Genomic DNA, 49885 nt, shown 5'->3' with positions numbered 1-49885 from the left:
ACCCTGTTCTGACATCCCGACTCACCTGATTGGCGACCATATTCGCGCGGCGATACTCGACCACTCAGATCGTCAGCGCAACAACCTCATATTCGTTCAGCGAAGGCACGACGAGGTCGACGAGCCCGCCATTCTGGGTAAACGTCACGTCTTTGCCTGCCATCAGCAAACGAGCTTTTCCCACTGTCCGGCCCGCAGGCAACTTAAGCCGTATCTTCTGTTCCCCGAGCATCGTGGTGGCGCGCATGGGCCCGCCACGGAAATCCGGGTTCGAATGATTTACAAGGTGAATGGCATATCCCGGCTCAGTCTGCCATGCAGTCATTTCAATCAGCCCGGGGCCCTCGGCGGTTACCGGCAGTTCATCGCGATGAAGCCAGCGCAGCGCCTGCATGATCAGGTCACCAAGATCAGCCGCACTGTTACGCCAATATCCGGCATCGATGTCTCCTGCCAGGTGAACGGTTCGTGAGGTGCCTTGGTCAGTGGCTACGATCGTGGGAGCTTCGGTCTTCATTATCGCGCCATAGACGGCCTCGACCGGATACATTGCATGCTGTGGGATGTCGGTCGCCAACACCTTTCCGGTCGCCTTGACCGGAACGCGCCAAGCGGAACCCTGAATCCATGTCGTGTCGCGAAACCCTTCGGTAACCGGATGCGCTCCTTCCAGCCGCTGCATCGAATTTGCACCCGGATGTCGCGGCTGGTTGCCTTCCGGTTCGGCGCCAAATCCGTGGCGCTCGCCAACTTTTGCCACTCCGCTGACGCTGCCAAGCGCAAAATCCGGACGGGGCTTGCCATTCTCGTCGTAGAGGCCGGTTTCAAATGTGGTCAAAAGCGACCCGCCCTGCATCACGAACGCCTTGATCAGTGCCGCCGTCGCGTCGCTCATGGCAGCGACATTCGGAAGGACCAAAACTTTGTATCGCGACAGCGAAGACGCAGTGAGTGTGCTGTCAATCAGCAGGTCGAACGGAATTCGCGCTTCATTTAGCGCGCGATACATGCCGTGGAAGGATTCCATCGTCGTGGTGCCGCGCGGAGCCTTGTAAACGTGGTTGCTGCGTGGCGACACAAGCAGCCCGATGGTGGCAAGCGACGCAGAGTTATGAAAATGCGCATCGTTTTCCGCCTGCCAGCGCAGCACCTCGCGCCCGACGGGCTGCCAGCGACGATCCTCGTTGAAGCCCTGGTCGTAACCAAGCCAATGAAGGTGAATCGAACCGCCGGCGGCCAGTGTCTGATAGAGACGCGATCGAACTTCGACTGCGTTGCCTGTCACCGTACGCCAAACGGCCTTGCCTGCGAACTCATAGGCAGCCGTCGAATTGACCGCGGGACGATTTCCAATGATGGCGGCAGACAGCCGTGTCTGCTGGCTTGCATCCCAACTGGGGAGGAAGTCATCTGTTCGGCCCTGGTTGTCGGCAAACATCCAGATCGCCTTCTCCATCAACGCCTTCTGATCGAGATCGCCTCCTTGCATCGCGCTGCCAAGATTGCCGGAAAAGATTGCTTCAGGGTGTTTACGGGCGGTACGATCAGTGAACAGTTGCCAGAGTTCGCCTGTACGCTTCTGGTAGGCGACGCGGTATTCTTCGGTATCCGGGTCGGCAATCCGCTTGCACGCCTCGCAATAGCACTTGGGTACGTGAGAGCCTGGCCAGCCGTTGGTGTAAATGCCGTCGATGCCATACCGCGTCATCACTTCGTCGATTAGCTTTGGCAAAAACTCGGAGAAATAGCCGGTGAACTGGCATGTCGGCGCGTATTCGGCAGATCCTGACGGATTCTCGCTGCCGCCGCGAAACCATCCCGTAGGGGGAAAGCCAATCATTCCCGCCTTGTCGCGACGAAACCAATCTGGGTGGGCTTCAGCCACTTCACGGCGCGCGATGTCGGGGCTGAGGCGTCCTACGACCTTGATTCCACGCTTGCGCGCCGCTGCAACGCATTCCCCGAAGATGTCCCGCCCCTTCAACCATCTACTGATGGGCAGATCGGGGACAGCGCTTGGATAGAACGCGACGTTGTTGGTGATGCTGAGGAACGTGCACTCGGCCTTCACGCTTGCCAGATAATCCGCCCACGCCTCGACGTCGAAGCGTTCAGGATCACGTTCGGTGAAATTAATCTGCATGATGCGCTTCACGCGCTGATGCCATGCGTCAGGCCGGATTGCAGTTCGCGACGCCTTCGCAGCCATGAGAGGCGTAGGCAGGATGGCTGCCACCAAGCCCATTGCTCCGAGTTCGCGACGCGTGATCTTCATGCTCATCCAGCTCTCCGTGACCCTAATTCCGACGTCCGGGTAGTCCCCTTGTGGCGCAAGATGCTGCCGCCGCCGTGCCCTCGCCGAACTACGAGAAGCGTGCCTTGCGACCAATCTGCCAGTCGCATTTGTCGAATGAAAGCAGTTGTCGTCCGTCGCTGACGGTTACGCAGCAGGATCCCACGATGCGGAATTCTCTCGTACCCATTGCTGCGCGACCGGCCGGTCTGGGCTAGCCATGTCGGGGTCGGCGGTGCCCGGCGCCGTGCGGGCGGGTGGGCAACGCAGCGGAACCTTGGACAAGAACAGAGGGCTGGCATGCAAAAGGCAGGCATGGTTATCGACCGGCGGACCATGCTCCGTGGGGCGGGAAGTGCGGGTGTGGCAGGCATGGCCAATTTCGGCGTCATGCCGGCCAGCATCGCAAAGGCGATCTCCGCCGAACCGCAGAAGGGATGGCAGGAAGGCCCTATGCGGTGGTTTCAGTTGGCCTTCACAGAAGACGACCCTGGCCGCTTCTCTCCGAAGTTCTGGATGGACTACCTGCGCGAGATCCATGCAGACGGAGTCTGTCTTAGCGCAGGCGGTGGCATCGCGTTCTATCCGACCAAGGTCCCGTGGCATGGAACAGCGCGAGGTCTCGGCCAGCAGGACCCTTTCGGTGAGATGGCGCGTGCCTGCAAGGCCGCCGGAATGCGCGTGCTTGCGCGGGTCGATTCACACGCAATGACAACCGAGGCTTTCAATGCGCACCCGGAATGGGCTGCCTGCTCGGCAGACGGCAAGGCGCGCCGTCATTGGACCGCGCCAGATCTCTATCTGACTTGCCCCTATACGGACTACAATTTCAAGTTCATGCCCGAAGTCTTGCGAGAGATCGCGACCAATTATCCCGTTGACGGCTTTTTCGGCAATCGGGTCAATACGCTCGGGGTCTGCTACTGCGAAGGCTGTCGAAAGCTCTATCGCGAGGCCGGAGGGCAGCAAATTCCGGTCAACCTCGATCCTATTGAACCGGCGGCGCGGGATTACTGGAGCTGGGTCAATAAGCGTGGACTGGAACTCAACGATGCGTGGAACGCATCAATTCGCAAGATCCGGCCTTTCGCATTTTTTGTTTCCGGCACTGAGCGACGTGGCACCTTGGAGCAACAAGGGCGCGATATCGGCTCCCGATACCCCATGGTGTTCTGCGACCGGCAGGCACGCTCTACTGACAAGGGACTCTACACCACCGGCGAACAGGTCTGGAATAGCGGCCGGTTCACAAAGGAACTGCGTGCCTACATGGGCGACAAGCCGGTCAGCAATATCATCAGTGTTGGCGTGGAAGAAGAATATCGCTGGAAGGATTCAGTTCAGGAGGAGCCTGAAATTCGCATCTGGGCAGCGTCGGCGATTGCGCAAGGGTCGCGCCCATGGATCACGAAGTTCAATGCCAAGCCGTTCGACAAGCGATGGATGCCAGTCGTTTCCAGCATCTACCGGTGGCATCATCAGAACGAACGTTATCTGCGCAATACCACCAATCTTGCGCGCATAGGCATGATCCTCGACACTCGCGGGCCCGCGCTGCTCGGCGGAAACAAGGGGCGTCATGATATCGAGCAGCATCGATTTGGTTTCTATGAAGCTCTGCTTGAATCGCGCGTGCCGTTCGATGAACTGGATGTCTCGATGGTCGATGCAGATCATCTCGCGCGATTCAGGGTGATAGTGCTGCCAAACGTCGCGATGCTGTCCGACGCGCAGTGTGCGGCGCTGCGCGCCTTCGTTAATGGTGGTGGCCGGATCGTGGCGACCCACGCGACCTCGCTTTACGACGACCAGGGCAAGCAGCGGACCGATTTCGGACTTGCAGACCTGTTTGGCTGCCGGTTCGACGGCAAGATCGAAGATCGCGTCCAGAATTCATACCTTACCCTGCGTCACCCGCATCCGGCGCTCGCCGGACTCGAGGACACGCCCAGAGTGATCGGCGCGGTAAAGCGCGTCATGGTAACGCCCACTTCGGCAATGCCGGCGCCCCCGTTGACGCTAGTGCCGAGCTACCAGGACCTTCCCATGGAGCGGGTCTTCACCAGCAAGGCCCTGACTGACATCCCGATGGCCTTCTGCCACGAAGTTGGGAAGGGCCGTGTTGTCTACCTGCCCATGGACATCGATCGCACATTTGCCGAGATTCGTCATGGCGGCCATCTGGATATCCTGCGCGCCATGGTGAACTGGGCTGCCGACGAAGTCCAACCCATGACCGTAACGGGCCCTGGCCTCGTCGATATGGCGATCTGGCGGCAGCAAAGTTCGCTGGCGGCGCATTTGGTCAACTACAACAATGCAATGGCCATGGGTGGTGCCTATCGTGAAGCGCTGACCACAGGGCCATACGAAGTTTCGGTAGAGCTACCCGAAGCACGGGATCCAGCTCGGGTCACGCTTCTTGAAAATGGCAATGCGGGCCAGTGGCGACGCGATGGCGCGCGTCTGAATGTGACTGTGCCATCGATCACCTATCACGAAGTCGTTGCCATCGACCTTGCCTGAAGCGCTGCGGGCACAATCAAGGATTTTTCTGCACATGGTCAAACTTGCCGCCAACCTCTCGATGATGTTCACGGATATGCCGTTTCTTGACCGGTTTGCTGCGGCAGCACGGGCAGGGTTTAAGGCAGTCGAATTCATGTTCCCTTACGAGGAGGATGCCGGGACTGTCGCAGGCGCGTTGCGAGACAACAGTCTTACGCTTGCCTTGTTCAACATGCCTGCAGGTGATTGGGCCGCAGGAGAGCGCGGACTTGGCGCATTACCGGGGCGCGAAGCGGAGTTTCGTGAAGGTGTTCGCAAGGCCCTCGACTATGCCCTGACGCTGGGATGTACCCGCTTGCACCTCATGGCGGGCAAGACCGGTGGTATGGACCCCTCTGCCTGCAATGCTGCGCTTGTCTCAAACGTCCAGTTTGCTGCTGACCTGCTGTTGTCCAACGGCATCGAAGTGTTGCTGGAACCGATCAACACGCGTGTCGATATTCCCGGGTATCACTACGACACTTCTGCCGCAGCCATGGACGTGATTGCACGATCGGGGCGTCCCAATGTTCGTCTTCAGTACGACATCTATCACATGCAGATCATGGAGGGTGATCTTGCGCGCACGATCGAGCGGTTGCTTCCGTCGATCGGGCACATCCAGCTTGCAGACAATCCGGGGCGGGGCGAGCCAGGTACTGGCGAGATCAACTTTCCGTGGCTGTTCGAGCGTATCGACGCCCTGGGATACAACGGTTTCATCGGGTGCGAATACAAGCCGGTGGCGGAAACCTCGTCCGGATTGAGCTGGGCCACGCCCTACCTCTGAATGCTGCGTTGGCTGGCGGCACAAGGCTTCCCGCATCATGAGACGAGACGAGGGTGTAACCCGTTGGATTTACGGGCAAGGTAATTGCCACGATAAATCTGGAAGCGGGATGATGGACTGATGCAGACGACCAGGCGACAATTCGCAGCATGGGGTTTGGCCAGCGGTGCAGGCGCCATGGCTGGCGGCATTCCGACACTCGCATTTGGCGCTGCGAAGCCTGGCCGAGGATCATCCCCTTGGTACACCCGGATCAAGCGGATCGGGCAGACCAACTTCAATGAGAAAGATCCCGAGTTTGGCGACGTCGAGGCATGGGCTGATTATTGGGCATCGGCCAAGGTGGAGGCAGTTGCTTTGTCGGTGTCCGGTCCGGTTGCCTTCTACCCCACGAAGGTGCCCTTCTTCCACGTCAGCGACTACTTGAAGGGGCGCGACCTTTTTGGCGAATGCCTTGCTGCCGCCAAGAAGCGAGGCATTCGCGTCTTTGGGCGGATGAGCCCCGATATCCAGTTCACCGATCCGGCCCTTCTTGCCGCACATCCAGAATGGTTCCGCAGGGACGTAAACGGGCAGTTGCAGTCTCCGGCACCCGACATCGCGTTCACTTGCCAGTTTACTGGCCAATTTACCGAGCAGCAGCCCGCAATCCTGAGGGAACTGACTGCGAGATACGACGTGGACGGCGTTTACATGAACGGCTGGCCCATGATGCAGGAATGCTATTGCGATACCTGCCGCAAGATAGGCGATCCCAAGTCGGCCGCTTACAAGACTGCCGTCATGGACGGCGCTGCCAAGCTGACGGACCTCTATCGTTCCATCGTGACTGCCCGCAAACCCGATGCGTTCTATAGCTGCAATGTTGCCGGGGGCATGGAAGAGTACGGACTGGATCAGTGGAAGCTTACGCGCCAGGCCAATTGGTATACATCTGATAACCAGGCTCGATCCGCAGTGGATGAGCCTGTCTGGCAGAATGCGCAGCAGGTCAAGTACGCGCATGCGATGATGGGCGGTCGTCCGGTCGCGGCAGTAACGGCCGGTTATACCCGATCGGGATCGACCATGTGGAGGCAGGCTTCGGACACGACTTACGAACCTGTTTCGCGCATGTCGCAAACCACTGCGGCCGGAGGCATCGTCTGGTATCACCAGCTCGGACTTGAGCAAGGCTTCAAGGACGATCGCCGGTGGCAGAGGCAAGGCCGTGAATTCCTGCAATGGCACGCTGCAAACGATGCTCACTTCTACAACGAGCGATCACTTGCGAATGTGGCCATCGTGCTGCCGACCAATACCATGAGCCACCAGCACGAGAAGAAGGGCAAGGCGACCGATTACCTGCAAGGGATGTATGCTGCTCTTGTCGAGGCGCGGATCCCTTTTGATTTCGTCCACGAAAACGAACTTACAGCAGCGCGGCTGGCGCCGTATGATCTGCTAATCCTGCCAAACTTTGCCATGATGAGCGATGCCCAGGCGCAAGCCTTGCGTGCTTTTGCAGGGAGGGGTGGAGCACTGCTGGCGACTTACCAGACCGGCCTCTTCGACGAAAATGGCAAAGCCCGCGCTGATTTTGCGACCGGCACGTTGTTTGGCATCGAAAAGGCCGGTGAAGTTGCTGCGGATCCCAAGACGGTTTTCAATATCTTCACGCCGGTTTCGCTTGAAAAGATCCGCGAGCGTGGGCCGCTGACCGAGGGTTTCGACGATACCGAATGGATCGCTGGCCCGACGAGGATACAGCCGATCAAGCCCGTTGCGGGCGCACCTTTGACTGTGATCGAACCCTATCCGATTTATCCGCCAGAGTCGGTCTATCAGCGTTCGGTCGCCAGCAACCATCCGGCAGCCGTTACGCGAACGGTGGGAAATGCGCGCCTCGCTTATCTTGCCGGCGATGTCGATGCCACATTCTGGCGACTTGATAATCCTGATCTCGGTCGCCTGTTGGGCAATACTGTGCGCTGGCTGCTGGGCGACAAGGTGCCGGTAAGCGTCGAAGGTGACGGTCTGATCGAAGTGATCGCCTGGAAGACCAGGCCAGGCTTCGCGCTCCACCTGCTCAACTACAATGGTCCAAACGCTTTTCGCGGGCATATGCGTCGTCCGGTCAATCTTGGGCCGCAGAAGGTAAGACTGGTTGTCCCCGAAGGCACCAGCGTGACCAAAGTGGAACTGTTAAAGGCAGGAGGTTCTGTTTCCTACACGCAATCGGGAAGAATCATTGAACTTACAGTTCCGGCAGTTGGACCTTACGAAGTGGTTGCATTCACATGAAAAGCCAAATTCTTCTATCTGTCGCTGCCATCCAGTTCTGCTTGGCACCGTTCGCCCTTGCACAGCAACTGGACTTTTCCGGGGCGCCGCTGACCGGTGACATGGCGCTGGGCAAGGTTGCTGGCGATCCAACCTACGACATGCCCGCTGGTCAGCGCCTGATATCTCCTTTTGGCGAAAGGCCAGTATTCTCGCCTGACGGCACGAAGATTGCCTTCATCGGGCATTCTTACGGCGATGCCTTCGAATATGACATGAAGTCCGGAGCTATGCGCAATCTGACTGCGCATATGCCGCATCGTGGCTTTCTTAGGGTTCATTATCTCAAGGATGGCAGCTTTCTGCTGCTCGGTCCTCACGACCCTGCCGCAACTATGGCAGAAACTCGTGAAAAGCGCATCGAGATGTTTTGGCTCGATCGCAATGGAAACGGGCCTGCAGTACCCTTGCGCACAAAATTGTTCGAGGGCGTGGCCACAAGCCGGGAGGCCAACCGGATCGCGTGGACCGAATTGAGCCCCGCAGGCTCGACGATGGCGGGAGCCAAGGGAACTGTGCTCAAGACGGCCGACGTCGTGGTTGATGGACCGCGCACTCGTCTCGATAATATCCGGGAAGTCGCAACGTTCACCGATTGCAAGACCGAGGCCCAGGACTTTCTGCCCGGCGACAATGGCGTGACCATGCCGTGCTATTATTTCGGCAAGGAGTTCAAGGGCGGGACCCGGACCGAGGTGATAGCCATCGACCTCAAAAGCAAGATCGTCTCGAAGTTTCCGACCCCTCCTGAACTCTACGGCGAGATCGAAGGTATCTTTCCGGACGGCAAACGTACCCTTGTCGAGTGCAGCGGCGATCGTTCTGCAGGAATGGACCTTTGCGTCCTTGATCTGAAGACCGCGGCGCCGCGTTACACGCGCATCACCCGGATCATGGACCATGGTCGTTGGAAATATGGCAATCCCGTTGTCAGTCCTGACGGACGTACCATCGCCGCACAGGTCGGCTCGGCCGACGTCGTCGATGTCGGGATGGGACTTGGCATCGTGCTTATCGATCTGCCCAAGGGTTTCTGATTAACGGACTCGAAAGGCGCGGAACCGACCTGGGGAGGTAGCTCCGCGACCTGACGCCGTCCGAACCGAAGGCCGCCTCCGCCGTCCAGGCGAGAGGCGGCCTTTTCGTTATGTGGGCCTGCGCGCGAGCGCCAGGACCAGTGCGCCTCCAGCAAAAAGCATCGCGGTAAGGATCGCCATGCCCGCGACGGCGGTTCCTGTGCGATCGTTGACATAGCCCACTATGCTTGGGCTTGCGAAGCCGGCGAGATTTCCGATCGAGTTGATCGCAGCAATACCGATCGCTGCCGCGCGACCTCTCATGACGCTGGTAGGAAGCGTCCAGAACATCGGAGTTGCGCTCAGTGTTGCAGCTGTGGCTATGCAAAGCATGAACAACGAGACCGTCACGTTGTCGTGGACGAGCGTTGCCAACAGCAAACAGGTCCCTCCGATCGTCATTGGCAGAATTAGATGCCAGTGCCGCTCGCCCGTGCGGTCGGAATGTGCGGAGATAAGCGGCATCGCCACGACCGCGCAGGCATAGGGCAGGGCTGACAGCAGTCCTGTCATCAGGGGGGATCCATGCGCTACCTGCGCCACCAGCGTGGGCAGCCAAAAGGTTATGCCGTACTGACCCATGACGCAGCAGAAATACACGATCGCAAGGCGCACCACCAAAGGATCGACGAGAATATCGCGCAAGCGCCCGTGCCCGACTGCCTGCCCTTGCGCGTCGGCGGCCAGGTCCTTCTCGATGAGAGCCTTTTCCGCGTCGTTGAGCCAGGTTGCGTCCGCGACGCGTGACGACAGGATGAATGGCAGGGCGAGGCCAAGCAACAGTGCAGGAAGGGCCTCGAGAAGGAACATCCAACGCCAGCCGGCCCAGCCATGGAAGCCATCGAACCAGGTCATGATCGCGCCCGACAGCGGAGCCCCGACAAGGCCGGCAAGAGGAATTGCGATCATGAAAATCGCGATGATCTCACCCCGGCGCGAAGCGGGAAACCAGTATGTGAGGTAGAGGATGATGCCGGGGAAGAAGCCGGCTTCGGCAAGGCCGAGCATGAATCTGGCGATATAAAACGACACTGGGCCACTGATGAACGCGCAAGCGCCCGATATCACCGCCCAGGTCAACATGATGCGGGTGATCCACGTTCGCGCACCGAGTTTGTGCAGCAAAGCGTTACTTGGCACTTCGAACAGGAAATATCCGATAAAGAATATACCTGCGCCAAGGCCATAGATTCCTTCGCTCAGGCCCAGCTCCGACGACATGCCGAGTTTAGCGAAGCCGACATTTACCCGGTCAAGGTAGGCTACCGCATAGCATATCATGAGGAAGGGGATCAGGCGCCAGAACACCTTCCTGTGGACCTTGCGTCGCAGGTCGGTGTCATCTTTGCCGATCATAATTTCACCTGCAGGCGTCATCCTGCTCCCTCTCTACATTATCGCTCGTGGCTATTATTGTCGGGTTGCCTGACAAGTTTGAATGTGTCAAGAAGAGGCTGATTAGGAGAGGGGATGACGTGGAACTGGGATGTATTGCCGACGATCTTACCGGCGCTTCCGATCTTGCCAACGAGCTTGCAGCCAACGGACTCGAGGCCTTGCTTGTTGTCGGTGATGGCCCGGATGAAATTGTAATTCCTGCCGGAGTCGAAGCCGTTGTCGTCGCCCTCAAGTCGCGCAGCGTTGCGCCGGAACTTGCCGTCGACCAATCGCTGAAAGCCTTGCAGGCGCTGCAACGTGCAGGCGCCAAGCGGATCTATTTTAAATACTGCTCGACATTCGATTCGACAGCGCGGGGCAACATTGGCCCTGTGCTTGAAGCGGTGGCGAACGCACTTGGCACCCGCGGGGTGATTGCCTGTCCAGCGTTTCCCGCCGCCGGCCGGACGGTCTTCAGTGGTTATCTCTTTGTCATGGACAAGCTGCTGAGCGAGACGGGAATGCGCGATCACCCGCTAAACCCCATGGCGGACTCCAACCTTGTTCGCGTACTGCAGGCACAATCGACCGGGCGCGTCGGATTGTTAAAGCGCCAGGACGTTGTGGGCGGCAATCTTGCAGGAATCGTGGCCGAGCGCATCTCCGTGGACTTTACTGCACTGATTGCCGACGCGGTCGATGATCAGGATCTTCGTACGCTTGGAGCGCATTGCGCATCTGTGCCGTTCGCAACTGGCGGGTCTGGTCTTGGGGCGGGCATCGCACGTGCAATCGCAGGCGCCGATGCCTGCCGGGCCTCGGCAACCTTGCCTGCGTTAACGGGGCGGAGGGCGATCGTTTCGGGCAGTTGCTCGCAGGCCACCCGTCGCCAGATCGAACATGCCATCGCGGTTTATCCGTCATTTCGTGTATCGTTGTCAGGGAGCAGGAGCGAAGACGAGGTGCTGGCCGACATATGTGCCTGGATAGATTCACAGAGGCCGGACGAAACCTTGTTGATCTATTCAACGTCGTCGCCCGAAGATGTCGAGCGGTCGCGCGAAGTGTGGGGTGATGATGCGAGCGAAGCGCTCGAACGCATCTTGGGTGGTGCCAGCGCTTATCTCGTCCAGCAAGGTGTGCGTGCCCTTGTCGTCGCCGGGGGTGAGACGTCCGGTGCAGCGGTACACGCCCTGGGGATTACACAACTGTCCATAGGTCCGGAAATTGCACCGGGAGTGCCTTGGTGCATCGCTCGGGATGCTTCCGGAGAAGGCATTCTTCTCGCCTTGAAATCTGGCAACTTCGGAAACGATCGCTTCTTCATCGAAGCATGGGACCATCTGGCATGACCATATTCGAGGACATGAACGCTGCCCGACAGGAGATAGCTGCGATCGGGCGTTCGCTGTTTGACCGTGGACTGGCAAGCGGCAGCAGCGGCAATATGAGCGTCAAGTTGCCTGACGGTACGGTTTTGCTCACGCCGACCAACTCGAGCCTTGGACGTTTGGTTCCTGAGCGGATTTCCCATCTTGATGCAGAAGGTCGCCTGCTTTCAGGCGATCCGCCATCGAAGGAAGCATTCCTTCATCTTGCGATCTACAACGCTCGCCGAAGTGCCGGAGGTATCGTTCACCTCCACGCGACCTATTCGGCGGCAGTGTCTTGCATGGCGGGCCTTGATAGCCTGTCGTGCCTGCCGCCCTTGACCGCCTATTTCGTGATGAAGATCGGATCGCTCCCGCTTATCCCTTATCACCGACCCGGTGACAGCCGTTTGGGAGAGGTGATCGAGCATATCGCGCAGAACAACGACGCGATGCTCCTGGCCAATCATGGACCAATTGTCGCTGGCCACACGCTCAAAGCCGCCGTTGATGCGATCGAAGAACTTGAAGAAACGGCAAAGCTGTTCCTCCTGCTGCGTGGTTCGCCGACGCGGCCGCTGAACCATACAGAAATTGCAGAACTCGGCAGGGCATTTCCACATTCTGCTGCGCCCAAAATACAGGACATCTGAATGAATATCGTGATCACTGGTGGTTCGGGTTTTCTCGGCTTGCGCCTTGCAACGGCGCTGCTTCGCGAAGGTCTCGATGGAAAGCCAGTTACGTCATTGACGCTGGCAGACCGAATGCACCGTTTGGGCCTTTCCGATCCGCGTCTCCGGCGGGTCACGGGTGACATTGCGGATCCGGCGTTCCTCGCCCAGATCCTCGATGGTCAGGTCGATGTAATCTATCATCTGGCAGCTGTAGTCAGCAGCGAGGCCGAGGCCGATTTCGACCTTGGCATGAAGGTCAACATTGACGCATCCCGTCTGCTGCTCGATGCGTGCCGCAAGATGCCAAAGCCCCCCCGAGTTGTCTTTACAAGCTCGGTTGCAGTTTTTGGTCCCTTGGCGGATGGTGAGCGACTGACAGACACCTCTTCGGTCGATCCGCGATCGTCGTACGGCATGGAAAAAGCCGTGGGGGAGTTGCTCATAAAGGACTATAGCCGTCGCGGGTTCGTGGATGGTGTGGTTTTACGGCTTCCTACCATAAGCGTTCGCCCTGGCGTCCCTAACCGTGCAGCATCCTCCTTTGCCAGCGGCATCATTCGTGAGCCTCTCGTCGGTCAGGCGGCGGTCTGTCCAGTTGATCCTGCGACGCTGCTGTGGCTCATGTCACCGCGGGCGGCCATTCGCGCGTTGCAGAAGGCCGGCACTCTGCCATCAGAGCGTTTGATGAACCGCGTTATCAACCTTCCCGGCATCACAGTTTCGGTGGCCGAAATGCTTGCCGTTCTGACAACGCTCGGTGGAGAGGCGGCCGGGGAGCTCGTCACGATAAAGCCGGATGCCGCCATCGAGGGCATCGTTGCCAGTTGGCCTCGCGGCTGGGACGATCAAGTCGCGCGCAGTCTTGGTTTTGAAGCCGACGTCGACTTTGCCGCGATTGTCCAGACATTCATCGACGACGACCTCGCAGATCAGCGAGCCATGGTGGCCATGCCGAAAGTTTGAGCGGTCTTCAGGACGGCTCAGTTGGTCGGAAGGTTGACGACCGGTGAGCCGCCTGTAGTCCAGAAGCTCTTGTCCGCGCTCATGATGCGCGCGGCAGCCTCTTCCATGTGCAAAGCTGCTGCGCGGCGGGCCTTTTCGGGGTCACCCGCGACGATGGCATCGCGAATAGCCTGGTGCTCGAGCGCCGCCTGTCTGGTGAAGTCCGAGCGCCGCGCTTCGTTCACTCGCGTGACGCTGATCGCGATATGGATCGACTGCTCGAGAGACTGGACGAGCTGGACCCAATAGCGATTGCCGCTTGCCTGAGCGATCGCGGTGTGGAAGCCGACGTCCTCGACCACGCCTGTACCGCTCGTGGTCTCGACGGCGCGCAGGCGATCGAGCGCCGCGTCGATCCTCTGTATATCGGTTTCGGTGCGCACGCGGGCCGCTCTCTCGGCTATCGCGGATTCGATCGATCCGCGTACTTCGAGCAGGTCCATGAGAGAGTGGAGTGATGCGCGGGTCAACTTGTCGGGCGCCTTGGCCGCGAGCGGGCCGGTCGACGTGATGAATGTACCGCTTCCCTGCAGGGTCTCGACAAGGCCTTCGGCCTTCAACATGGCGATCGCTTCCCGGATCATTGCGCGGGAAACACCGAAATGGCTAGCCATTGCCGTCTCTGTCGGCAGTTTCGAGCCGATCTGGAATTCCTTGCGCAGGATGCGGCTGGACAAATGCCGAGCGATTCGTTCGGCGCGGCTGCCCTGAAACAGGACAGTGTCCAGTTCATCCATCTGATCGGTCTGTTTCACATGGTCTCTCTACAACAGCGTTTCCGCAAGGCAATCCCGCTCTACAAGCCGCAGTTTATCAATATTAGGACCGGTGGAGCCATATGGGAACGGGGGATGGAACCCTGATCGACATAATAGTCCTGTGCGGGCGCGACCATCCGCTTCAAGCTCTGGTCTTTCAGGCTGCGAGCAAGCCGCCGATCTCCGAGCTCATTCGATCGGCCGCGCTCGCAAGCACCTGGCCTAGGCCTGTCAGGCGCTTTCTGGAAAGCCTGTACGTGTTGCCCGATATCGACAAGGAGAGACGCACCGCGCCCGTACGGTCGAAGATTGGCGCTGCGACACAAACCAGGCCGAGCTGGTGCTCTTGGTCGTCCACCGCGAAGCCTTGCCGCCGCACTCGATCCATCTCGTCGGCGAGCACTTCGGGTGCTGCCATGCTTGCATCAGTCATCCGTTCGAGTTGCTGGTGCGAAGCGAGGTAGCTCTGGAAGCCATCTTCCCTTCCAAAAGCCAGCAGAACCTTGCCCGATGCCGTTGTGTGAAGAGGCATTAGCGCCCCGGTCGGGACGGATGCACACTGATCATGCATCGGTCGAACCTGCGCAATGTACGAAAGGCCTTCGGTTGAACCTATGCCGATATTCACCGTTTCCCCGGCGTCAATCATCAAGGATCTCATGATCGGACGACCAAGTCGTCCAAGGTCTCGTGTTTGCATGAATGAGGCGCCCAAGGCAAACGCCTGCAGTCCGATCAGCCAACGGTTATTGCTGGAATCGAATTCGACGTAACGTAGAGCGTTCATCGTTGCGAGGAGTCGATGTGTCGTTGACCGTGGTAGCCGGGCGATCCCGGCGACTTCTGTCAAGGTCAGCCCGTCTTCTGCGTTGCGCAGCGCTTCAAGGATGCTGAACGCTCTGACGAGCGACTGAACTTGCCCGAGCCGGTCCTGTTCTTCGGTAACGCTCATGCCTGGCATCTCCCGCCCAGAGTCACGCTTATGACTAGCGCATCCTCAAATATGTAGAGTTGTCCGACATTATCACAAATTTGTTCAGAGTCCAGCAAGGCAGACGATAAAAAGGGCCGACGAACAATGTTCGTCGGCCCTTCGTGATCCTGCCGGGGAGGCTGGTGGATCACATCTTGATACGGACTCCGACTGTTCCGTACGCCCCGAGGATGTCATAGGTTGAGCGAATGGTCGGCACTGTTAGTCCCGGCGTCCGGGTGACCGGGATCAGCGGTGGTTCGCGATCGAACACGTTGTTCACCGTCGCGAAAAGTTCGACTTGGCCGATGGCAGCGGTCTGCAACTTGTACGTTACGCTGAGATCGGTGTACGCCACCGCCTTGACCCGGTTCTGCTGGACCACCTGGATGTGCGACCGGTCATATCCGCCGATGATGCGTTCCTGCACGTTCACCGAGAAGGTGTCCGATTCGTAGCCCAGGTTGAGCGTTGCGCGCCACTTCGGCAACGGCAGCGGGAACTGTACGTCGTTGAAGTCGGCGGTCCCGACATACTTGAGCGTAGGTTGGCCAGGAGCGACGTTTTGCTGGAACGTCAGCTGCCGTGTGGCCTGAGCGCGGGCATTGATCCGGCCGTTCCCGACTGGATGGGTATAGCTCATCTCGAAGTCGATACCGCTCAGAGACAGCTTCGAGATGTTCTGTAGATTTGTCAGGATGGACGTCGGCGTATTTGCCGGATCCGGATTGCTAACCCCGAGTGGACGGTTGATCTGTGCGCACAGCGGAGAAGTGAAGTTACTGGCAAAGCACAGATCGACAATCTGGAACGCAGAGAACGGTGTGCCGATGGCGTCCGAAATCTTGATCCGGAAGAAGTCGGCCGAGAAGTTGAAGCCCGGAAGAAATGCGGGCTTCAGGACGATGCCTGCGGTCAATGTGTTCGCGATTTCGGGCGTCAGGTTGATGTTGCCGCCGCTGACCTGCTGTGACGACGCCTGCTTGCCCGTCAGTCGATCGGAGAACGTGATCGCTGTGGAGGTCTGGCTCGAGAACAGCTCGAACAGCGTGGGTGCTCGAATGTCGCGCGAAACCGTGGCGCGGAAGCGTACGCCATCCACCGGGTCGAAAAGGCCACCGGCCTTCCAGGTCGTCACGCCGCCGCTAGTGCTGTAGTGAGTGTAGCGCACCGCCCCGTTAAGTTCGAGCGAGCCGATTGCCGAGTCACGCAGGACGGGGACATTGAGTTCGCCATACGCCTCCTTGATCTCGTACGACCCCTTGGCCGATCCGATGTTGAGGAACGCGTATTTCAATCGTCCGCTGTTAACGATCCCGCGAAGGCCGGTGAAGTCGGTTGGGATCGTCGGGTCGCTGTTCGTGACCTGGTTCAACGAGCTTTTGCGGTATTCGGCGCCCACTGCAAAACCGATCGGTCCTGCCCAACCCTCAAACAGTGTTCCGGACAGGTTGGCTTGAACGCTGTCCATCTTGTTCTTCGCGCTATACTGGGAAATGCTGCGAATGTAGTCATACGATGCCTGGCTTTCCGTGCCGACCCCGAACACGTTGAGCGGGGTGCAGCCGGGGTAGAGACCCGGGTTGGTAAGCGTCACGCGGCAGACGATATTGCCCGACGGATCGCGAACGGCGTCTACTGCCGCATAGATTTTCGCGTTCTCGAAGTCGAGGTTGTCCGTCTTGAAGGTGGTTTCGGCGTGTGTGTAGCCGATATCCCACGACAGCGTTTCGAAAATCTTGCCCTTGAGGCCAGTCGCAAAGATCAAGCTCTTGCTGAACTGCTTGATGTCGTTGCCGCGCTGATCGTTGAAGGCCTTGCCCATGCTGAACGACGGCGCTGCGCCGAGGGCCGCGATTGTCGAAGGGGCAAGGTAGGCATTGTCACGAAATACCGTGATCTGCGTACGCAGAAGCGAGACCGGGTAGTCACGCGCTTTCGCCTCATTGTAGCCAACCGACACGAAGCCACTGATGTCATCGGTGAAGTCGTAGCCGATGCGGCTGAATACCTGGTTGGTAGTCTGGCCCGGAGTGATCGTGCAGCAATCCTGCCCGAGGAACCCGCGATCGCCGCCCTTCTGCGTGCCGGGATTGCCGGACGGCACGCCCATATTGAAGTTGATCAGTTCGCCGTTCTGGCCGAACTGCTTGTTGATGAAGCCGGCTGGCCCGCTTTGCGTGACGCCCGCGGCCGTTATGTTGTTGTACCCGACGTCGTTGACGTAGCGGATCGGATCAGCCGCGGTGCCGGCTCCGACCGCAGCCCACAGCTCGGCAATGCTGTCGATATCCGAGCGCAGGACTTCGTCGGTGTGGTATCGTTCCACGCTTGCGATAACGTGGAGGCGATCGTCCATCAGCGACATGCCTCCGGCAATGCCAAGGCGATACGACTTGTTGTAGCCGCGCGATGCCATGCCGAACTGGCCTTGCGCCTTGAGGCCTTCAAAGTTTTTGTCGATGATGAAGTTCACGACGCCCGACACCGCGTCCGAGCCGTAGGCGGCCGATGCGCCACCGGTAACCACATCGATGCGCTGCGTAAGGAGCTGGGGAACGAGCGAGGCATCTACGCCGCCGTTGGTGCCGCTGACCGGAAGGCGCTGTCCATCCTGAAGGACAAGCACACGTTGTGTGCCAAGCGAGCGCAGGTTCAGGTAGTTGCCGGTTCGTTGCCGATTGCCCTGGGTGAACTGCTGCTGATTGCTGTTGATCGAATTCTGGAACACGGGCAGCTGATTAAGCGCATCAGAGAGGCTGCCGGGGGCGCGTTTGATCAGATCGTCCGTGGTCACCACGTTCACCGGTGTCGGCGATTCGAAGCCGCCCGTCGTAATGCGAGAGCCCGTCACGACGATCGCTTCGTTCGTTGCCGAGCCAGTCTGATCGGTACTTTCGGTCTGCGCCTGCAGCGCCGCGTCTTGGGCGTTGGCCATGCCCGGGGCGAGCAGGGCGCTCGCACTTGCGGATGCCATACCAATGATCCAGAGATTTTTCATGCCACTCCCTCACCCTTAGCCCGCCTTGATATGTCAGGCTGTCATGTTGTCTAACAAATATAACGGAGCGCATGCGCCACCGCAATTAAATTCCGAGTTGGACTATCGCGAATCTTGCGTGAAACGAGCAGTCCGAAACGCTGGACAACGACGGTTTCGGCCGCTGTTGTCGGGTGACCGGGTGCTCTCTGATTTCCTGGGCAGGTTAGCCTTTAGGCTGCGTGGCGAAAAGGCCCCGGGTTTCCACATGACGGAAATGCAGCTCCCTTAGTCTTCTGCGCATTGGTAGTTTATGGTCAGTCGACGGACGCGCCTTGCCGTGACCTCACTCACATACAGATGTCCAATGCCGTCGCTTGCGACCAGGTGTGGTGTGGTGAAAGCCGGTCCGTTTCCGGCGCCGGTGCCAATTCTGCCAATCACAGACATCCGGCGTCTGTCGACGACGACAATTGCTTCGTTGCCGAAATCTGCAACAAACATGTAGCGTTGCTTGGCGTCGTCGGAAAAGGCGATCCCTGAAGCAGTCGTCGCAGAGCGAAGGTTCCTGTCGATGAAAATCTGCGAGAGGAACTTTCCGCTACGCGTGAACGCCTGGATGCGTTGATTGTTGCGATCGGAAACATAAACCGTGCCATCACGAGCAAGTGCAACACCGTGAACGCCATTGAAGTCTGGTGGCCCATCTCCGACCTCTTTCGAGAATGGCTTGCCAGCTGTGCGGGGCGGTGGTGCTGCGTCGGTGGTAGGGAGCGAGCCGAAGGCGCCCCAGGACCGAAGGTGCGACCCCGAAGCGGCGTCGAAGATGACCACCCGGCGGTTGCCATATCCATCGGCCACGTAGATCTCGCCGCGTCTGGAATCGATCGCCAGATCGCCCGGAGCATGCACGTTCGCATAATCTCGATTGCCTTGGCTCGCACCACGCCGGCCAATCTGCCGAACAAATTTTCCTTCTCTGGTGAATTCCAGGATCATGTCATCGGCCTGGGCCGCATCATTGCGAAAGGAGCCGGAAATCCAGACATGCCCATTGGATGCTACGGCAAGGCTGTGTTCTACTGTTGGCCATTCGTATGAGCTGTCAGGTCCGCCAAATCCACCGTCCAGGGCACCGTCCGGCCCGAACCTGACTACTGGCGGGAGCGCTCGGCCGCGCTGCTCGGCCAACAGTGTGCGTGGCCGATGAAGCACCCAGATCTTGCCCTTGGTATCTACCGACACTGCACTGACGTCACCAAGAAACCGATCAGGTGGAATTTGCAGGAATTTATCGTCGGCAACGATGCAAGGCATCGAAAGTGCTGCTCGATGCGAATTTCCCGCTGTTGCAGTCGAAAACGCTACCAGGACGGTGACGCTGATTGCGCGCAGCAGCATCGACTTGCCGTGACGACTTCTCTGCAATCTGTCAGTGCATTCTCGCCACATTCCACCGCTCCACATGCGTGTGCCCAACTTGACGGCACAGAAGCCTACACCTTTGACTGCCATTAAAATATTGCGCGATATCCCGCATAGTGGAACAGCTAGGCGGCAACATTGCGAGATGCTTGCGGCGACCGAGGCGGCGGGGCAAGCGATGACTGGGATTGAAGCCGGTTCGACCGGGCCTTGGGTGGGCTGTGCGATCGAATGCGGCGGGGGAGGTAGGTAGCTGCAATGTGTGATGGCCTGCTATCGAGCCCGGAAGCATCGCACAGGCAATTCCTGCGAGAATTATTTGACGTTGCGCTTTCAGCGGTTTCGGCTGAGATCTGCGTTCCACCCCATCTACCTGCCCCTGCAATCGGCAAGACCCTTATCCTCGGGATTGGCAAGGCCGGGGCGTCGATGGCGCGCGTTGCCAGTGGTTTGATGGAGGGGCGCGTAGAAGGCATCGTGCTCACTCGCTACGGCCACAGCCTGCCTGCCGAACAGATGCCGCCGGGCATGGTCATTTTCGAAGCCGGACACCCAATTCCCGATGAGCACGGCCTGAAAGCCACCCAGGCAATATTGGCGGCGGTTCGGGATTTGGGGCCAGATGACCAACTGCTGGCTCTCGTGTCAGGCGGAGGATCGGCTCTGCTGACCATGCCTGCTGATGGGATCACACTCGACGACAAGCGATCTGTGACGCGCGAACTGCTTTTGTGCGGCGCCTCGATATCCGAAATCAACTGCGTGCGCACCCACCTGTCCCGGATCAAGGGGGGGCGCCTGGCAATCGCGGCAAGCCCCGCGCGGGTCGTGACCCTGGCGTTCTCGGACATTCCCGGCGATGATCCAGCACTGATCGCGTCTGGGCCGACCGTATCGGATCGAACGCGTCTTGCCGATGCAAAGCGCATCGTCGAGCATTATAACATACCATTAAACGCCTCCGTTCTTGCTGCACTTTCCGACCCGGAGAACGAGACGCCAACGGCAAGATCGGACTCTTTGCCGCGTTTGGAGACCAAGGTCATTGCCCGTTCGCAGAACGCGCAGCAGGCAGCCGGCCAACTCGCTTACGCTCACGGATATACGCCCGTATACCTTGGTGATATCGAGGGCGATGCATCTGAGACGGGCATCGTCCATGCGGCACTGGCACTGCATCATGCGGGCAAAGGTGGGCGATGGGCCTTGCTTTCCGGCGGAGAGACGACTGTCGTGGTGCGCAACGCCAAGGGCAGGGGCGGCCGCAATTCGGAATATCTGGTCAGCCTTGCAAGCGCCTTGGGCGGTGCGCCTGGCATTTCGGCCCTAGCGTGTGACACCGACGGCATCGACGGGACACAGGACAATGCCGGCGCCATAATCGATTCAACCACCCTTGCTCGCAGCTTGGCTGCAGGCTTTTCCGCTCAGGAAGCGCTGGCGAGCAACCGCACCTACGATTTTTTCCATGGACTGGGTGATCTTGTCATCACGGGGCCAACGCGCACCAATGTCAACGATTTGCGAATTATTCTGGTCGACAGATGAGCCGATAGCTCGTCAAGGCAGTCGGGCCGTAAATGCTGCCAGATCCTGTCGATTGCCAAACTGGGCACCGCCGTAGTCCCATTGCGGACGACCCTGCACGAAATCGTCCTCGATAAACCAGCGCGCACCGGGTGAGGCGAGAACGCAAGCACGGTCCCGCAGGCCGCTTGCTCGTTGGATGACCGCGCTGCTGTCGGTGTCGTCGGCTCCCAGCACGATGCGTAGCCCGGCAGAGCAGGGGCAGCGGCATTCATTCAAGAACCATTCCACCAGATCAGGCTCATGTACCACCAGGTACGCTAGCAACAGGTCCCGCAGACGGTCACCGTTGTTCGGCATTTCGTCGCAAGACAAGAGCGTAAGTCCAGGCAATCCCGCTATTTTACGGCGCCATAGGCCCTGCGTGACGAAGTAGTACAAGCTATGGCTGTGCGCGCGATCGAAATCGAGCACCCCTTTCGGATCGGCACAATATCCCGCCTCGGTGACAGTAAAGCTTACTATCCGTGTCGATGGTGCGGCAATTGCAGAGATTACCTTTCGACTATCCTCGCTGGCAATCAGTACGTCGGAAATCGCTCCGACGACGCGGAGATTGACGCCGAACTCGTCCTGCTCGCCCAAGGCGTAAAGCCCATCCTGGGCCGCCAACCGCCGCGCGACGAGAGGAGTCCTAAGTGACACCGCAGTGATTGCCCAATTGCCGAGGTCGCGGGACAATGCCGCGTCGGTATACCAGGCAATGCCCGCCCGCAGCATGGCGCCGACGCCCAGATGCACGATTCCGGAGCCGATACGCCGCTTGCGATAAAACGGGCGTTCGACTCCACGGGGTAGCCGCACGAGCGTACGATCCGAAAGATACATGTTATTCAGCCTCGTACGGCTGGCGGGACGACCGGTTGGCGGCATTTGACGACGGTGAAATCAACATGCCCCAGCTGACCGTAGTCTGCGTGATAGGTGCCCGTTTTCAGGTCCAGCTTGTCCCCGATTTTTCCGGTCAGGACGATTTGATCGCGGGTAATGTGATAACCTTGTGAAATCAGCAGGTTGATAGTTCTCAGTAGACTTGGCCACTGCCCGCCGAGGGATTCCACTCCAAGGCCCTTGGTGCGGAACTGACCGTCGTGTCCAATTGATGCTATTGTCTTGTCCAGGTCAGTCGCCAAAGGCTGCTGCGCAGACCCCACAACAAAGCGGGCCGACGAAATGTTGGCTGCCACCATGTCGAGTGCCACATAAGATTTATCGTCGGCATAAGCGATGTCCGGCATTTCGACGACCGGCAAGACGGAATGCACCGCCTTCTGCAGAGCTTCGACAGAAGCAAGAGGCTCTCGTACTTCCTGTCCGAACATGAAGCCCAGCTTCATTTCCAGCACCGGGCGTCGATAGCCGCAAGTCTCGATCACGCTGCCAGACCTTGCGTGGCCGTTCTTGAATAGAACGCCGACCAGCGGCCCGTTCGCCTTTCGGTCGGCCAGCGACTTGGCCGACATCAAGCTGCTCTTGTAGCCGGCAATCCCATTGCCCTTCTGTGTTTCTCGATCCACAAGTCTGCGTTGAACCGCATACGCTCCTTGAAGATCGAGGCCGGCTATCACGGACGTTGCGGGTATAAACGTCGTTCCGGTACGACTGGCGCTTTCCATTGCGTCGATATACCGGGTCTCGGCCATGGATGGATTGAGGGCGCAACCACTGGCCATAACTGCCATCGCCAATCCGATGATCCGCTCAAGAGAACCGCTCACGGGATCATCCATGGGAATGCGTACTGCTGCAGCATGACGAGGACACCCAGCAAGAGGGTGAGTAGAATCGAGTGCCAGAACGTGCGCGCAAGCACTTCACCTTCGCGCCCCTTGATCGCGGTGGTGGATGTCCCGGTCGAAATGTTCTGAGGCGAGACCATTTTTCCCATCACGCCGCCCGAAGCGTTAGTTGCGGCCATGAGCACGGGATCGAGATTGAGCTGGTTCGCCGCGACGACCTGCAAGTTTCCGAACAGGGCGTTGCCCGAGGTATCGCTTCCGGAAAGAAAGACGGCGAGCCAACCAAGGAAGGCCGACACCAGCGGGAACAGAAACCCGACCGATGCCACCCCGACGCCAAGCGTATAGGCGATGCCGGAATAGTTCATCAGGTAAGCCAGGCCAACGATGAGCATAGTGGTCAGCAAGGGCAGGCGGACCTGGCTTACGGTACTGGCAAGAGCCGTGCGCAGTTGAGACATTGACAGGCGTGTGAACATTGCCGTGACGAGTGTCGCGACCAGAATGGCCGTGCCGGTGGCAAGGGGTTGGAATGTCCAGACTGCGGCGTAAGGCTTCCCGTAAGTCGTAATGAAGACCTGGTTATGCAGTCCTGGCCACTCGACCTTGATCTGACCGATCGTGTTGATTTCGAAATGGACCCACGCGATCACGATCACCGAAAGGATCAGCCAGGGCATCCACCCCTGCCATGCCGCATGGACCGAGGGTTCATGTTGCCGCTCGACCTGATCCACCGGGTAAAGGGCGAACCGAGGGTCGAATTGTGGGCGCCAAAGCTTCACGAAAGCGAGCGTGAGAATGAGCGAGGTCAGTGACGATAATACGTCGGTTAGGGCATAGCCTATAAAATTGGACGATACGAACTGCATCAAGGCGAAGCTGCCGCCGGAAATCAGCAGGATCGGCCAAATGCCTTTGAGTGCGCGAATGCCCCCATAAACCGCCATGACATAGAACGGCAAAAGCAGTGCGATGAATGGCAACTGTCGACCGATCATGGCCCCCAGTTCAACATCGTGCAACTGGGTTACTGCGGCCAAGGTCGTCACGGGCGACCCCAGAGCGCCAAAGGCCACCGGCGCGGTATTGAAAATCAGCGTGAAGACGACTGCATCGATCGCGCTGAAGCCCAATGCGATCAGCAGGGCGCTGGTAATCGCAATCGGCGCTCCAAAACCGGCGATGCCCTCAAGGAGGCAGCCGAAGGAAAAGCCGATGACGATGAGTGCGACCCTCCGATCATTCGGCAAATGCTGGAGCATCCAATCGCGAAACGCGGAAAAGCGTCCCGATGCTACGGAGACGTTATAAAGCAACAGCGCGTTCACGACGATCCACATGACCGGCCATGCGGCGAATGTCGCTCCTGCGGCGACACTCTGCAGTGCGAATTTGAGCGGTAACTGCCAGATTGCAGTCGCAAGGCCCAGACCTACGATCAATCCCGCGCTCGATGCCTGCCAAGCCGGCCGACGGAGTACTCCCAAGAGTATCAGGACGACTGCAATAGGGACTGTCGCGACCAGGAACGAACCGAGCAGGCTCCCTGCCACAGGTGTAACCAATTGATGGAACATTCATCTCTCCCGCCGTGCAAGGTCCGTACTGCAAGGTCGAACGCGTTTTGGGTAGGTTGCTGACCAACGCCATTCAAGTGGTAAAATAATTTTTCAGATTGTGGAAACCTGTGGCCTGATGATGACTCGACACTCGCTCGCGCTCGATCCCGAATGTCCGTCATCTCAGTGCAGGAAACACGGAAGGAAGTTTGATTCTGTCAGCATTTCCTTTGGTTCTCGCGGATCTATAGGTTGGTTTCGCGAAAAGTTCGTCTGCGCTTCAGGGAAAATACCATCCGTGCAAAGAGCGTTGCCGACATTGGTAAGTTTTGATACCCAAAAAGCAAATCACGAGCCTTGCTCGCTCGCAGAGGACCTACCATTGCACCGTTCGCATACCGCTCAGATTGTCTGGAATACACCAAAGGTTCGGTCCCTCTTGCGACACCTGTTCGACGTGGCAATCGCAAGCGCAGACCCGATCAGGGTTCTCTCTGCCCATTTGCCGGAGCGCCCGACAGGGCGATGCGTGGTCGTGGGTGCTGGCAAGGCAGCTGGATCGATGGCCAGGGCAGTCGAAGCTGCCTGGCCTGACGTGGATCTGTCCGGGATCGTTGTCGCTCCCTATGGCTATGGAGCGCCTTCTGGACGCATCGTCATACGTGAAGCCGGTCATCCGGTACCCGACGGGGCAAGCGAGGAAGCTGCACGCGCCGTGCTGACGGCGGTGGCGGGACTCTCGCCAAATGATCTGGTTTTGGCGCTTATCTCGGGCGGTGGCTCGGCGACCATGGCGTTACCTGCGTCGGGGCTGACCCTTGCTGACAAACAGATCACCAATCGGGTGCTGCTGAAATCAGGCTTCGATATCCGAACGATGAACGTCGTTCGCCGCCGGTTGTCTGCTATAAAGGGGGGGCGCCTTGCTGCCGCAGCAATGCCAGCCCGCGTCGTGACCCTCGGGATCAGCGACATTCCCGGGGATGACCCGGCCTCGATTGCTTCAGGCCCAACGATACATGACAGGGATTGTCTACACGATCTTTCTCCCGTGCTTGATCGGATAGGTCATCTGCTTCCCCAGGCCGTAGTCGAGATTCTCGCTCAACCGTGCGGATCGGCCATGACCGCATTCGATGCGGATTTCCGGATGATCGCAACTCCGGCGCAGGCTCTTGAGGCAGCGGCGGAGGCTGCGAGAGAATCCGGCCTTGAAGCGGTAATTCTGGGTGACGCCATCGAAGGCGAGGCGAGCCTGATCGGCCGCCAGATGGCGGCTCTTGCGCGGCAACCTGTCAATCGTCCGACGGTCTTTCTATCAGGCGGCGAGACGACGGTTACCATTGGTGAACGCCGGGCCGGGCGGGGCGGACGCAACACGGAATTTCTCTTGGCATTGGCGTGTGACCTTGCCGGAGCGGCAAATGTCTGGGCAATTGCTGGCGATACCGACGGTGAAGACGGAGCAACCGGCGGCGTCGCAGGAGCAATCATCGATCCCACCACGCTTGATCGTGCGAGGGCCGCTGGTCTTGATGTGGAGGCAAGCCTAGCAGGACATGACAGCGGCGGTCTCTTCGAGCAACTTGACGATCTTGTCATCACTGGCCCAACGCTTACGAACGTGAATGATTTCCGCGCAATTCTGGTCATGCCTCAAGCTTAGCCGACTTTCTCGCCAACCCAGGTCATCACGTCCAATTCGGTTTGCTTGATGCGAGCAGCACTCCGGACTGTCGCCTTTTCTCGTCGCGCATTGGCAATCGATTTTGTGTGAAAATTGCGGAAATTTCAAATCACTCTGGCGCCGATTTCTCATGGCCAATTTCAAATAAGGAAGCCGGCAACCTCAATGAGACTGCCGGCTTCCTCTGTTTGCCGCAGGGCAGGCAACATCAGATGAGAATTGCCTCGAATGCTCCAACCGGCGGCAATTCGAACCAGGTGCGATCGTCGCCCGCCAATGTTTCGCCCTTGATCGATTGTCCTGTCACAAGGGCCTGCGCCGCACTTGCGCCTCGCACCCCAAGCTTCAGGCCATGCAGGCGCGGTGCATCGTCATACCGGCCGTTGCGCTGTCCGGCATAGTTGACCACGTGAAGCAGCGTTTTTCCGGCAACTGTCCGTTGCGCCGTAATTTCCACAGCGCCGTCGCCCGTGAGCGTCCACTGTGCAGGCGGTGCAAATCGCTCGATCAATTTGCCCAGAAGTTCCTGATGGATGGGTAGACCGTCGCGGTAATAGTGCCAGTCAAACAACCAGGGCACATGGACCACTTGCCCCCTTCCGAATGTCCGCGCGATGACGCCAGGGTCGGTCCGTGCGGGATCCCCCGGAATAGCATAACTGAACTCCGGTGGTCCGAAGCGCTGGTCAGGAGCGAATGGCACAAGGTCCGAGCTGCCTTTTCGCAAGGTTCCGCCAAAATAGAGACCGTCGATCGGAATGCGCTCACTCGCGAAGTGGAAGGTGCCTTTGGTCGGGTCGAGCGACCACCCTTGGGCGGGCGCAGGCTTGCCATAAGCCTCGGTCGGAAAGGAGGCCATGGTCGTTCGGTCGAGTGCGTAGCCGCGTTCGTCGAAAGCGCCGAACATTCCCGAGGCAATAAGCACGCCCCCTTGGTCCACGAAAACGTCCAGTGCGCGCGCTTCGGCAGTTGAAAGCAATAAGACGTGAGGCGCCACGATAACATCGAACGTCTCTCGCAGCTTGATGGTGCCGTCTGCAGTTCTCTCACCGCTAAGGAGCTGGAATGGTATGCGGGAATCCACCAGCGCACTATATGCACCGCGCCAGGACCCGTTACTGAAGCGAGAGTACGGCGTCGCACCGCCAAATCGATTGGTTGCTTCGGAGTAGTACAACCCGACGCGGGCGATTGGCCGGGCCCCCTGGTAGTGCGCTGTGTTCGCAGCTTCCCATCTGTAGAGGTCAGATATTGGTGGAAGATAGGTTGGATCATCCTGATCGGCGAGCGATCCCATAAGGTAGAGGTCGAGTTTTGCGCCCACGGCGAGCATTTGCGCAAATCGGTTCAGGTGATACGCCGCTGTCTCGGTAACCTGGCGCCAAGGATAATCGATATGTGCCGCAGACGTCGATGACCAGGGCTTTCCAGGATGTCGTGCCAAAGCCGTCCGGCACTGTTCTCCTGACTGATATTGCCATTCAGGAGCGGCGCGCGAGACTCGTCGTTGAACTTCGCCGCGTCCAACTACCGCATATTTGTCGAAGCGCGTGATAGGTACGCCGGGGATGAGCTTTGCCGAAAGATCGGCCGCTATCTGGGCTACGGCATCGGAAGTGCGCTCCTGGAAATCGAGATAGTCTCTCCAGGAAGGATCGGCAAAACCATCGACCTTGGGCAGGTCCTTGCCATACATTTCGCGGAAGCTGCGTCGACAGTTCTCGCAAACACAGATGCCGTGGTTGATGTTGGCATAATCCGTCTGTGGATAGCCCGTCATGTTGAAGAATACGCCGTCGGGCTTGTACTTACGTAATGCCTCACCGAGAATTAGCGGCCCGTATTCCTTTGCCCAGCCGCCGTTCGGACAAGCCTGATAGGTTCCTGCAAACTCTCGAGGAGTGCCGTCCCGGTTAATCATGAACCAGTCCGGGTGCGCGTCGTATGCGCCTTTCATACCCTTCGACAGGTCGAATCTGCCGATATAGGCCAATCCCTCGGCGTGAGCCGCTTCGATCATCGCGGCCACGAAATCCCCTTGCATGTAGGGATTGCGGTACTGGTAGGGTAATTTGGTCGGGTAGAAGGCGACAATGCCTCCTATGTTGGAAACGATCGTGTTACCGCCGAACTCACGAACCGCACGGGCGATCTTCCGAGGATCTTCGCGGATGTCGATCTCGCGAAGATTTGTCTGCACGATCCTGTAGTCCTGCTCCCACCAACGCTTTGGCGAAAAGGTGCCCAGAACTTTGCCGGAGATGGCGGGCGACGCGCGAACGCCACCGGCAAAAGCCAGTCCACTCAATGTCATTCCCTGCAACATCAGGCGGCGCGACAGCGCACCTGCTGGGCTCGGCCCATCCAAGGTGTTGGCCATTTTTCTCTCTCCCGTATCCCTGATGTATTATTCAGATGTCGCTGCCACTTCGTGCTGCGCCAGCACTTCAAGGGCCCGCACCATTCCGGAATGATCCCAATCCGCGCCGCCCTGCGCAACGCAGGCGCTGAACAGCTGCTGCGCGGACGCGGTTGCTGGAAGGGCCATTCCCAGCGTGCGAGCGCTCGATAATGCCAGATTGAGATCCTTCTGGTGCAAGCTGATCCGGAAGCCGGGAGCGAACGTTCGGTCAATCATGCGCTGGCCATGCACCTCGAGCACGCGCGACGCGGCAAATCCGCCCATAAGCGCCTGCCGCACGCGGTTCGGATCGACCCCCGCCTTGGAGGCGAAAAGCAGCGCCTCGGCGACAGCCTCAATATTGAGAGCGACGATTATCTGGTTAGCCACCTTCGCCACCTGTCCGGCGCCCACTTCGCCAACCAGTGTGATGTTCTTGCCCATAAGCGCGAACAAGGGTTGGACCCGCTCGAAAACCGCCTGATCTGCACCGCACATGATCGTCAGGCTCGCCGCCTTGGCACCGACCTCGCCTCCCGAGACCGGGGCATCGACATAGAAGCATCCGGCCTGCTCGACCTTTTCGGCAAAGGTACGGGTGGCAATTGGATCGATCGAACTCATGTCTATCACGCACGTGCCAGGGCGCAGGGCTTCGACGATACCGTCATTCCCGAACAGCGCAGACTCCACATCCGGTGTATCGGGCAACATCAGGATGATGATCTCGGCATCAGCTGCCAACTCGCGGCGGGACGACATGACGCGAGCCCCGCCTTCAAGAAGTTCGGCTGGCGGTGCCGACCGATGCGGGGCCAGCAAAAGGTCGTGCCCGGCGGCCAAGAGGTGCCCTGCCATCGGCCGGCCCATAATTCCCGTGCCGACAAAACCAATCTTCATTAATCAACTCCTCGAAACGGGGTGAAAATCGTGCAGTGCCTTCCGATGAAGGCGACGGAAAACGCACTGGAATTCTTCGAAAGTGGATATCTAATTATACCAAAATTCGCAACACGCAAAATTTGGGTCGATACCTTACCCAAGGGTTGACAACAGCACTGCATTTGATTCGGAATGTCGTGCGCAGTGTGCGAGACGGCCAGGCCTTGGGCCGTTGCGTCACGCGCGCGGCGTGTAGTCAGCGAAAAGTTCCGGGTGGTGGCCATGCGGCGCATTTGTTATCCACCAACCATTGCCCCAAACCTTGGTTGCCAACCATTCTTCTGATTTCGGGAAATCCATGAGTCTGCCATCAATCAAGCCTGCCAAGCTCGCCGACGCGATTGCCGACCACTTCCGTCAGTTGATCCTTGAAGGCGCGCTGCAGCCCGGTGAGCGGCTACTTTCTGAGCGCGACCTGTCAGCAAAGCTTGACGTATCGCGACCGTCCCTGCGCGACGCGTTCGACAAGCTGGTCAACGAAGGTCTTTTGACCGCGGATTCACAAGGGGCTGTCTACGTGAGCGAGGCTGTCGGGCGAAGCCTCCGAGATCCGCTCGTATCGCTGATGGACACGCCAGAAGCGCGCATGCACGTCATGGAGCTTCGCTCTGTCATAGAAGCCGCGGCTGCCGGATTTGCGGCCGAGCGGGCGTCCGAACTGGACCGCGAGGTCATCCGCCGTCGAATGGACGCTATGATTGCGGCCCATGAAAACAAGGACGTAGACGATATTGCTCGCACGGACGCGGAGTTTCACCTCGCGATATACGAGGCAAGTCACAATCTCATGATGATGCACATGATGCGGAGCCTCGAGACGGTCTTGCGTTCCAATGTCTATCTCAACCGCAAGAACCTTTACGAACATCGGGTCGAGAAAGATGCCCAGCTTCAAGAGCACCAGGCCATTTTCGACGGCATTATGGAGCGCAATCCCGCGCGTGCGCGCGAGGCTGCGCAGCTCCACATGACGACCGCTCTCAAAACGCAACAGGAAATCCACGATGCGGAAAAGCGTCTTCAGGCGTCAATCCGGCGACTCGAACGCGGCGACCTCATCGCGCCGCAAAAACGTCGTGGTCGCCCCCGCGCCTGAGACTTAAAAGGCGCCGCCGTCGTGCCGAGGACCCGGTCACTCGTTGGTGCGGCAAAGGCATCGTGACAGTGGCTCCCGCATGCCGGGGACGAATTGAAGCGCCGGTCGCCGATCGTACTATCGCTATATTACAGCATCCTGGGGGCTGGGTGGCGACCCCTGCCTTGCAAAAAGTCCAACGCCTGGCAACCAGACAGCGGCCTGGTTGTATTGTGACGCCGACCTCTCCCGATCTCCCGGGCGAGCCGTCACGCGCGACCCGCTTTCAATCAATTTGCCACTGCAAACTCGCATCCAAATTGTTTTGGAATAAAAACTATACCACTTGACGGAACTGCTAACAGACTTATCCAAAAGGATATCGAGGCAACATGATCTCGGCTTTTGGAGGGGTGAGGTGGTCGATTCCGGGGGATCAGATCTCGGCAGGCGCGGTTTTCTTGAAGCTATTGGTGCGCTGGCTGCCGTTGCCGCATCCTCGGCATCGGTGCCGTGCGCTGCCGCACCAGTCGACGGTGCGCAAACGTCAGTGCGCTTTGGCAGTCACAGCCTGCGTTTCTGTGATCTCACGCATCGGCTGACCCGGCAATTCAACTTCGATCCCTCGAAGCCACGGCTGTCAATGGAGGCAGTCGATGGCTCGGGCGTCGCGGTCGGCATGAAAATGCACCGGCTCGCGTTGATCGAGCATACCGGCACGCACATAGATGCGCCCAGTCATTTTGGCGCCGAACTTCGCAGTCTGGGCGAGATTCCCTTGGCCGACTTGGTCGTGCCTCTAGTCGTCCTCGACATAAGCTCCCGGGTCGCTGCGTCGCGTGACGCGCAAGTGGAGCCTGAAGATATACAGGCTTGGGAACGGCAATACGGCCCCCTGCCGGAGGGGTGTTGCGTGGCAATGCATTCAGGGTGGGACCCTGTGGCGGAAATGGCCCGAAACGCCAGCGACCGACACTTCGCTTCTACCGGTTTTGGTATCGAAGCGGCCCGCATGCTTATCCAGCGCAAGAACGTGAAGGGCATCGCTGTCGATGCCATGACCATCGATTCCGGTCCGAACGTTCCTGCTTATCCGGTTCACCAGCAATGGCTGCGCAGCGGCCGTTGGGGGATCGAGGGGATAACCAATCTGAAGGTGGTTCCGCCTTGCGGCGCCCTGCTGGTGGTTGGTGCCGCTCCGATCGCGGCCGCCACAGGCCTTCCAGTGCGTGCCATGGCTTTTTTCTGAACATCGAAGAATCGGCGGCCAACGCCGGGCAATGGTCAAAATCAACGGGAGTATGCAGAATGAAAGCAGCGTTTCTTGCGCGCCTGAGTATCGGTGCCAGCCTTTTCGCCATGTCGGTTGTCGCCCAGGCGCAGGATGCGGTGCCAGGTGATACGGCCGAAGCGGTTGACCGCGAAAGCGCCTCGACAACGGCTCCGGATCAGATCCTTGTGACTGGTTCACGTATTCAGCGACAGGGTTACAGTGCCCCGACCCCGCTGACCGTGCTCAATTCCGACGAGTTGATCCGCAAGGCTCCAAGCAACGTCCCTGATGCGCTCAACCAGCTTCCCCAGTTTCAGGGTTCGATCAATCAGAACATGCAGGCCGATACGGGTGCCTCCAAGGTTCGGTCTGGCAACTATCTCGATATCCGTGCGCTCGGAGCCCAGCGCGTGCTTATCTTGATGAACGGCCGGCGTGTGCCGCCGACGAGCAGCAACGGTGCGACCGACGCAAATCTCATTCCGCAAATGCTTATTCGCCGGGTCGATGTCGTAACTGGCGGTGCGTCTGCGGCATATGGGTCCGATGCAGTTTCGGGCGTAGTCAATTTTGTTCTGGACGACCAATTCAAAGGTCTGAAGCTCAACGCCCAAAGCGGGATTTCGACATATGGCGACAATGGCTCGCACAAGTTTGCCGGTGCCTTCGGGCAGAGCTTTCTCGACGACAAACTGCATGTGATTGCAAGTGCAGAATACTATCATTCGGACGGCATTGGCGACCGCTCCTCCCGCGAAACTTCAAGTGGTGAGAGCACGCTGTCGGGGATGACCATTGGTGGGTCGGGCACAGCACTTGCGCCTTACTACTACGTATCTAATGCGCATCTGAATTCACAGACATTCGGTGGACTTGTCACCAGCGGCCCTCTGGCGGGCAAGCAATTCACGCCCGGTGGTGGGCTTGCATCCTTCAATCCGGGTACTCCGATCCCAGGGCGACCCGGTTACGGCGTTGGCAGTGAAGGCATTATCTTCCCTAGCAATCAGCGGACTGGCGCCCCGTCGTTGACCACGAAGCAGTTCTTCGGCCGGGTCTCCTATGAGGTCGTTCCCGAGATCACCGCCTTTGTCGAAGCGAGTTACAACACGGGCCGCAACGCGGACCGCAATGCATCTCCGTTCTCGCCCGGTACCGGGACCGTCGTGTTTGCCGAAAATGCTTTTCTGCGACCGGAAATAGCGGCGCAACTGGTTCCCGGCAGCAGCTTCCGCATGGCGCGTAGCTTTCGCGACTGGGCAACCGATCCCACTGAGCAGAAGAGCCGCAACATAATCGTCAATGCCGGAGTCGGTGGCGCGCTCGGCGGCGTGAAATGGGACATTTATTATACACACGGAAAGAGCACCTTCGAAACCGAGTCCTATCAGCTCGAAAACCGCAAGTTCTTTGCGGCTATGGATGCGGTAAGAAACAGTAGTGGACAGATTGTCTGCCGCATAACTATCACCAATCCGGGCCTGATGGACAACTGCATCCCACTCAATATTTTTGGTGAAGGTTCGAGCAGCCAGACTGCCATAGATTTCGTTCACGGCACTTCCAGGTGGAAAGCCGTGAACAAGATGGATCTCGTCGCAGCGAACTTCTCTGCTGAACCTTTCAGTCTTTGGGCAGGGCCGGTTTCCATCGCTGTTGGTGGCGAATACCGCCACCAATCGATCGTGCAGACCAGCAACGGAAACCCTGCCGTGCCTACCGATTTTACCGGAGTTCGGGGGGCTACGACCGCCAACCGCTTTGCATCAGTCAACGTCGGGGTCGGGGCAGGTGCCTATACCGTCAAGGAAATCTATGGTGAGGTCGCGCTTCCTCTGGCCCGCGATTCCGCAATTGGCGACCTCGATCTCAATGGCGCTGCACGGTACACCAATTACAGCACTAGCGGTTCGGTGACGACCTGGAAGGTCGGCGGTAGCTATCAGCCAATTCCGGACATTCGATTCCGCGGGACGCTTTCACAGGATATTCGCGCCCCGTCGCTCTTCGAACTGTTTGCCGGCAAGCAGCAGACAACGAGCCCGCTGACCGACCTGCATACGGGCACGTCATCCAACACGAATGTGATCTCTTCTGGCAATCCAGGTCTCAAGCCCGAAGTCGCGCGGACTTTGACGGTCGGAGCCGTATTCAGCCCGAGGTTTTTTCCGGGCTTTAACCTTTCGGTCGACTATTATCGTATCCGCATCCGGGACGCGATCGCACAACCCTTCACCTATATCCAGATGGCCGACCTTTGCGAACGCAGCAACGGCGCAAGCGAGTTGTGCGCCCAGATCATTCGCCCGTTCGGCTTCGAAAATCGCACGCCGGCAAACTTCCCGACCGAAATCCGACTGCAGAATCTCAATCTGGCGCGTACCAAAGTTGAAGGTCTGGATATCGAGGCAAGCTATCGTATGGCTGCGCTCGGTGGCACGATCGGGGCACGCCTGATTGCTACCCGGCTTTTCCATTACCGGCAGCAGAATTCATCGGTCTCGCCGGTTGTCGATTTCGCAGGCAATGCCGATTTCATTCAGGGTTTCTATCCGTTGCCATTGCCCAAGTGGCGTGGGAACCTCGAGCTTTCCTATGTCAGCGAGACCTTCAACGTCAGCTTGCAGGAACGCCATATCGGCGCATTCAACAAATCGGATCAGTTTGCCTATCTGAACAATCGCGTTCCCGCGACATGGTATACAGACTTCAACATCGGTTACCGTCTTAGCGATGTCCCGGCGAACCCCGAACTCTACCTTACCGTCAACAATGTCTTCAACCAGAAGGGCCGACTGTTCCTCATTAGCCCGTTGACGGGCCTCAACATTCCAACCGCGCGCAGCGTCTACGATATTGTCGGCCGCTATTTCACCGTCGGCGTCAAAACGCGCTTCTGAACCTTTCGCGCGGTCACCTTTTAAGGGTGGCCGCGTGCGCATGCCCGTCCTTGCTGTCGCCGTTACCAAAACTCGTCATGAGGCCTTGGTCCCGGCGCGGCGAGGGCCGATTGACCGAGACCTGACGTAGCATTGGTCTAACGTCAAAGCTCTGGTCAAGCTGCACCCTGAGCCAGCGAAACTTCCACCTGATCGGTTAGTGTCCGAAAAGATGGTGGGCGCGACAGGGATTGAACCTGTGACCCCACCCGTGTGAAGGGTGTGCTCTACCGCTGAGCTACGCGCCCGCCGGGGCAGACAAACGGGTGTCTGCTAGGCAGGGGCGCGCCTCTACGACGGCGGGGCTTGATTGACAAGTGGGGCAATCAAGATAATTGCGCGTCCCATGACCGACGAAACCACCACGCCCGAAACTGTGCCCGCTACCTCGGGGCCCGACGTGCCGCCCGATCGTCTTGCGATCAATCCGCGCAGCCCGTTCTTCGATGCCGACAAGCTGCGTCGCGGTATCGGCATCCGCTTCAAGGATGTCGTGCGCAACAATGTCGAGGAATATTGCATCACCGAAGGCTGGGTGCGGGTTCAGGCTGGCAAGAGCATGGATCGCAAGGGCAACCCCCTGACCATCAAGCTCAATGGTCCGGTCGAGGCATGGTACGAAGATCTGGGCGAAGACGCGCCAGTCGCCAAGGCCTGATCGCCACACGGGCGCGGCTACCTCGGTAGCAATCGTCCGCGTTCACGCATCACAAGGGCCGTCAGCCAGTCCTTGAACGCCCGCACCCGCGCCAGGTTGTGCGTGTCCTTGTGCGTCACCAGCCAGAACGAGCGGGTGATGCGGCGCTCGGGCAGGACCGGCACCAGCCACTTGTCCGAATCGCCGATAAAGCAGGGCAACACGCCGATACCGGCGCCTGCCGCAATCAGGCGATGCTGCGCGTTGATCGAGGACGAGCGCACCGTTGCAACGAGGTCGGGCTCGATCTCCGCTAGATAGCGCAGCTCGGGCGCGTAGAGCAGGTCGGGGATATATCCCACCAGCCGGTGCCCGCGCGCGAGGTCCCCTGGCCGGTCCGGCATGCCCTTCTGCGACAGGTAGCCGCGCGTCGCGTAAAGCCGCAGGCTGTAGTCGGAAAGCTTGCCCGCGATCACAGGCCCGGCGCGCGGACGCGACAGGGTTACCGCAAGATCGGCCTCGCGCTTTGACGGGCTGAGAAAGCCGGACGAGGCCACAAGGTCCACCACCAGAAGCGGGTTGGCTTCGACGAATGTGCGCATCGCGGGGGCGACGATCCAGCTGGCAAAACCTTCTGACAAGCTGACGCGAAGGAGCCCTGCTGGCCCACTTCCGCTCGCAGCATGCTCGGCAATCCGACTTGCGGCCTGCTCCATAGCCTCGACTTCGGCTAGCATGGCCTCGCCCGCTTCGGTCAGGACCTGTCCTTCGCGAGTCTGTTCGAACAGGGTCACGCCGGTGCGCGTCTCGAGCCGGCGCAAGCGCCGGCCCACCGTCGTCGCATCGACGCCCATTGCGGTGGCAGCACGGGACAACTGTCCTGCGCGCGCCACGGCGAGAAAGGCCTGGAAATCGTTCCAGTCGGAGGACTGCATCGGCACACCTGCAAATTTGCAGGTCGATGTCGCATATTCTCATCTTGCCTGCAATGATTGCCGGGCCCATCACGCACCGCAAATTCGGTTTGGAAAAGGACAGGCACATGCGCCAGGTAGACCATTTCATCGTTGGCGGTTCGGGCAGCGCGCCCTTGCGCAAGGGCGACATTTTCGATCCCAACAACGGTGGCGTGCAGGCGCAGGTCGCGCTCGGCACCGCCGAGACGCTCGAACGCGCCGTGCAGGCAGCACTCAAGGCTCAGCCAGCCTGGGCCGCAATCAACCCCCAGCGCCGCGCCCGCGTGATGTTCCGCTTCAAGGAACTGGTCGAGGCCAATCTCGACAGCCTCGCGCATATGCTCTCGTCAGAACACGGGAAGGTCGTCGCCGACTCCAAGGGCGACATCCAGCGAGGGCTGGAGGTAGTCGAATTCGCCTGCGGCATCCCGCACGTCCTCAAGGGCGAATACACGCAGGGTGCGGGCCCCGGCATCGATGTCTATTCGATGCGCCAGCCGATCGGCATCGGCGCGGGCATTACCCCGTTCAACTTCCCCGGCATGATCCCGCTGTGGATGAGCGCCGTTGCAATCGCCACGGGCAATGCCTTCATCATCAAGCCTTCGGAACGCGATCCTTCGGTTCCGGTGCGCCTTGCAGAACTGTTCATCGAGGCAGGCCTTCCCGAAGGCATCTGTCAGGTCGTCCATGGTGACAAGGAAATGGTCGACGCGATCCTCGATCACCCCGCGATCGGCGCGGTCAGTTTCGTCGGCTCGTCCGACATCGCGCATTACGTCTATAACCGCGGCGTTGCTGCCGGAAAGCGCGTTCAGGCGATGGGCGGTGCCAAGAATCATGGCATCGTCATGCCTGATGCCGATCTCGATCAGGTGGTGGGCGATCTGTGCGGCGCGGCCTTCGGTTCGGCAGGCGAGCGCTGCATGGCGCTGCCGGTGGTCGTCCCCGTCGGGCAGGACACGGCCGAAAGGCTGCGTGCAAAGCTGATCCCGGCGATCCACGCGCTCAAGGTCGGCATCTCGACCGATCCCGAGGCCCACTACGGCCCGGTCGTTACGCAGGCACACAAGGACAAGGTCGAGGCCTGGATCGCCAAGTGCGTCGAGGAAGGCGGCGAAATGGTCGTGGATGGTCGCGGCTTCACTCTGCAGGGCCACGAAAACGGCTTCTTCGTCGGCCCCACCCTGATCGACCATGTCACGCCCGACATGGACAGCTACCACAACGAGATCTTCGGCCCGGTGCTGCAGATCGTGCGTGCCAACGATTTCGAGGAAGCGCTCGCCCTGCCGAGCAAGCACCAGTACGGCAATGGCGTGGCCATCTTCACGCGCAACGGCCATGCCGCCCGCGAATTTGCCGCGCGGGTCAATGTCGGCATGGTCGGCATCAACGTGCCGATCCCCGTGCCGGTCGCGTATCACACCTTCGGTGGCTGGAAGCGTTCGGCTTTCGGCGATACCAACCAGCACGGCATGGAAGGCGTGAAGTTCTGGACCAAGGTCAAGACGATCACGCAGCGCTGGCCCGATGGCGGCGTGGGCGAGCTCGCCAACGCATTCGTCATCCCGACAATGGGCTGAACCCTTGCGGGCAGCGGTCAGCCTGATGGAAAGGAACGCTCCGGCGCGCGTTGGCAGGTCATCTGCCAACAACACCGGAGCTTTTCCCATGACCCGTTGCCTCCTGCCCGCCCTGCTTGCGCCGCTCATGCTGGCGGCCTGTTCCGATCCCTCACCCGACGAGCCCACAGCCGCAGCCAGCCCCAGCCTCGCGCCCACGGTCAGCGAGTCCGAAGCCATGGCGGCCCCGGTCGCACCGGGCGCAAGCGAGGCTCCCGGCGTCGGCGCCGCCACGTTCCCGGCTGCCATGCGGGGCAAGTGGGGCGTGAACGAGGCGGACTGCGATCCCAAGCGCGGTGACAACAAGGGCATGATGACGGTCGCCGAAAAGTCCGTACGCTTCTATGAGTCGATTGCCGAACTCGGCGCCTTGCGTGACAGTAGCGACAGGGCGCTGCGTGCGACCTTCGATTACGAGGGCGAGGGCATGGCCTGGCAGCGCGATGCACAGTTCGAACTGGCCGATGGCGGCAAGACCCTGATCCTGACAGAGTATGGCGAGGATGCCCCGCAGGGGCCGCGCCGCTACAGCCGCTGCGGTTGAGGAGTGCCAAGGATGCGCAATCTCGCCTGTGCTATAACTGTTCTCTCGATCGGACTTGCCGGATGTGCGGCCGCGCCGGTCGATCCGGCAGACCTTCCTGCCATGCCGGCTGGCAATTGCAGTGCCGAGCCTGCCAAGGCACTTGTCGGACAAAAGGCCACGGCCGCTTCGGGGGCAGAACTCCTGCGCCTGACCGGCGCTCGTGGTCTGCGCTGGGTGCCACCGCGCAGCGCGGTCACGATGGATTATCGCGCCGACCGGCTCACGGTCCGCTATGACGATGCTTATGTGATTACCGCAGTATCCTGCGGCTGAAGCTTGACACCGCCGGGCGGCGCCAACCCGCTGCCCGGCATCATGAGGGGCATGGCCTTGCGCCGTGTGACGGAAAGAACGAGATGACCGACCAGTTCGCGCTATCCGAAGACCAGATTGCCATCCAGGACATGGCGCGTCGCTTTACCGCCGATGCCATCACCCCGTTTGCTGCGCAGTGGGACGAGGATCACACCTTCCCGCGCGACACGATCAAGGCCGCAGCGGAACTGGGCTTCGCCGCAATTTATGTCAGCGAAGAAGCAGGCGGCATCGGCCTTGGGCGGCTGGAAGCGGCATTGATCATGGAAGCCATGGCCTATGGCTGCCCGGCGACCAGCGCCTTCATATCGATCCACAACATGGCCGCGTGGATGATCGACAGGTTCGGAGGTGACGAAATCAAGGGGCGCTATCTGCCCGCTCTCGTCACTATGGAGTTGATGGCGAGCTATTGCCTGACCGAGCCCGGTTCGGGCTCGGATGCCGCTGCACTCAAGACCACTGCGCGGCTCGACGGCGATGTCTATGTCGTCAACGGCACCAAGCAGTTCATATCCGGGGGCGGTGTGAACGACGTTTACGTCACGATGGTGCGCACATCCGACGACGGCGCGCGTGGCATTTCGTGCCTGGTGATCGACAAGGACATGCCCGGAGTCAGCTTCGGCGCACCTGAGCGCAAGCTTGGCTGGAACGCCTCGCCCACCGCGCAGGTCATCTTCGACAACGTCCGCGTGCCGGTCGCCAACCGCGTAGGTGCCGAAGGCGATGGCTTCAAGTTCGCCATGGCGGGCCTTGATGGCGGGCGACTCAACATCGGCGCGTGCTCACTTGGCGGAGCGCAGCGCTGCCTCGACGAGGCGGTGGCCTACGTCAAGGATCGCAGCCAGTTCGGCAAGGCCATTGCCGAGTTCCAGAACACCCAGTTCCAGTTGGCTGACATGGGGACCGACCTTGAAGCCTCGCGTGCGCTGCTCTATCTCGCCGCGGCCAAAGTCACCGCCAACGCGCCCGACAAGACGCGCTTCTCGGCGATGGCCAAGAAGCTGGCAACTGACAACGGTTCCTCGATCGTTGATCGCGCACTGCAGATGTTCGGCGGCTACGGCTATTTGCGCGATTACCCGATCGAACGCTTCTGGCGTGACCTGCGCGTTCACCGCATCCTTGAGGGCACGAACGAGGTCATGCGCATGATCGTGGGAAGGGACCTGCTGAAGTGACCGATGACGTCATCGTTACCCGCAAGGATTTCGCGGGCATCATCTCGCTCAACCGGCCCCGGGCCATTCACGCGCTGACGCTCGACATGGTTCACGCCATAACTGCCGCGCTGCTCGAATGGCGCAATGATCCTGCTGTCGGCGTTGTCCTGATCGACCATGCCGCCGCGCCCGATGGCGATCCGAAGCTGTCGCGCGGCTTCTGCGCTGGCGGCGACATTGCGTTCCTGCGCAACTCTGCCCTGAACGATGGCGGCGTCTCGGGCCGCAAGTTCTTCCATGACGAATACCAGCTCAATCATCTGCTGATGACTTACGGCAAGCCGACCGTGGCGTTCATGGATGGCATCACGATGGGCGGCGGCGTCGGCATTTCCGGGCCGGCCACCTTCCGCGTCGCCACGTCGAACACGAAGCTTGCCATGCCCGAAACCGGTATCGGCCTGTTTCCCGACGTGGGCGGCGGCTGGTATCTCTCGCGCCTGCGCGGGCGGCTTGGCCAGTACCTTGCCTTGACCGGCGCGCGTCTCGATGGCGCGGAATGCGTCTGGGCGGGTCTTGCCACGCACTATCTTCCGTCGGAAAACCTCGCCGAGGCCAAGGTGCGCATCGCTGCCGATCCTTCTGCGATCGCAACGACCCTGCGCGAACTTTCGGCGGTTCCGCCCGAGGCGAAGATCGCCGCACAGGCCGAGGACATCGAGCGCCTTTTCGCATCAAACCGCTACGAGGACATTCTCGCCGCGCTCGTGGGTGATGGTTCGGACTTCGCACAGGCAACGCTGGCAACGCTCCGGACCAAGAGCCCGCAGACCTGCAAGGTGGCGCTGCGCCAGTTGTCCACCAGCCTGACCCTCCCCGATTTCGCGGCGAACATGGCGATGGAATACCGGATCAGCGCGCGAGTGCTGACCCTGCCCGATTTTGCCGAGGGCGTGCGCGCAGTCATCGTCGACAAGGACAACGCACCCCAGTGGTCGCCCGAGACGCCCGAAGGCGTGACCGACGATCTTCTCGATGCCATCTTCGCGCCGCTGGGCGCAGCAGACGAATGGAAACCGCTATGACCTATGAAACCATTCTCGTTGAACAAAAGGGCGCCGTAACCCTTGTCACGCTCAACCGTCCGCAGGCGCTCAATGCGCTCAATTCGCAGGTTCTGGCCGATCTAATCGATGCTTTCGCCGCCTTCGAAGCCGATCCCTCGCAGCGCTGCGCGGTGCTGACCGGGTCGGGCGAAAAAGCCTTCGCCGCCGGTGCCGACATCAAGGAAATGGCCGACAAGCCCGCGTCGGATTTCTTCAACGAAGATTTCTTCGCCAAGTGGACCAGCCACCTCGTCAAGACCACGCGCAAGCCGTGGATTGCAGCGGTGAACGGCTTTGCGCTGGGCGGCGGCTGCGAACTCGCCATGATGGCCGATTTCATTATCGCTTCGGATACGGCCAGGTTCGGCCAGCCCGAGATCAAGCTGGGCGTCGCTCCCGGCATGGGCGGATCGCAGCGCCTGACGCGCGCCGTGGGCAAGGCCAAGGCAATGGACATGTGCCTGACAGGCCGCATGATGGACGCCACCGAAGCCGAGCGCTCGGGCCTGGTGTCGCGCGTCGTGCCGCTGGCCGACCTTGTCGCCGAGGCCCTCAAGACCGCCGAAGCGATTGCCGCGATGCCGCCGATGGCCGCCGTCGCCAACAAGGAAATGGTCAACGCCGCGTTCGAGACCACGCTCGATCAGGGCCTGCTGTTCGAACGCCGCCTGTTCCAGGTCCTCACCGCGACCGAGGACAAGGCCGAGGGAATGAAGGCCTTCGTCGAAAAGCGCCCCGGCGTGTGGAAGGGCAGGTAGCCGAACTGCCTCCGTTCGTGTCGAGCGAAGTCGAGACACGGGCGCGCAAGTGTCTCGACTTCGCTCGACACGAACGGGCTTTGGAGTTCCTGAAATGAAAATCGCATTCATCGGCCTCGGCAACATGGGCGGCGGCATGGCCGCCAACCTCGTCAAGGCGGGGCATGACGTTCACGCCTTCGATCTTGCCGAAGCAGCGCTGACCCGCGCGCAGGAGAACGGCTGCTCCACCTATACCTCGGTCAAGGAAGCGGTGCAGGGCGCAGACGCTGTCGTCTCGATGCTGCCCAACGGAGCCATTGTGAAGTCGGTCTATGCTGCCGACGTCATCGGCCATGCGCCGACCACGGCCCTGCTGCTCGATTGCTCGACGATTGACGTCGCCACCGCGCGCGAGGTCGCCTCGGCGGCGGACGGGGCAGGATACGCCATGGTCGATGCCCCAGTCTCGGGGGGGATTGCCGCGGCCAATGGTGGCACGCTGACGTTCATGGTCGGCGGCAGCGAGGAAGCCTTCGCGCGTGCCGAGCCGATCCTTGCGGCAATGGGCAAGGCGGTGATCCATGCCGGCGCGAGCGGTGCGGGCCAGGCCGCCAAGATCTGCAACAACATGCTCCTGGGCGCCTCGATGGTTGCCACGTGCGAGACCTTCGCCATGGCCGAAAAGCTCGGGCTCGACCTGCAGACCTTCTACGACATCTCCTCCAAGGCCTCGGGCCAGTGCTGGTCGATGACGTCGTACTGCCCCGTCCCCGGCGTTGGTCCCCAGAGCCCTGCGGACAATAACTACCAGGGCGGCTTTGCCACGGCGCTCATGCTCAAGGATCTCAAGCTCGCCATGGCGGCGGCGAAGGATGCAGGGGCGCAGGTGCCGATGGGCGCACGGGCGGAAGAGCTTTACGCTGCCTTCGCCGATGCCGGAAATTCCGGGCTCGATTTCTCGGCCATCATCAAGTCGCTCTGAGCGACCTTACTTCATCCGGCTGGCGATGATCCGACCGATCGGGTCGTCTGCCAGTGCGGGATTGAGCCGCGCCGGGCGCTGCTGCGGCGCAGCCTTCGGCGCGGCATAGGCCAGTTGCTGGCGCACCGGCGAGGCTTTCACCACGACCTCAGGCCGGACGCCGCGCAGGAAATCGGCACCTATGCGCGATGCGGGAACTTCCGATGCGCGCGCCTTGGGCGCTGGCCCGGACGATGAAATCGCAGCCAACCGTTCGTTGCGGCCCGGCTTGTCTGGATAGATGAAGCCGTTCACAGGCCATGCAGTCGTGCCCAAATTGCCGATCGGCGCATACCACACGCGAACCTGGCTCCAGTCATTTTCGGGCGAGACGTCAACCGCGCGCACGTCGTTCTCGATCTGCCCGCGCCGCCCGTCGATCACCGACCAGTTGGCATGGCGCAGCAGCACGTTGCGCGAATCGATCACTCGGCTGACAGCGGCGACATGCCCCAGTTCCATCCGGCCATGCGGCGCAAAGCTCATGACCGCGCCCACTTTGGGGCGGTGGCCGCGCGCATAGCGTCCTTCGGCCTGCTCCCACCACGTTAACGCATCGCCATAGATGCGGATACCGCTGACCTGGCGCGCGTAAGGCACGCATTGCAGATACGGCAAGGAATCGCCGCCCTGTTCGGCAAGGCCGCCAAATTGCGCGGATTCGCGGATTTCTGCGGCATCTCCTCGCCCGGCAAACAGGGCAAGGCTGCAAAGCATGGCAGCTGGAAAGATGGTCTTCCTCATACCGGCAATTATCTGCCGCTTAGGTTAGCCTTGCCCTTCTACCGTTGGTTAACGCGGGACTAATCAAACATCCCGACTTAAAGCGATGCTTGCGTTCACGCCCCGGAACAGCCACGGGAGAGCCATGCGCCCACAGGTCATCATTATCGGACGCCCCAATGTGGGCAAGTCCACGCTGTTCAATCGTCTCGTCGGCAAGAAGCTCGCGCTCGTCGACGATCAACCCGGCGTCACGCGTGATCGTCGCTTCGGCGAAGCCACGCTGCTCGGCCTCGATTTCACCATTGTCGATACCGCCGGTTGGGAGGACCTCGATCCCGAGACGCTGCCCGGCCGCATGCGCCAGCAGACCGAGGCTTCGCTGGTCGGGGCCGACGTTGCGCTGTTCGTGATCGACGCGCGCGCCGGCGTTACGCCGCTTGACGAGGAAATCGCCCGTTATCTGCGCTCGAGCCGCGTGCCCATCGTGCTCATGGCCAACAAGGCCGAAGGCCGCCAGGGCGATCCCGGCATCTACGATGCTTTCGCGCTCGGCTTTGGTGAGCCGGTCGCCTTCTCCGCCGAACACGGGCAGGGCCTTGCCGATCTGTTCGAAGCGCTGCGCCCCCACCTTGAGCCCAAGCAGGCCGAGGAAGACGACGAGCCGGGCGAAGGCGCAGAGGACGAGGAGGAGTTCGATCCCGAATCCGTCCTCAAGCTTGCCATCGTCGGCCGCCCGAATGCTGGCAAGTCCACGCTTATCAACAAGCTGCTGGGCGAGAACCGCCTGCTCACCGGTCCGGAAGCGGGCATCACCCGCGATTCGATCGCGATCGACTGGCAGTGGTTCGATCCCAAGCGCGAGGGCTATCGCCCCGTCCGCCTGATCGACACCGCCGGCATGCGCAAGAAGGCGCAAGTCGTCGACAAGCTCGAGAAGATGTCGGTCGCCGATGCGCGTCATGCCATCGACTTTGCCGAAGTCGTGGTGCTCGTGCTCGATGCCACGCGCGGGCTTGAGCATCAGGATCTCAAGATTGCCTCGATGGTGCTCGAAGAGGGCCGCGCGCTGATGATTGCGATCAACAAGTGGGACATTGCCGAGGACCCGTCCGGCCTGTTCCATGGCATCCGCGCCGCGCTGGAAGACGGTTTGGCGCAGGTGCGCGGCGTGCCGCTGCTCGCCATTTCCGGCCGCACCGGCAAGGGTCTGGACGAACTGATCACCGCCGCCTTCGAAATCCGCGCCGCATGGTCGAAGCGCGTGGCTACTGCCGCGCTCAACCGCTGGTTCGACGATGCGCTCGCCGCCAATCCGCCGCCCGCACCCGGCGGCCGACGGATCAAGCTGCGCTACATCACGCAGGCCAAGACCCGCCCGCCCGGCTTCATCCTGTTCGGCACGCGTCTTGAACAGCTGCCCGAAAGTTACCGCCGCTACCTGATCAACAGCATCCGCCGCGAACTCGGCTTCGATGCCGTGCCGATCCGCATGACGCTGCGCAGCCCGAAGAACCCGTTCGCGAAGTAAGAGGCAGCGACCTCGGTTCTTACCCCGTCACCCTGAACTTGTTTCAGGGGCCATCGCGCCGTAAACGTAGGTGGCGTGATGGAAGGTCAACGCCGCGTCGTTGCTTTAGAACACAGCCCTCCGTGCAGTCGGAAGGATGGACCCTGAAACAAGTTCAGGGTGACGAGCATCTGCAAGGCAAGGTCAGTTTCAGACCGGGAAGGTTCCGTCATGCCCAATGCCGCACTTCCATTAGACCGCACCACGCTCCCCCAAGGGCTTGGCGCGGCGCTGTGGCGTGGCATTCGGGGCAAGTGCCCCCGCTGCGGCGCGACGCACCTCTTCGCGAAGTTCCTGAAGCCGGTCGAGCGCTGCCGCCTGTGCGGCCAGAACTGGACGCTCCACGCGGCTGACGATTTCCCGCCATACATCTCGATCCTGCTGACCGGCCACATCATGGCGCCCGTGATCATCGAACTGGGCCTGCACACCGGCCTGCCCGGCTGGGCGATGATGCTGATCGTGGCGGTGCTGGCGGTCGCCCTGCTGGTGGCGCTGCTGCAACCCGCCAAGGGCGGCGTGATCGCGCTGCAATGGTGGCTGGGGATGCACGGCTTTGCGGGGCGTTCGGGTAAGGTTGAGGCGGGCGTTTCGTAGCGCACGCGCCAGCCCCCGTCCCATCGTCATCCTGAACTTGTTTCAGGATCCAGTTTGCCGATCACTCCGCCGCTTCTGGCGAGAGATGGACCCTGAAACAAGTTCAGGGTGACGTCTGGTTTTGATCTTAGCTTTTTTGGTGTGCGGATGCGGGGAATTGGGTGGCTATCCGGCACTTTCCTACTCTTACTTGCAGTCCTGTCAGTGGACTTTCACGTTTATAATGCGTCCGTTTTCATCAATGCTAAAGCGGCCTACGCCATACCCCGTCGCACCTGTTATAGTGTTGACCTCATAGACCACACCTCGCTGTAGCGGTTTGGCGTTGATCGTCGGCCAGTCAGCTTGTGGGCGACCGTTAAGTTTGGCCCCGTAAACGATAGGAAACTTGTTTGAGCAGGCATCTTTGTAATCGACGCTATCGCGCCATTCACTAATGCGCCCACTTAGCCCTGACACTTCGACTTGACGGAAACACGAGGGAACGCTCCGTGAACTCGGATCGACGATAAAGATTACTTGTTCGTTGAGGAGAACTGCCTCCAGTTGGTACTCATATGAGCAACCGCCAAGCGATGCCGCAAGCAAAATGAGTGCAACTTTTTGACCGCGCATGCGTGTACCTTGCCACAATCGAGAACGTCCGCAACGGCGTCGTGTCCTGAAAGTCCGCTTTTGGACGGAGATTTCCAAATAGCCGCCGTTACGAAGGCCACCCTCACAAAAAGTTATTCGGCCAGATCATCGTCCGCCACATGTGCGCCGTCGGTGAGCCGTCAAAACCCAGCCCTTCCTCCGGCTCGCGGAAGTTTCTCGCAATCACGCCTGCCAGGTCGTCCGGCTCCACCACCGGGAAGTCGTCGAAGAAGTAGGTGTCGTAGAGCGTGACGGCCCTCGCGGTCATGTACCATTCGTGGCCGCGCGCGTATTCCGCATCGCGCAGCAGGTAGTCGGGCACCTGATAATCCGGCCCGAAGAACTTGTGATAGCTGTCGGGGTAGGCATAGCCTACGCTCTCATCGGGCACATATCGCAGCGCCTGATGGTACTTCACCGCAAAGGCCACTTCGGGATCGACATAGGGCGCGATCAGTTGCGCGCTCCAGTAGCCGTGGTCGGCGCGGATCAGGCAGCCGTTGGAAATGTCGTGCAGCAGGCAGGCCAGCACGACCTTTTCGGGCAGGCCATCGTCCAGCGCACGCTTGGCGCTGACCAGCAGGTGCCGCACGGTGATGTCGCCAAAGCGGTGGCGGAAGAAATCGAGCAGCTTCGGGCGTTCCGGCATGCGGGGCAGGGCGGGATTGTCGCCCATCATGAACACCGTCTTCGGATTAAGCCGCCGCAGCAGGTCCTCTTCGTTGTCAACGAAGTCGGTTCCCTTCCAGCCCACGGGCGAAGGGTAGATCATCCTCTCGCGCCCGGCCTGCGGCCAGGGTCGCTCATCCTCGGTGCGTGTCATCGCAACAGGTTAGGCGCGGCGTCGCCCTCGGGCAAGCGCCGCGCCTTCGACCTTTACAGAACCTCGAACAGCCCCGCAGCGCCCATGCCGCCGCCCACGCACATCGTGACAACGACATGCCTGGCGCCCCGGCGCTTGCCTTCAATCAGCGCATGCATCGTGGCGCGCGCGCCGGTCATGCCATAGGGGTGGCCGATCGAGATGGCCCCGCCGTTTACATTGAGCAGGTCATTGGGAATGCCCAGCTTGTCGCGGCAGTAGAGGACCTGCACGGCAAAGGCCTCGTTCAGTTCCCACAGGCCGATGTCGTCCATCTTCAGGCCGAAACGCTGCAGCAGCTTGGGGATCGCGAAGACCGGGCCGATGCCCATCTCGTCAGGCTCGGTGCCAGCCACCGCCATGCCGACATAGCGGCCGAGCGGCGCAAGGCCGCGCTTTGCGGCGAGGTCTGCTTCCATCACGATCACCGCTGCCGAACCATCGGAGAGCTGGCTGGCGTTGCCCGCCGTCACGATGCCACCGTCGATCACCGGCTTCAGGCCCGCAAGACTTTCCAGCGTGGTCGAGGGGCGGTTGCCCTCGTCCTTGCTCAGGTGGACGTCCTGGAAGGTGATCTCGCCCGTTTCCTTGTTCTGGACGCCCATCGAGGAATCAGTTGCGACGATCTCGGCATCGAACCGTCCGGCGGCCTGTGCGGCAGCGGTGCGCTGCTGCGACTGCAGGGCATATTCGTCGCAAGCCTCGCGGCTGATGCCATAGCGCTGACCGACGATCTCGGCGGTCTGCAGCATCGGCATGTAGATCGCCTTGTGCATCGCCATCAGGCTCTTGTCGGGCGCGAACCGCATTTCCTTGGTCTGGACCAGGCTGATCGATTCCTGCCCGCCTGCCGCGACCACGTCCATGCGGTCGACGATCACCTGCTTGGCCGCAGTCGCGATGGTCATCAGACCCGAGGAGCACTGGCGGTCCATGCTCATGCCCGAGGTCGTCACCGGAAGTCCCGCGCGCAGCGCCACCTGGCGCGCGATGTTCCCGGCCTGCGCGCCCTGCTGCAGCGCCGCGCCCCACAGCACATCGTCCACCTCGGCAGGATCGATTCCCGCGCGGGCAACCGCCGCCTGCAACGAAAGCGCGCCCAGCGTCGCGCCAGGCGTGGCGTTGAACGCACCTTTGTAGGCGCGTCCGATCGGCGTGCGGGCGGCGGATACGATTACGGCGTCACGCATGGCTCATGCTCCTGTGGATTGCGGTAAAGAGGCTGCAAGAATGGGATTGCCGCCGAAGCGGTCGCGCAGTTCGCGCTTGAGCACTTTGCCGATCGGGCTGCGCGGCAGTTCGTCGACCACCTCGATGGCCGACACGCGCTGCGTCTTGCCCAGGTGCCGGTTGGCCTCGGCAAGGATCGCCTGTGCATCAGCGCCAGGATCGGCGAGCACGACCACCGCCAGCGGCGTTTCGCCCCAGACATCGCTTGGTACGCCGACCACGGCCGCTTCCTTGACCGCCGCCTGCCGGATCAGCTCGGCTTCAAGATCACTGGGGTAGATATTGAAACCGCCCGAGATGATCATGTCCTTGGCGCGGTCCATCAGGATCAGGAAGCCGTCCTCGTCGAACCGTCCGACGTCGCCGTGGCGGATGTAGCGCTGGCCATCGGCATCGAACCATTCGGCTTCGCGCGTCTTGTCGTCCTTGCCGTGATAGCCGTTCATCATGATTGGCGATCGGCCGACGATCTCGCCGACTTCGCCCTGCGGCAGTTCGTTGCCGTCATCGTCGATGATCTTCATCACGTGGCCGGGCGCGGGCTGGCCCACCGTGTGAAGCTTGTCCGGAAACTTGTGCGCCAGCAGGATCGCGGTCGCGCCGCCCTCGGTCATGCCGTAGTTGTCGGTCAGGCCTCCGGGCCAGCGCTTCAGCACATCGGACTTGAGCCAGGCCGGAAACGGAGCCGATGTGCAGGCCTTCATCCGGTATGATGAGAGGTCGAAGCGGTCGAAATCGGGGCATTCCATGATCCGGCGGTATTGCACCGGCACAAGGATCACGTTGGTCACCCGTTCGCGCTCGGACAACGCAAGGAACGTGTGCGCATCGAACTTGCGCATCAGCACCACCTTGCCCCCGCCGGTCAGCGCCGGGAAGAAGCTCACAAGCGTGGTGTTTGAATAGAGCGGCGTCGAACAGATCACGGCGGTATCGTCGTCATAGCCGCTGGCGATCGTGCGGCGGGCATATTCGTGCCGCATCTTGTGGCTTTGCACGATGCCCTTGGGCGCGCCGGTCGTGCCCGAGGAATAAATGATGTTGAACGGGTCTGAAGGAGCGATCTGCCAACGTTGGGGCCTTGCGCCCTCCGGTGCGATCCATTGAGCCAGCGGTGTGCCCGAGGCGTCGCCATCCAGCCCGACGCGGATGATTCCGGCCGGCAGGGCGTGTCCTTCGAGCGCGGACGAGATCGCGCCATCCAGCAGCACAATCCGGCTGCCACTGTCCGCGATCATCGCGACCATCGCGTCGGGCGTCGCGGTCGAGGTGATCAGGGCGGCGACGGCGCCAGCCCTGATTGTCCCGAGAATGGCCAGT

The 49885-nt window shown here is 60.2% G+C and carries 39 protein-coding genes and 1 tRNA gene (1 of these 40 cut by a window edge); 22 read left to right on the top strand and 18 right to left on the bottom strand.

The features are described from left to right. Positions 1-64: 64 nt before the first annotated feature. Positions 65-2281, bottom strand: a complete 2217-nt coding sequence (locus AC2A04_RS12550; protein WP_484212671.1) for an alpha-amylase family protein — start codon at positions 2279-2281, stop codon at positions 65-67. 312 nt (positions 2282-2593) lie between these two features. On the opposite strand from AC2A04_RS12550, the gene AC2A04_RS12545 reads away from it, so the two are divergent. The 4 genes from AC2A04_RS12545 to AC2A04_RS12530 all read left to right on the top strand — a co-directional run bounded on the left by AC2A04_RS12545 (position 2594) and on the right by AC2A04_RS12530 (position 8989). Next, positions 2594-4819, top strand: coding sequence for a ThuA domain-containing protein (locus AC2A04_RS12545; RefSeq protein WP_484212670.1), 2226 nt, complete (start codon positions 2594-2596; stop codon positions 4817-4819). A 34-nt stretch (positions 4820-4853) separates the two neighbouring features. Next, the gene (gene otnI, locus AC2A04_RS12540; RefSeq protein ID WP_484212669.1) at positions 4854-5630 is read left to right on the top strand and encodes a 2-oxo-tetronate isomerase; all 777 of its coding nucleotides are present in this window, start codon (positions 4854-4856) and stop codon (positions 5628-5630) included. A 120-nt stretch (positions 5631-5750) separates the two neighbouring features. Beyond that, complete coding sequence (locus AC2A04_RS12535) at positions 5751-7913, top strand: alpha-amylase family protein (protein WP_484212668.1); 2163 nt, start codon at positions 5751-5753, stop codon at positions 7911-7913. Further along, a complete protein-coding gene (locus AC2A04_RS12530; protein ID WP_484212667.1) occupies positions 7910-8989 on the top strand; it encodes a TolB-like translocation protein in 1080 nt (359 codons plus the stop codon). Before AC2A04_RS12535 ends, AC2A04_RS12530 begins: the two co-directional genes overlap by 4 nt. 108 nt (positions 8990-9097) lie before the next feature. Here the strand turns inward: AC2A04_RS12530 and AC2A04_RS12525 are convergent, their stop codons facing one another. Continuing rightward, entirely contained in the window at positions 9098-10384 is a 1287-nt protein-coding gene (locus AC2A04_RS12525; protein ID WP_484212666.1) for an MFS transporter, read from the bottom strand. Positions 10385-10431: 47 nt separating this feature from the next. Here AC2A04_RS12525 and otnK point away from each other — a divergent pair, with 47 nt between their 5' ends. Genes otnK through denD form a run of 3 tightly spaced genes read left to right on the top strand, consistent with a single transcriptional unit; the run spans position 10432 to position 13415 of the window. After that, positions 10432-11757, top strand: coding sequence for a 3-oxo-tetronate kinase (gene otnK / locus AC2A04_RS12520; RefSeq protein WP_484212665.1), 1326 nt, complete (start codon positions 10432-10434; stop codon positions 11755-11757). After that, complete coding sequence (gene otnC / locus AC2A04_RS12515) at positions 11754-12428, top strand: 3-oxo-tetronate 4-phosphate decarboxylase (protein WP_484212664.1); 675 nt, start codon at positions 11754-11756, stop codon at positions 12426-12428. Before otnK ends, otnC begins: the two co-directional genes overlap by 4 nt. Beyond that, complete coding sequence (gene denD, locus AC2A04_RS12510; RefSeq protein WP_484212663.1) at positions 12429-13415, top strand: D-erythronate dehydrogenase; 987 nt, start codon at positions 12429-12431, stop codon at positions 13413-13415. It abuts the gene before it with no gap. Positions 13416-13432: 17 nt separating this feature from the next. On the opposite strand, the gene AC2A04_RS12505 is transcribed toward denD, so the two are convergent. From AC2A04_RS12505 to AC2A04_RS12490, 4 genes are all read right to left on the bottom strand, one after another. Beyond that, on the bottom strand, positions 13433-14209 hold the full coding sequence (locus tag AC2A04_RS12505) for a FadR/GntR family transcriptional regulator (RefSeq protein ID WP_484212662.1): 777 nt from the start codon (positions 14207-14209) through the stop codon (positions 13433-13435). Positions 14210-14369: 160 nt separating this feature from the next. After that, positions 14370-15164 carry an IclR family transcriptional regulator gene (locus AC2A04_RS12500; protein WP_484212661.1) on the bottom strand — a complete coding sequence of 265 codons (795 nt, stop codon included), beginning with the start codon at positions 15162-15164 and terminating at the stop codon, positions 14370-14372. A gap of 169 nt (positions 15165-15333) precedes the next feature. Further along, complete coding sequence (locus AC2A04_RS12495; protein ID WP_484212660.1) at positions 15334-18186, bottom strand: TonB-dependent receptor plug domain-containing protein; 2853 nt, start codon at positions 18184-18186, stop codon at positions 15334-15336. Between the two features lie 267 nt (positions 18187-18453). Beyond that, positions 18454-19566 (bottom strand): NHL repeat-containing protein, encoded by a 1113-nt coding sequence (locus AC2A04_RS12490; protein WP_484212659.1) that lies wholly within the window; start codon positions 19564-19566, stop codon positions 18454-18456. A gap of 282 nt (positions 19567-19848) precedes the next feature. Here AC2A04_RS12490 and AC2A04_RS12485 point away from each other — a divergent pair, with 282 nt between their 5' ends. Next, complete coding sequence (locus tag AC2A04_RS12485) at positions 19849-21138, top strand: glycerate kinase type-2 family protein (RefSeq protein WP_484212658.1); 1290 nt, start codon at positions 19849-19851, stop codon at positions 21136-21138. A gap of 12 nt (positions 21139-21150) precedes the next feature. Here the strand turns inward: AC2A04_RS12485 and AC2A04_RS12480 are convergent, their stop codons facing one another. Genes AC2A04_RS12480 through AC2A04_RS12470 form a run of 3 tightly spaced genes read right to left on the bottom strand, consistent with a single transcriptional unit; the run spans position 21151 to position 24472 of the window. Further along, positions 21151-22005, bottom strand: a complete 855-nt coding sequence (locus AC2A04_RS12480; RefSeq protein WP_484212657.1) for a mannitol dehydrogenase family protein — start codon at positions 22003-22005, stop codon at positions 21151-21153. A gap of 5 nt (positions 22006-22010) precedes the next feature. Beyond that, a complete protein-coding gene (locus AC2A04_RS12475; protein ID WP_484212656.1) occupies positions 22011-22907 on the bottom strand; it encodes a hypothetical protein in 897 nt (298 codons plus the stop codon). Next, positions 22892-24472 carry an L-lactate permease gene (locus AC2A04_RS12470; RefSeq protein WP_484212655.1) on the bottom strand — a complete coding sequence of 527 codons (1581 nt, stop codon included), beginning with the start codon at positions 24470-24472 and terminating at the stop codon, positions 22892-22894. Before AC2A04_RS12470 ends, AC2A04_RS12475 begins: the two co-directional genes overlap by 16 nt. Positions 24473-24776: 304 nt before the next feature. On the opposite strand from AC2A04_RS12470, the gene AC2A04_RS12465 reads away from it, so the two are divergent. Next, the gene (locus AC2A04_RS12465) at positions 24777-26144 is read left to right on the top strand and encodes a glycerate kinase type-2 family protein (RefSeq protein WP_484212654.1); all 1368 of its coding nucleotides are present in this window, start codon (positions 24777-24779) and stop codon (positions 26142-26144) included. Positions 26145-26373: 229 nt separating this feature from the next. Here AC2A04_RS12465 and AC2A04_RS12460 read toward each other — a convergent pair whose 3' ends face one another. Beyond that, positions 26374-28545 carry an alpha-amylase family protein gene (locus AC2A04_RS12460; RefSeq protein ID WP_484212653.1) on the bottom strand — a complete coding sequence of 724 codons (2172 nt, stop codon included), beginning with the start codon at positions 28543-28545 and terminating at the stop codon, positions 26374-26376. Between the two features lie 27 nt (positions 28546-28572). After that, the gene (locus AC2A04_RS12455; RefSeq protein ID WP_484212652.1) at positions 28573-29466 is read right to left on the bottom strand and encodes a 2-hydroxy-3-oxopropionate reductase; all 894 of its coding nucleotides are present in this window, start codon (positions 29464-29466) and stop codon (positions 28573-28575) included. A gap of 304 nt (positions 29467-29770) precedes the next feature. Between AC2A04_RS12455 and AC2A04_RS12450 the strand changes: the two genes are divergently transcribed. The 3 genes from AC2A04_RS12450 to AC2A04_RS12440 all read left to right on the top strand — a co-directional run bounded on the left by AC2A04_RS12450 (position 29771) and on the right by AC2A04_RS12440 (position 34756). Continuing rightward, positions 29771-30604 carry an FCD domain-containing protein gene (locus tag AC2A04_RS12450; RefSeq protein ID WP_484212651.1) on the top strand — a complete coding sequence of 278 codons (834 nt, stop codon included), beginning with the start codon at positions 29771-29773 and terminating at the stop codon, positions 30602-30604. A 325-nt stretch (positions 30605-30929) separates the two neighbouring features. Continuing rightward, positions 30930-31832 carry a cyclase family protein gene (locus AC2A04_RS12445; RefSeq protein ID WP_484212650.1) on the top strand — a complete coding sequence of 301 codons (903 nt, stop codon included), beginning with the start codon at positions 30930-30932 and terminating at the stop codon, positions 31830-31832. Between the two features lie 59 nt (positions 31833-31891). Next, on the top strand, positions 31892-34756 hold the full coding sequence (locus AC2A04_RS12440; protein WP_484212649.1) for a TonB-dependent receptor plug domain-containing protein: 2865 nt from the start codon (positions 31892-31894) through the stop codon (positions 34754-34756). A gap of 212 nt (positions 34757-34968) precedes the next feature. Here AC2A04_RS12440 and AC2A04_RS12435 read toward each other — a convergent pair. Further along, positions 34969-35043, bottom strand: a tRNA-Val gene (locus AC2A04_RS12435). 98 nt (positions 35044-35141) lie between these two features. Between AC2A04_RS12435 and AC2A04_RS12430 the strand changes: the two genes are divergently transcribed. Beyond that, positions 35142-35453, top strand: a complete 312-nt coding sequence (locus tag AC2A04_RS12430) for a DUF3297 family protein (protein WP_484212648.1) — start codon at positions 35142-35144, stop codon at positions 35451-35453. A 17-nt stretch (positions 35454-35470) separates the two neighbouring features. Here AC2A04_RS12430 and AC2A04_RS12425 read toward each other — a convergent pair whose 3' ends face one another. After that, positions 35471-36367, bottom strand: a complete 897-nt coding sequence (locus AC2A04_RS12425) for a LysR family transcriptional regulator (protein WP_484212647.1) — start codon at positions 36365-36367, stop codon at positions 35471-35473. 107 nt (positions 36368-36474) lie between these two features. Here AC2A04_RS12425 and AC2A04_RS12420 point away from each other — a divergent pair, with 107 nt between their 5' ends. The 7 genes from AC2A04_RS12420 to mmsB all read left to right on the top strand — a co-directional run bounded on the left by AC2A04_RS12420 (position 36475) and on the right by mmsB (position 42908). Further along, on the top strand, positions 36475-37974 hold the full coding sequence (locus tag AC2A04_RS12420; RefSeq protein WP_484212646.1) for a CoA-acylating methylmalonate-semialdehyde dehydrogenase: 1500 nt from the start codon (positions 36475-36477) through the stop codon (positions 37972-37974). A gap of 88 nt (positions 37975-38062) precedes the next feature. Further along, on the top strand, positions 38063-38557 hold the full coding sequence (locus AC2A04_RS12415) for a hypothetical protein (protein WP_484212645.1): 495 nt from the start codon (positions 38063-38065) through the stop codon (positions 38555-38557). A 12-nt stretch (positions 38558-38569) separates the two neighbouring features. Next, positions 38570-38872 carry an I78 family peptidase inhibitor gene (locus AC2A04_RS12410; RefSeq protein ID WP_484212644.1) on the top strand — a complete coding sequence of 101 codons (303 nt, stop codon included), beginning with the start codon at positions 38570-38572 and terminating at the stop codon, positions 38870-38872. A gap of 83 nt (positions 38873-38955) precedes the next feature. Then, entirely contained in the window at positions 38956-40098 is a 1143-nt protein-coding gene (locus tag AC2A04_RS12405) for an acyl-CoA dehydrogenase family protein (protein WP_484212643.1), read from the top strand. Beyond that, positions 40095-41165 carry an enoyl-CoA hydratase/isomerase family protein gene (locus tag AC2A04_RS12400; protein WP_484212642.1) on the top strand — a complete coding sequence of 357 codons (1071 nt, stop codon included), beginning with the start codon at positions 40095-40097 and terminating at the stop codon, positions 41163-41165. Before AC2A04_RS12405 ends, AC2A04_RS12400 begins: the two co-directional genes overlap by 4 nt. Beyond that, complete coding sequence (locus AC2A04_RS12395; RefSeq protein ID WP_484212641.1) at positions 41162-41944, top strand: enoyl-CoA hydratase-related protein; 783 nt, start codon at positions 41162-41164, stop codon at positions 41942-41944. The genes AC2A04_RS12400 and AC2A04_RS12395 overlap by 4 nt, the downstream gene beginning before the upstream one ends. Positions 41945-41993: 49 nt before the next feature. Further along, complete coding sequence (gene mmsB / locus AC2A04_RS12390) at positions 41994-42908, top strand: 3-hydroxyisobutyrate dehydrogenase (protein ID WP_484212640.1); 915 nt, start codon at positions 41994-41996, stop codon at positions 42906-42908. A 6-nt stretch (positions 42909-42914) separates the two neighbouring features. On the opposite strand, the gene AC2A04_RS12385 is transcribed toward mmsB, so the two are convergent. Then, positions 42915-43664, bottom strand: coding sequence for a CHAP domain-containing protein (locus AC2A04_RS12385; RefSeq protein WP_484212639.1), 750 nt, complete (start codon positions 43662-43664; stop codon positions 42915-42917). A 151-nt stretch (positions 43665-43815) separates the two neighbouring features. On the opposite strand from AC2A04_RS12385, the gene der reads away from it, so the two are divergent. Beyond that, complete coding sequence (gene der, locus AC2A04_RS12380) at positions 43816-45201, top strand: ribosome biogenesis GTPase Der (RefSeq protein ID WP_484212638.1); 1386 nt, start codon at positions 43816-43818, stop codon at positions 45199-45201. 210 nt (positions 45202-45411) lie between these two features. Further along, complete coding sequence (locus AC2A04_RS12375; protein ID WP_484212637.1) at positions 45412-45837, top strand: DUF983 domain-containing protein; 426 nt, start codon at positions 45412-45414, stop codon at positions 45835-45837. Positions 45838-46038: 201 nt separating this feature from the next. On the opposite strand, the gene AC2A04_RS12370 is transcribed toward AC2A04_RS12375, so the two are convergent. From AC2A04_RS12370 to AC2A04_RS12355, 4 genes are all read right to left on the bottom strand, one after another. Further along, a complete protein-coding gene (locus tag AC2A04_RS12370) occupies positions 46039-46452 on the bottom strand; it encodes a hypothetical protein (RefSeq protein WP_484212636.1) in 414 nt (137 codons plus the stop codon). A 103-nt stretch (positions 46453-46555) separates the two neighbouring features. Next, positions 46556-47296 (bottom strand): hypothetical protein, encoded by a 741-nt coding sequence (locus AC2A04_RS12365; RefSeq protein ID WP_484212635.1) that lies wholly within the window; start codon positions 47294-47296, stop codon positions 46556-46558. A 53-nt stretch (positions 47297-47349) separates the two neighbouring features. Beyond that, complete coding sequence (locus AC2A04_RS12360; RefSeq protein ID WP_484212634.1) at positions 47350-48525, bottom strand: acetyl-CoA C-acyltransferase; 1176 nt, start codon at positions 48523-48525, stop codon at positions 47350-47352. A gap of 3 nt (positions 48526-48528) precedes the next feature. Then, positions 48529-49885, bottom strand: the 3' portion of a protein-coding gene (locus AC2A04_RS12355; RefSeq protein ID WP_484212633.1) for a class I adenylate-forming enzyme family protein. The gene runs 227 nt beyond the window's last position; only the last 1357 of its 1584 coding nucleotides appear in the window; its start codon lies off the right edge, out of view; its stop codon occupies positions 48529-48531.

Source organism: Novosphingobium sp. HNCC26DJ243, from assembly GCF_057180545.1.
This window is presented reverse-complemented; position numbering and strand designations above follow the sequence as displayed.

Bases quoted from the DNA above. Each gene is read 5' to 3' on its own strand.
- AC2A04_RS12430 (WP_484212648.1), top strand. From the start codon at position 35,142: ATGACCGACGAAACCACCACGCCCGAAACTGTGCCCGCTACCTCGGGG.
- AC2A04_RS12530 (WP_484212667.1), top strand. From the start codon at position 7,910: ATGAAAAGCCAAATTCTTCTATCTGTCGCTGCCATCCAGTTCTGCTTG.
- AC2A04_RS12440 (WP_484212649.1), top strand. From the start codon at position 31,892: ATGAAAGCAGCGTTTCTTGCGCGCCTGAGTATCGGTGCCAGCCTTTTC.
- AC2A04_RS12485 (WP_484212658.1), top strand. From the start codon at position 19,849: ATGTGTGATGGCCTGCTATCGAGCCCGGAAGCATCGCACAGGCAATTC.
- AC2A04_RS12395 (WP_484212641.1), top strand. From the start codon at position 41,162: ATGACCTATGAAACCATTCTCGTTGAACAAAAGGGCGCCGTAACCCTT.
- AC2A04_RS12455 (WP_484212652.1), bottom strand. From the start codon at position 29,466: ATGAAGATTGGTTTTGTCGGCACGGGAATTATGGGCCGGCCGATGGCA.
- AC2A04_RS12425 (WP_484212647.1), bottom strand. From the start codon at position 36,367: ATGCAGTCCTCCGACTGGAACGATTTCCAGGCCTTTCTCGCCGTGGCG.
- AC2A04_RS12500 (WP_484212661.1), bottom strand. From the start codon at position 15,164: ATGAGCGTTACCGAAGAACAGGACCGGCTCGGGCAAGTTCAGTCGCTC.
- AC2A04_RS12550 (WP_484212671.1), bottom strand. From the start codon at position 2,281: ATGAGCATGAAGATCACGCGTCGCGAACTCGGAGCAATGGGCTTGGTG.
- AC2A04_RS12365 (WP_484212635.1), bottom strand. From the start codon at position 47,296: ATGACACGCACCGAGGATGAGCGACCCTGGCCGCAGGCCGGGCGCGAG.
- AC2A04_RS12480 (WP_484212657.1), bottom strand. From the start codon at position 22,005: ATGTATCTTTCGGATCGTACGCTCGTGCGGCTACCCCGTGGAGTCGAA.
- der (WP_484212638.1), top strand. From the start codon at position 43,816: ATGCGCCCACAGGTCATCATTATCGGACGCCCCAATGTGGGCAAGTCC.
- AC2A04_RS12375 (WP_484212637.1), top strand. From the start codon at position 45,412: ATGCCCAATGCCGCACTTCCATTAGACCGCACCACGCTCCCCCAAGGG.
- otnI (WP_484212669.1), top strand. From the start codon at position 4,854: ATGGTCAAACTTGCCGCCAACCTCTCGATGATGTTCACGGATATGCCG.
- AC2A04_RS12495 (WP_484212660.1), bottom strand. From the start codon at position 18,186: ATGAAAAATCTCTGGATCATTGGTATGGCATCCGCAAGTGCGAGCGCC.
- otnC (WP_484212664.1), top strand. From the start codon at position 11,754: ATGACCATATTCGAGGACATGAACGCTGCCCGACAGGAGATAGCTGCG.
- AC2A04_RS12535 (WP_484212668.1), top strand. From the start codon at position 5,751: ATGCAGACGACCAGGCGACAATTCGCAGCATGGGGTTTGGCCAGCGGT.
- AC2A04_RS12370 (WP_484212636.1), bottom strand. From the start codon at position 46,452: ATGCGCGGTCAAAAAGTTGCACTCATTTTGCTTGCGGCATCGCTTGGC.
- AC2A04_RS12385 (WP_484212639.1), bottom strand. From the start codon at position 43,664: ATGCTTTGCAGCCTTGCCCTGTTTGCCGGGCGAGGAGATGCCGCAGAA.
- AC2A04_RS12360 (WP_484212634.1), bottom strand. From the start codon at position 48,525: ATGCGTGACGCCGTAATCGTATCCGCCGCCCGCACGCCGATCGGACGC.
- AC2A04_RS12420 (WP_484212646.1), top strand. From the start codon at position 36,475: ATGCGCCAGGTAGACCATTTCATCGTTGGCGGTTCGGGCAGCGCGCCC.
- AC2A04_RS12405 (WP_484212643.1), top strand. From the start codon at position 38,956: ATGACCGACCAGTTCGCGCTATCCGAAGACCAGATTGCCATCCAGGAC.
- AC2A04_RS12475 (WP_484212656.1), bottom strand. From the start codon at position 22,907: ATGGATGATCCCGTGAGCGGTTCTCTTGAGCGGATCATCGGATTGGCG.
- AC2A04_RS12410 (WP_484212644.1), top strand. From the start codon at position 38,570: ATGCGCAATCTCGCCTGTGCTATAACTGTTCTCTCGATCGGACTTGCC.
- AC2A04_RS12415 (WP_484212645.1), top strand. From the start codon at position 38,063: ATGACCCGTTGCCTCCTGCCCGCCCTGCTTGCGCCGCTCATGCTGGCG.
- AC2A04_RS12490 (WP_484212659.1), bottom strand. From the start codon at position 19,566: ATGCTGCTGCGCGCAATCAGCGTCACCGTCCTGGTAGCGTTTTCGACT.
- denD (WP_484212663.1), top strand. From the start codon at position 12,429: ATGAATATCGTGATCACTGGTGGTTCGGGTTTTCTCGGCTTGCGCCTT.
- AC2A04_RS12460 (WP_484212653.1), bottom strand. From the start codon at position 28,545: ATGGCCAACACCTTGGATGGGCCGAGCCCAGCAGGTGCGCTGTCGCGC.
- AC2A04_RS12525 (WP_484212666.1), bottom strand. From the start codon at position 10,384: ATGATCGGCAAAGATGACACCGACCTGCGACGCAAGGTCCACAGGAAG.
- AC2A04_RS12545 (WP_484212670.1), top strand. From the start codon at position 2,594: ATGCAAAAGGCAGGCATGGTTATCGACCGGCGGACCATGCTCCGTGGG.